General features: G+C 63.5%; 34 protein-coding genes and 1 pseudogene (1 of these 35 running past the window's edge). 16 read left to right on the top strand and 19 right to left on the bottom strand.

What is annotated here, in order from left to right; genetic code table 11:
* Both antC and catA read left to right on the top strand, forming a co-directional pair.
* Positions 1 to 224 carry the final stretch of an anthranilate 1,2-dioxygenase electron transfer component AntC gene (gene antC, locus PSEMO_RS23640; RefSeq protein ID WP_075805366.1) on the top strand. Its footprint begins 811 nt before the window's first position, so only the last 224 of its 1,035 coding nucleotides appear in the window; the start codon falls outside the window, past its left edge; its stop codon occupies positions 222 to 224.
* Between the two features lie 32 nt (positions 225 to 256).
* The gene (catA, locus tag PSEMO_RS23635) at positions 257 to 1,171 is read left to right on the top strand and encodes a catechol 1,2-dioxygenase (RefSeq protein WP_075805365.1); all 915 of its coding nucleotides are present in this window, start codon (positions 257 to 259) and stop codon (positions 1,169 to 1,171) included.
* A 121-nt stretch (positions 1,172 to 1,292) separates the two neighbouring features.
* Here catA and PSEMO_RS23630 read toward each other — a convergent pair whose 3' ends face one another.
* The 6 genes from PSEMO_RS23630 to PSEMO_RS23605 all read right to left on the bottom strand — a co-directional run bounded on the left by PSEMO_RS23630 (position 1,293) and on the right by PSEMO_RS23605 (position 7,629).
* Entirely contained in the window at positions 1,293 to 2,702 is a 1,410-nt protein-coding gene (locus PSEMO_RS23630) for a methyl-accepting chemotaxis protein (RefSeq protein ID WP_075805364.1), read from the bottom strand.
* A gap of 83 nt (positions 2,703 to 2,785) precedes the next feature.
* Entirely contained in the window at positions 2,786 to 3,718 is a 933-nt protein-coding gene (locus PSEMO_RS23625) for a SphA family protein (protein ID WP_075805363.1), read from the bottom strand.
* A gap of 39 nt (positions 3,719 to 3,757) precedes the next feature.
* On the bottom strand, positions 3,758 to 4,294 hold the full coding sequence (locus PSEMO_RS23620; protein WP_075805362.1) for a flavin reductase family protein: 537 nt from the start codon (positions 4,292 to 4,294) through the stop codon (positions 3,758 to 3,760).
* Positions 4,295 to 4,306: 12 nt separating this feature from the next.
* Positions 4,307 to 5,545: a styrene monooxygenase/indole monooxygenase family protein gene (locus PSEMO_RS23615; RefSeq protein WP_075805361.1), complete on the bottom strand. Its 1,239-nt coding sequence runs from the start codon at positions 5,543 to 5,545 to the stop codon at positions 4,307 to 4,309.
* A 44-nt stretch (positions 5,546 to 5,589) separates the two neighbouring features.
* Positions 5,590 to 6,375, bottom strand: a complete 786-nt coding sequence (locus tag PSEMO_RS23610; RefSeq protein WP_075805360.1) for an SDR family oxidoreductase — start codon at positions 6,373 to 6,375, stop codon at positions 5,590 to 5,592.
* Between the two features lie 3 nt (positions 6,376 to 6,378).
* Complete coding sequence (locus PSEMO_RS23605) at positions 6,379 to 7,629, bottom strand: dienelactone hydrolase family protein (protein WP_075805359.1); 1,251 nt, start codon at positions 7,627 to 7,629, stop codon at positions 6,379 to 6,381.
* Positions 7,630 to 7,891: 262 nt separating this feature from the next.
* Between PSEMO_RS23605 and PSEMO_RS23600 the strand changes: the two genes are divergently transcribed.
* The 7 genes from PSEMO_RS23600 (at position 7,892) to PSEMO_RS23570 (ending at position 15,260) form a co-directional block, all read left to right on the top strand.
* On the top strand, positions 7,892 to 8,407 hold the full coding sequence (locus PSEMO_RS23600; protein WP_075805358.1) for a sigma-70 family RNA polymerase sigma factor: 516 nt from the start codon (positions 7,892 to 7,894) through the stop codon (positions 8,405 to 8,407).
* On the top strand, positions 8,404 to 9,372 hold the full coding sequence (locus PSEMO_RS23595) for a FecR domain-containing protein (protein WP_075805357.1): 969 nt from the start codon (positions 8,404 to 8,406) through the stop codon (positions 9,370 to 9,372). The genes PSEMO_RS23600 and PSEMO_RS23595 overlap by 4 nt, the downstream gene beginning before the upstream one ends.
* Positions 9,373 to 9,475: 103 nt before the next feature.
* On the top strand, positions 9,476 to 11,980 hold the full coding sequence (locus tag PSEMO_RS23590) for a TonB-dependent siderophore receptor (RefSeq protein WP_075805356.1): 2,505 nt from the start codon (positions 9,476 to 9,478) through the stop codon (positions 11,978 to 11,980).
* A gap of 255 nt (positions 11,981 to 12,235) precedes the next feature.
* The gene (locus PSEMO_RS23585) at positions 12,236 to 12,859 is read left to right on the top strand and encodes a glutathione S-transferase family protein (protein WP_075805355.1); all 624 of its coding nucleotides are present in this window, start codon (positions 12,236 to 12,238) and stop codon (positions 12,857 to 12,859) included.
* A gap of 3 nt (positions 12,860 to 12,862) precedes the next feature.
* On the top strand, positions 12,863 to 13,387 hold the full coding sequence (locus PSEMO_RS23580) for an AAA family ATPase (protein ID WP_075805354.1): 525 nt from the start codon (positions 12,863 to 12,865) through the stop codon (positions 13,385 to 13,387).
* Between the two features lie 343 nt (positions 13,388 to 13,730).
* Positions 13,731 to 13,973, top strand: coding sequence for a hypothetical protein (locus PSEMO_RS23575; protein WP_075805353.1), 243 nt, complete (start codon positions 13,731 to 13,733; stop codon positions 13,971 to 13,973).
* Positions 13,974 to 14,240: 267 nt separating this feature from the next.
* On the top strand, positions 14,241 to 15,260 hold the full coding sequence (locus tag PSEMO_RS23570) for an alpha/beta fold hydrolase (RefSeq protein WP_256721200.1): 1,020 nt from the start codon (positions 14,241 to 14,243) through the stop codon (positions 15,258 to 15,260).
* Between the two features lie 184 nt (positions 15,261 to 15,444).
* On the opposite strand, the gene PSEMO_RS23565 is transcribed toward PSEMO_RS23570, so the two are convergent.
* The 13 genes and pseudogenes from PSEMO_RS23565 to PSEMO_RS23505 all read right to left on the bottom strand — a co-directional run bounded on the left by PSEMO_RS23565 (position 15,445) and on the right by PSEMO_RS23505 (position 47,908).
* A complete protein-coding gene (locus PSEMO_RS23565; protein ID WP_075805352.1) occupies positions 15,445 to 15,924 on the bottom strand; it encodes a pentapeptide repeat-containing protein in 480 nt (159 codons plus the stop codon).
* 136 nt (positions 15,925 to 16,060) lie between these two features.
* A complete protein-coding gene (locus PSEMO_RS23560) occupies positions 16,061 to 16,759 on the bottom strand; it encodes a transposase (RefSeq protein WP_075805351.1) in 699 nt (232 codons plus the stop codon).
* Positions 16,760 to 17,164: 405 nt separating this feature from the next.
* A complete protein-coding gene (locus PSEMO_RS33690; RefSeq protein ID WP_218641254.1) occupies positions 17,165 to 17,734 on the bottom strand; it encodes a DUF596 domain-containing protein in 570 nt (189 codons plus the stop codon).
* Entirely contained in the window at positions 17,735 to 18,517 is a 783-nt protein-coding gene (locus PSEMO_RS23545) for a hypothetical protein (RefSeq protein ID WP_305955606.1), read from the bottom strand. It abuts the gene before it with no gap.
* Between the two features lie 200 nt (positions 18,518 to 18,717).
* Positions 18,718 to 19,545: a hypothetical protein gene (locus tag PSEMO_RS33890; RefSeq protein WP_256721181.1), complete on the bottom strand. Its 828-nt coding sequence runs from the start codon at positions 19,543 to 19,545 to the stop codon at positions 18,718 to 18,720.
* A gap of 20 nt (positions 19,546 to 19,565) precedes the next feature.
* Positions 19,566 to 19,766, bottom strand: coding sequence for a hypothetical protein (locus tag PSEMO_RS33135; RefSeq protein WP_144443617.1), 201 nt, complete (start codon positions 19,764 to 19,766; stop codon positions 19,566 to 19,568).
* Positions 19,767 to 19,968: 202 nt separating this feature from the next.
* Positions 19,969 to 20,436 carry a hypothetical protein gene (locus PSEMO_RS33130; protein WP_144443616.1) on the bottom strand — a complete coding sequence of 156 codons (468 nt, stop codon included), beginning with the start codon at positions 20,434 to 20,436 and terminating at the stop codon, positions 19,969 to 19,971.
* 222 nt (positions 20,437 to 20,658) lie between these two features.
* The gene (locus PSEMO_RS23535; protein WP_075805349.1) at positions 20,659 to 21,057 is read right to left on the bottom strand and encodes a hypothetical protein; all 399 of its coding nucleotides are present in this window, start codon (positions 21,055 to 21,057) and stop codon (positions 20,659 to 20,661) included.
* Positions 21,058 to 21,414: 357 nt separating this feature from the next.
* Positions 21,415 to 21,777 carry a hypothetical protein gene (locus PSEMO_RS23530; RefSeq protein ID WP_075805348.1) on the bottom strand — a complete coding sequence of 121 codons (363 nt, stop codon included), beginning with the start codon at positions 21,775 to 21,777 and terminating at the stop codon, positions 21,415 to 21,417.
* A gap of 649 nt (positions 21,778 to 22,426) precedes the next feature.
* The gene (locus PSEMO_RS33125) at positions 22,427 to 44,020 is read right to left on the bottom strand and encodes a hemagglutinin repeat-containing protein (RefSeq protein WP_075805346.1); all 21,594 of its coding nucleotides are present in this window, start codon (positions 44,018 to 44,020) and stop codon (positions 22,427 to 22,429) included.
* Positions 44,021 to 44,050: 30 nt separating this feature from the next.
* The gene (locus tag PSEMO_RS23515) at positions 44,051 to 45,745 is read right to left on the bottom strand and encodes a ShlB/FhaC/HecB family hemolysin secretion/activation protein (protein WP_075805345.1); all 1,695 of its coding nucleotides are present in this window, start codon (positions 45,743 to 45,745) and stop codon (positions 44,051 to 44,053) included.
* A gap of 93 nt (positions 45,746 to 45,838) precedes the next feature.
* Positions 45,839 to 47,224, bottom strand: a pseudogene (locus PSEMO_RS23510) (ATP-binding protein); the annotation flags it as partial.
* Between the two features lie 72 nt (positions 47,225 to 47,296).
* Positions 47,297 to 47,908, bottom strand: coding sequence for a TetR/AcrR family transcriptional regulator (locus PSEMO_RS23505; RefSeq protein WP_075805343.1), 612 nt, complete (start codon positions 47,906 to 47,908; stop codon positions 47,297 to 47,299).
* Between the two features lie 172 nt (positions 47,909 to 48,080).
* Between PSEMO_RS23505 and PSEMO_RS23500 the strand changes: the two genes are divergently transcribed.
* The 7 genes from PSEMO_RS23500 (at position 48,081) to PSEMO_RS23470 (ending at position 57,460) form a co-directional block, all read left to right on the top strand.
* Positions 48,081 to 49,811, top strand: a complete 1,731-nt coding sequence (locus PSEMO_RS23500; RefSeq protein ID WP_075805342.1) for an ABC transporter ATP-binding protein — start codon at positions 48,081 to 48,083, stop codon at positions 49,809 to 49,811.
* Positions 49,805 to 51,544, top strand: a complete 1,740-nt coding sequence (locus PSEMO_RS23495) for an ABC transporter ATP-binding protein (protein ID WP_075805341.1) — start codon at positions 49,805 to 49,807, stop codon at positions 51,542 to 51,544. The genes PSEMO_RS23500 and PSEMO_RS23495 overlap by 7 nt, the downstream gene beginning before the upstream one ends.
* Positions 51,535 to 52,476, top strand: a complete 942-nt coding sequence (locus tag PSEMO_RS23490) for an ABC transporter permease (RefSeq protein ID WP_075805340.1) — start codon at positions 51,535 to 51,537, stop codon at positions 52,474 to 52,476. The genes PSEMO_RS23495 and PSEMO_RS23490 overlap by 10 nt, the downstream gene beginning before the upstream one ends.
* Positions 52,473 to 53,414: an iron chelate uptake ABC transporter family permease subunit gene (locus PSEMO_RS23485; protein ID WP_075805339.1), complete on the top strand. Its 942-nt coding sequence runs from the start codon at positions 52,473 to 52,475 to the stop codon at positions 53,412 to 53,414. The genes PSEMO_RS23490 and PSEMO_RS23485 overlap by 4 nt, the downstream gene beginning before the upstream one ends.
* Complete coding sequence (locus PSEMO_RS23480) at positions 53,411 to 54,187, top strand: iron ABC transporter ATP-binding protein (RefSeq protein ID WP_075805338.1); 777 nt, start codon at positions 53,411 to 53,413, stop codon at positions 54,185 to 54,187. Before PSEMO_RS23485 ends, PSEMO_RS23480 begins: the two co-directional genes overlap by 4 nt.
* Positions 54,184 to 55,155, top strand: coding sequence for a siderophore ABC transporter substrate-binding protein (locus tag PSEMO_RS23475; RefSeq protein WP_075805337.1), 972 nt, complete (start codon positions 54,184 to 54,186; stop codon positions 55,153 to 55,155). Before PSEMO_RS23480 ends, PSEMO_RS23475 begins: the two co-directional genes overlap by 4 nt.
* Positions 55,156 to 55,270: 115 nt before the next feature.
* Complete coding sequence (locus PSEMO_RS23470) at positions 55,271 to 57,460, top strand: TonB-dependent receptor (RefSeq protein ID WP_081430320.1); 2,190 nt, start codon at positions 55,271 to 55,273, stop codon at positions 57,458 to 57,460.
* Positions 57,461 to 57,671: the final 211 nt, after the last annotated feature.

Here is a 57,671-nt window from a genome sequence, read left to right as displayed (position 1 = left end):
TCACCCCGGTGGTGAGCCAGCCGGGTGCCGGCTGGAGCGGCCGCCGCGGCTATATCCACGAGCACTTCGACGCCGCGCGGCTGAACGCCCAGCCCTTCGACCTGTACCTGTGCGGCCCGCCGCCGATGGTCGAGGCAGTGAAAGGCTGGGTCGCCGACCAGGCCCGGGGCGAGGTGCAGATCTACGCCGAGAAATTCCTGCAAAGCGCAACGACCCGAAGCTGACCCGAACAATCACAACAAGAGAGGTACACATCATGACCGTAGCCATTTCCCACACCGCCGACCTGCAGACCTTCTTCGAGGAAGCTGCCGGTTACCGCAACGACGACGGCAACCCGCGAATGAAGCGCATCGTCCTGCGGGTCCTGCAGGACGCCGCCCGGCTGATCGAAGACCTGGAGATCAGCGACGACGAATTCTGGACTGCCGTGGACTACCTCAACCGCCTCGGCGGGCAGAACGAGGCCGGGCTGCTGGTGGCCGGGCTGGGCCTGGAGCACTTCCTCGACCTGCTGGCCGATGCCCGCGATGCCAGGGTCGGCAAGGTCGGCGGCACGCCGCGGACCATCGAAGGGCCGCTGTATGTGGCCGGCGCACCGATTGCCGAGGGTGAGGTGCGCATGGACGACGGCAGCGAGGACGGCACGGCCACGGTGATGCTCCTCGAGGGCCGGGTACTGGACCTGGGCGGCGCGCCGATCGCCGGGGCCACCGTGGACCTGTGGCATGCCAACACAAAAGGCAACTACTCGTACTTCGACCAGAGCCAGTCGGCCTACAACCTGCGCCGGCGCATCCTCACCGACGCCGAAGGGCGCTACCGCGCGCGCAGCATCGTGCCCAGCGGTTATGGCTGCAACCCCCAGGGGCCGACCCAGGAATGCCTGGACCAGCTGGGCCGTCACGGGCAGCGGCCGGCCCATGTGCACTTCTTCATCTCGGCGCCGGGGTACCGGCACCTGACCACCCAGATCAACCTGTCGGGTGACCGGTACCTGTGGGATGACTTTGCCTATGCCACGCGGGACGGGCTGGTGGGGGACGTGACCTTCAGCGAGGACGGGCGTGAGGCGCACATGAGCTTCGACTTCGCCCTGCAGGGGGCGGCGAGTGCCGATGACCAGGAACGCAGCCAGCGGCCTCGGGTGATGCAGGGGCAAGGTGCCTAGGATTTTGCAGGGCACTTGATGGCCCCATCGCTGGCAAGCCAGCTCCCACAGGTTCAGCGGTGCACGCGATCCCTGTGGGAGCTGGCTTGCCAGCGATGAGGCCATCAGCAACACCACACCTTCAGCGATCGAAATACCGGGCCAGACTCAAGAGATTCTCCGACTGCAGCTTCAACTCCCCACCCAACCCCTCCGCCACCCTCGCCTGCTCCACACTCCTTCCGATCGCCTCGACATTCCCCTGCAACTGCTCATCCAGCAACTGCACTACCTGCTCCTGCTCATGCATGGCCACGGCGATCTGCTGGCCCAGGCTATCGACACCCTGCAACTGCCCGGCCACCGCACTCAAGGCGCTGGCCACCTCCTGCACCCGCCCGGCACCGGCCCGGGCCAGTTCCTCGCAGTGCCGGGCAACTTCGCGATTGCGCCCGTTGGCCTGCTCCAGCCGCTCCAGCAACGGGCGGATCCGCGCCGTGGCCTCCTGGGTCCGCGCCGCCAGTTGCCTGACCTCGTCGGCCACCACACTGAACCCGCGCCCCGCCTCACCGGCACGGGCCGCTTCGATGGCGGCATTCAGCGCCAGCAGGTTGGTCTGGCTGGCAATCGCATCGATCAGGCTGGTGAAGCCGCCAATGGCTTCCACCTCCTGCGCCACTTCCCGGGCCGCGCGGGCACTGGAACCGATGGCCTGCTCCAGCGTGACCAGCGCTTCCCCGGCCTTGCGCGCCTGTTGCTGGCCCTCGCCGGCCAGCGTGCTCGCCTCGCCGGTGGACTGGCTGGCAACCTGGACATTGCGCGTAACCTCCTGGATGGTCGCCGCCAGTTCATGCAACGCAGTCGCCACCTGCTGGTTGGCATCGCGCTGGTAATCCAGTTGCCGGGCCTCGTCGCGGATCATTCCGGCCATGTCCCGCGCCTGTCCGCCCAGACCGGCCCCGGCACTGGCGATGCGCACCAGGGCCGCCTGCAAGCGTCGCTCTTCGCTGCGCAAGCCCCAGGCAACCTGGGCCAGGCGGGTGTCACCAGGCAAAAAGCCGGCAAGCCAGGGGTCGCTGCACACCTTGGGATGGTCCTTCAACAAACCCGCGATCCGCCGCCGCCAGAACAATCCGCAAACGCCGGTTCGCAACACCCGCCACCAGAGCGCCCCGCCCGGGTGACCATGCCGTGCGATGCGCTGGTAACCCCGGCGTGTGGGCTCGATACGCGCCGCATCCAGCGCCACGAATACCGCGCCATAACCGCTGATACCGGAGGCCCCATGCACCGGCTTGATATACAGCTCCAGCCACAACTCGCCACCGTCGCCACGCCGATGGCACAGCGGGCCCAGCCATGGCCGGCCGCTGGCCAGGGTCTGCTGCAGGTGCTCGACCAGGCGGCGCGGTACCAGTGGGTGCAGCAGGTCGTCGAGCGGCCTGTGCTGTAACGCCGCCGACGTGAGCCCATGGGCCTGGCAGAACGCCTCGGTGATAAACACCAGCCGCCCTTGCAGATCGGTCCGGCAGATCAGTGCATCGATATCCATGGCACACCCTCAAAACACTCAAAAAAAAGGCCTGCCCCCAAGGGCAGGCCAAACGCTGATGAAGACTGACCCACGCCTCCCGATCAGAAGTGATGGATATAACGCACCTGCAACCGCGACCCGTCCGGACGGTTTTCCACGTCCTGTTCGAAATAGGCGTTGAACACCAGGTGATCGTCCTTGGAGAAGCTGTACATCGCCCCCGGCCCGATGGCCCAGACTTTCTCCCGGCGCCCGGAGACTTCATGACCATCCACCCGGGTATCGCTGATCTGCTTGAGCCAGTAGCCATTCACCCCCAGGCGCAGTTGCGGGGTGAGCGCATACTCGGTGGCGAAGTTGGCGTGCAGGGCCTGGCCGGCCTGGATATCGCCGGCATCGCCAAAGCCATAGCCCGGATCATGGTTCTTGAAGTTGTACAGGTAGTGAGCCCGCACCGAGGCGGTCCAGTCCGGGGTGAACCAGTAGGTCGCCGCCCAGTACGGGTTGAACGACACGGCGTTGTTGCCCGGGTTGATGTCCTTCTTGTCGCTGTATTCACCGATCGGCAGGTTGACCTGCAACTCGATGCGGTGGACGAAGCGCGGACCGTCCTTGCCCATGATCGGGTCGAACTGGATGAACGGGCCGATCAGCCAGTCGCCTACTCCGCCCTGGTCCTTGAGCGCCGCATTGTCGAGACCATCATCGACTTTCATTTTGGTGACGATAGGCAACACGGTGTTCAGGCCAAGGCTCGCGTTGCCCAGGCGCAGGTCCGAGAGGTAGCTGACCTGGGTCACCGCCACCTGGTAATCCAGGCGGGTCTTCGGCAAGCCCAGCTTGTCGCCATTGGCGTCCACCAGGCGGTTGGCGCTGTAGTTCTGGAAGTACTGCTGCAGGTACCAGCCCGGCCCCGCCGGCAAGCCGCCGTCGAGAAAGCTGGTGAGCCCGAGGTTGACCACCGGCAGGTCATAGGCCTGGGCGCTGCCGGTGGCGAGCGCAAGCGCGCAGGCCAGATAACACGGATTTTTCATGCAAGGCTCCTGGATACTGTTGTTGTAGGTGGCAGGAGATCAGCGGGCGAGTTCGGGGTGCGCGATGGCGACCCGGTATTGCCCGGCGTGGAAGACCAGCGGTTCTCCGCCGCTGTGTCGGTAGTGCTCGATTTCACCGAGGAAAATCAGATGGTCGCCGCCCTCGTACTGGGTCAGGTTGCGGCACACCAGGGTGGCGATGGCACCGTCCAGTACCGGCACACCCGCCGTGGCTTCGACATGCCCGATGCCGGCGAACTTGTCCGCCGCCGGCCGCGCGAAGTGCCCGGACAGGCCGTGCTGGTCACTGCCCAGCACATTGATCGCGAAGTGGCTGGCATTGAGGAAGTCGTTCACGCTCGGCGCCGTGCGCGCCAGGCTCCAGAGCACCAGCGGCGGGTCCAGGGACACCGAGGAAAACGAGTTGGCGGTCATCCCGACCTTGCGCCCGTCGGCGCCACGGGTGGTGATCACCGTGACCCCGGTGGCGAACTGGCCGAGCAGGTTGCGCAGGGCGCGGGGCTCGCTGCCGTCGGCGGCGATCAGGTCGGGAGGCAGCAGGTGCAGTGCGTTCATCGTGGTCATTCCTCAGGCAGCGGCGCGGGACAGCTTGTCGACGAAGGCCTGGCAAGCCTGGGCATCGAACCACCAGGGGGCGAAGCGGCGCGGGTCGTCGAAGTTGTTGGCGATCACCGAGGCCAGGGTCTGCGACTGGCCGGCGGCACCGAGCAGGTGCAGCAGGTGCTCGGGTGGCGGCAGCAGCATGCTGTTGGTCCAGCCCACCACGTGCTGGGCGTAGTCCCAGTAGCGCTCGAAGGTCTGTTCCATCCAGCCGGCGGTGAACGGTTGGTCGCCGCGGGCGAGGATCGCGTCGAGGTAGACCTTGCTGCACTTGGCGGCGTTGTTGGAGCCCTGTCCGGTGATCGGGTCGTTGACCACCAGGGCGTCGGCCATACCGAACACCGGCAGCCCGGACGGCAGTTCCAGTACCGGCTTGCGCACCATCGGGGTGAAACGCCCGGCGAGCACGCCGCCGGCATCGGTCAGCTCGACATTGCGGCAGCGCTCGGCTTCCCACGGCACGTAACGGCGGATGATTTCCAGGCTGCGTTGCAGGTGCTGCTCAGGCGTTTGCACATCCTGCCAGCAGTCCATCGGGCCGCCGGGCACGCCTTCGAAGACCATGATTTCGCACGGCCCGCTCAGGGTCAGGGCGGGGAACACGAAGTACTCGCCCACCCCCGGAATCAGGTTGAAGGCCACCCGCGAGTACGGCGACATCGGCGTCATGCCCTTCACATAGGTCAGGGCCAGGGCCCGCTGCGGCTTGTCGAAGTGGCTGCGTTCGGCATCCCGGGGGAATTGGTTGACGATCTCGCCCTTGCCTGCGGCCAGCAGCACCAGGTCGTGGCTGGCGGCCAGGCGTTCCAGTTCGGCGGTGCCGACATCCTCGATCTTCAGCTCGCCGCCACGGCGGACGAACTCATCCATCCACGCCGGCATCTTCAGGCGCTGGTCCACGGCCTGGGCGTAGCGCTCCAGGCGCGCACTCCAGTCGATCACCTTGTGCCCGGGCTGCTCCGGGTGCGGCACGCTGAGGCCGATGCCCTCGACCGCCGGGCACTTTTCTTCCCAGAAGTTCAGGCCCAGGTCCCGTTCGGTCTGCAGGGCGGTGTTGAACATGCACTGGCTGGACATGACCTTGCCGGCACGGATCTGCTCGGCGCTGCGGTTGGTGCTGATGCTGACCTGGTAACCGTGGGCGAGCAGGCCCAGGCCCAGCTGGAGTCCGGCCTGGCCGGCCCCGACGATGGCGATGCGACGCATTGGAGTGTCTCCTGTTGTTCGAATGTCTTGGGGGAAAAAGCGATCTATTGCGCCAGCCGGGGAATGGCCGGCAGGTTGCGTTCCGGGCCCATCACCGAGTAGCCGCCGTCCACCGCGTAGTCCGCGCCGGTCACGAAGCTGGCCGCTGGCGAGCAGAGGAAGGCCACCACCTGGGCCACTTCGGCCGGGTCGCCGAGGCGTCCGAGCAGGTGGTAGTCGGCGGCTACCCGGTCGGCCTTGGCACGGTCGCCGCCGCTGACTTCGGCGATCACCCGCGACCAGGTCCAGCCCGGCGACACCGAGTTGACGCGAATGCCGTCGGCGGCCAGGTCCATGGCCATGCAGCGGGTGAGCTGGGCCATGGCGGCCTTGGACACCGGGTAGAGCCAGCGCCCGGTCTGGGCGCAGCCGGCGGAAATCGAGGTGAAATTGACCACCACGCCGCCGCTGGCCTTGAGGTCCTGGTGCACCGCACGCACCAGTTGCACCGCCGACACCAGGTTGATATCGAGGGCGCGCAGCCATTCATTGCGGTCGGAGGCGATGCCCTGGTCGAGGTAGCTGCACGCCAGGTTGATCACCATGTCGATACGGCCCCAACGCTGGCGGACCTGGCCCAGTGCGTCGCTGACCGCGGCATCGTCGGTCAGGTCCACGGCAATGAAGAGACCGGCCTCGGCAAAGCCCGCCGCCACTTCACTGCCCCCGGGATCGATATCCAGCAGCGCCACCCGGGCGCCTGCGGCGACCAACGCGGCGGCTACCGCCGCGCCGATCAGGGTCGCGCCACCACTGATCAGCGCCACCTTGCCTTGCAGGTTCATGGACATGGCTCAGCCCTCGATCGGCAGGTCGGCGCTGGCGGCCCAGCCGGGCATCAGCGTGTTGGAGGGCAGGCTTTCGTCGAGCAGCTTGTGCGCCGTGACCGCCCCGGCCACCGGCAGGCCGGCAGGGTCGAGCAGGCCGATCTGCACCAGCACGCTGGCCTGGTCCCAGTAGATATGCTCGTGGTAGAGCTTCGGCCCGCGGAACTTGACCACCCCGAGCATGGGGATCTCGACGAAGCGCCCGGTCGGCGCCACGCCCGGCAGCAGCCAGTCGATCTCGCGGTCGTGGGTGAAGCTCATGATGAACTCGTCGACGATCTGCGAGGCGCCGACGGTGCGCGAGATCGGCGTCAGGCTCATGTCCTTCGGGTTGCCATGCACGAAGTGGTAGCGATAGAAGCGCGCCAGCTCGCGGTAGCCGACGCCGCCGGTCATGGTCGGTATATGGTTGACGTAGGGCTGGGGCACCATGGTCGCCATGGTCGCCGGCACGTCGCGGGTATCGAACTCATGGCGGATATGTTCTTCCCACAGGTCCGACAGGTTGTAGTCCGGGCCGAGGGTGCGGCGCAGCGCGGCGATGCTGCGTTCATGGGCGAGCAGCGCCGAGGGCTTGTGGAAGTGATCCCCGGCGGGCCGGGCGAAGGCGTGGTCGACATTGGGGTAGACGTAGGCTTCGGTGCCGGGTTTCTGCTTGAGTGCGTTGATGATCGACTCGCGGGCGTCGGCCTGGCAGAAGCGGTCCATCTCGGCGAAGTGCAGGACCAGGCGGCCGCTGAGGCCTTCCAGTTCATGCAGTGCCTGTTCGATGCCGACGCCGTAGTAGCCGACGGCGCAGGCCACTTCCGGCAGGCGGCAGGCCGCGAGGTAGGCGAGCTTGCCGCCCAGGCAGTAGCCGACCACGCCAAGGCCGGCATCGCTGCAGGCGTCCAGGCCACGAAGATGGCCCAGGGTCGCAGCGATATCGCGGATGCCGTGGCCTTCGTCGAAGGCTTCGTACAGGGCGAAGGCGCGCTGGAAATCGGCTTCGTTGTAACCCAGGTCGACCCCGGCCTGCTGGCGCCAGTAGAGGTCCGGCACCAGCACGGTGTAGCCCTCCTCGGCCAGTTGGTCGGCCACCTCGCGCATGGCCGCGTTGACCCCGAAGATCTCCTGGCAGAGGACCACACCCGGGCCACGGCCATCGATGGACGTGGCCAGGTAGGCCTGGAACTGCTCGCCGGAGTCCGAGCGGACGTAGACGTAATGCCCCTTCATTGCGATATCTCCAGTCGTTGACGTTGGAGACATCTTCACGGGGTTGGGGGATCGGGGCTGTCCGCTGGGTGCGGGGAATGTCCGTTGGGTGCGGAAAGTTTTTGGACAATGAATCTGTCCCCTTTTTCTAACGCAGGATCTGCAGGAGCGCCCTGGTTGTGTAGATACCCCCGCCCATGCGGAGGGTTCTGTTATCCGGGCATTGCCAAACCCGTTACAAAAAGGTGAAATTGCAACAAATTCTCATTAGCGACTCCTTCCCATGTCCGCCGACGATTTCGCCCTGCGCTCCGCCGTCCACGATCTCTACAGCAGCCACAGCGGCTGGCTACGCGGCTGGTTGCGCAAGCGCCTGGACAACCACAGTGATGCCGCCGACCTGGTCCAGGACACCTTCGTCCGGGTGATCAAGGCCCGCCAGGCCACGGAAATTCGGCAGCCCCGGCAATACCTGAGTACCGTGGCCAAGGGCCTGGTGATCGATCTGTTCCGGCGTCGCGCGCTGGAACACAGCTACCTCGAAGCCCTCGCCGTCCTGCCCGAAGACGCCTGGCCCTCCCAGGAAACCCAGGCCATCGTCCTCGAGACTCTGATGGAGATCGACCGCATGCTCGACAGCCTCGGCGACAAGGTGCGCCAGACCTTCATCCTGTCGCAGTTCGAAGGCTTGAGTTATCCGAAGATCGCCGAGCGCCAGGGCATCTCCCTGCGCACGGTGAACAACCATATGGCCAAGGCCATCGAACACTGCTGCCTGATCCGCATGGGGTTGCTGTGAGTACCGTCCGCCCGGCCCTGAACCCTGCCGAACGCGAGGCCCTGCACAGCGCGGCGCAATGGTATGCGCGGCTGTCGTCGGGGATCGAGAGCGAATCCGACCGCCTTGGCTGGCAGCGCTGGCACAACGCTGATCCGCTGCACCGCCAGGCTTGGCAGCAGGTCGAGTCGGTGCGGCAGATGGTCGAAGGCGTCCCGGGCACTGTCGCCGCTTCGGCGCTGAATCATTCCCGGGCGTCACGGCGCCGGGTGCTGCGCCAACTGCTGGTGCTGGCCGGGGTCGGCGCGGTGGGCTGGAGCGGCTGGGACAGCCAGTGGCGCTCGGCGTTGATGGCCAGCCATCACACCGGCGTGGGCGAGCAGCGCCGCGTGGCCCTGGCCGATGGCAGCCAGGTGCTGCTGGACAGTCAGTCCGCCGTGGATGTGCGCTTCGACGCCGAGCGCCGCCTGCTGCGCCTGCTTAGTGGCCGGGTGTTGGTGGAGACGGCGGTCGATGGCCTGGCCCGGCCGTTCCTGGTGGACACCGCGCAAGGCCGGATCCGTGCGCTGGGCACCCGCTTCACAGTGCAGACCGAGGCGCAGTTCTGCGAGGTGGCGGTCCTGGAAAAAGCCGTGGAAGTCCGCCCCGCCGCCAGTGATCAGGTACTGCGGATCGAAGCCGGGCAGCAATTGCGCTTCGACCGCGCCCGCCTCGGCGCCCCCTGGCAGAGCGATTCCAGCGTGGCCTCCTGGCGCACCGGCAGCCTGATCGCCATCCAGCGCCCCCTCGGCGAACTGCTCGAAGAACTGTCGCGCTATCGCCACGGCTGGCTGCGCTGCGATCCGGCCATCGCTGGCCTGAAGATCTCCGGCGCCTTCCCCCTGGACGACACCGACCGCGCCCTCGCCGCCCTGGAAAGCGGCTTCGGCCTGCGCATCGTGCGGCGCACCGACTACTGGGTCAGCGTATTGCCGGCGCACGCATAAGCCGCGAAAAAATACTTCGATTCCCGTTGCACTGTTTGCCCACCCTGCTCGGCCAATCCTCAGTAGATGCCGTTTTGCACGGTTTCATTTGGGGAGGAACACCATGAAGTACCCGCACGCACGCCTGCTGACACCGGTGGCCGTGGCCATTCGCCTGGGCTTTTGCACACTCGGCGTGCTTAGCCTGCCTGGCCTGGCCCAGACTGCCGAAGCCGGCGCAATGCAGTCGTATCACGTCCCGACGGGCAGCCTGACGGCGGCCCTCAGCACCTTCGCCTCGGCATCGGGCACTGCCCTGTCGTTCGATGCGGCGTTGCTCCAGGGGCGCCAGTCCGGCGGACTCGACGGCACCTACAGCGTCGACCAGGGCTTCGCCATCCTCCTGCAAGGCAGCGGCCTGCAAGCGGTACCGCAAAGCAACGGCAGCTATGCCCTGCGGCCTTTGCTCAACGAGCAGGGCTCGATGGAACTGGGCGCCACCACCATCAGCAGCCAGCGTCTTGACCCCACCAGCGAAGACACCAACGCCTACGCCGCCCAGGCAGTGACCATCGGCAAGGGCGTGCATACCCTGCGCGAAACCCCGCAGGCCGTCACCGTGCTGACCCGCAGGTACATGGACGACCAGAACATCAACACCGTCGACCAGGCCATGGAGAAAACCCCGGGCATCGTCGCCTACGAATCACCCATGGGCGGCAAGTACTTCTATTCCCGTGGTTTCATGATGCAGGGCCAATACCAGTACGACGGCGTGCCGCTGGATGTAGGCGGCGAGTACGTGCAGGCCAACAGCTTCTCCGGCGACATGGCCTTCTACGATCGCGTCGAGGTGCTCAAGGGCGCCGCCGGCATGCTGAAGGGCTCCGGCAGCTCGGCCGGCGGGGTCAATTTCGTGCGCAAGCGCGGCCAGGCCAGCCCCTCCACCAGCCTGAGCCTGTCGGCCGGGTCGTGGGACAATTATCGTGGCCAGGTGGACAGCGGCGGCCCGCTCAACGAATCGGGCACCCTGCGCGGGCGGGCCGTGGTCGCGGTGCAGGATCGCCAGTACTTCTACGATGTCGCCAAACGCAACGACCAGATTCTCTACGGCGCCCTGGACTACGACATCACCCCCGACACCACCGTCGGCCTGGGCATCGCCTACGAGCGCCTGGACGCCACCCCGTGCTGGCACGGCCTGCCCCGCTACAGCAACGGCAAGAGCCTCGACCTCAGCCGCTCTACCTGCCTCGGCGCCTCGTGGAACAACTGGGAGAGCGAGCGCACCACGCTGTTCGCCGACCTGGCGCACCGGCTGAACGAAGACTGGACATTCAAGTTCGCCGGCGTCTGGACCCACAACGACCAGGACATCAAGTACGCCCTCTCGGAAACCCCGGGCGGCGTCACCCCGGGCGCGACTGCGGCGCCGTCCTCCGTCTATTCCGGGGTGTTCGACTACGACCAAAGCGACTATGGCTTCGATGCGTACCTGGACGGCAAGTTCGAGGCCTTCGGCCTGCGCCACGAACTGGTCGTCGGCGCCAACGCCAGCCGTGCCACCACCCACGACCACTGGGCGCTGATCAACATGAGCGGCCTGCCCGGTGTCTCGCAGGATCCGTTCAATCCCAACCCGCACCTGCCTGAGCCGGCGGACGCCTACTATCCGCCCAACTCCTACCGCGGCGGGCCGCTGCCCACGGAGTCGGACACCCGGCAGTTCGGCACCTACGCCACCTTGCGCCTGAAACTGGCTGAACCGCTGACCTTCGTCCTCGGCTCGCGGGTGAGCTGGTACCGCAACAGCCGCGACTCCTATACCCAGGCCTGGGACTACTGGCAGCATGACCGCAGCCAGGAAAACGGCCAGGTCACGCCTTTTGCCGCGCTGGTCTACGACCTGGACGATAACTGGTCGGTCTACACCAGCTACGCCGATATCTTCCAGCCGCAGAGCACCTACACCGACGAATCCGGCAGTCCGCTGCAGCCCAAGACTGGCGCCAGCTACGAGATCGGCATCAAGGGCGAGTTGCTGGACGGTCGCGTCAATACCGCCTTCAACCTGTTCCGCACGGTCGAGGAGCATCGCGCCGAAGCCAACTACGACAGCACCTGCATCGGTTCCTCGGACGGCTACTGCTACACCGACGTGGGCAAGGTCCGGGCGCAGGGCTTCGAAGCGGAAGTCAGCGGCGAGGTCCTTGACCGCCTGCAACTGCTGGCAGGCTACACCTACACCCAGACCCGCTACCTGGACAGCGCCAACAGCAACCCCCAGGAGCCGACCTTCTCGACCACCTACTTCCCCCGCCACCTGTTCAGGGCCTGGAGCGACTATCAGTTGGCCGGGGAGCTGGAGCGCTGGAGCCTTGGCGCCGGGGTCACCGCACAGAGCGATGTTTCGGTACACAACGCGAGGCCGGCAGTGACCTCGGTCCAGGCCGGCTACGCCATCTGGAGCGGCCGGGTCGCCTACCGGATCGACGAGCACTGGACCGTGGCGCTCAACGGCAACAACCTGTTCGACAAGAAGTACTACCAAAGCGTGGGTGCAGTGTCGTGGGGCAACTTCTACGGTGAACCGCGCAACTTCATGGTCAGCCTCAAGGGCACGTTCTGATCATCCGCGCGAACGCTGCGACGTACTCTTGCCAGGGCCACGCCTTTACCGGCGTGTCGCCCTTGGGAGCGATGGCCTGGAGGCCGACACGTGCCCTGTGGGAGCTGGCTTGCCAGCGATTGCGGCGGTGAGCTCACCATAGCTATCGCTGGCAAGCCAGCTCCCACAGGGTTTTGCGTCTACTTCGACAACGCATCTTGACCATTATCAGTCCGCTGTGGAGGATGCACACCTCGCCACCCAAGGACGGAAAAGATGCTTCGGATACTCGGCAAAGCCACCTCCATCAACGTGCGCAAGGTCCTCTGGACCTGCGCCGAGATCGGCCTCCCCTTCGAGCGCGAAGACTGGGGTTCGGGCTTCCGGCCCCTCGACACCCCGGAGTACCTCGCCCTCAACCCCAACGCCATGATCCCGGTGATCCAGGACGGCGACTTCACCCTGTGGGAATCCAACAGCATCATCCGCTACCTGGCGACGCGCTACGGCGAGGCGGCGCTGTATCCGCTCGAGGCGAAAGCCCGGGCCCGGGTCGATCAGTGGATCGACTGGCAGGCCTCCGACCTGAACCGCTCCTGGAGCTATACCTTCATGTCGCTGGTGCGCCAGTCGCCACTGCATCAGTCACCCGAAGCGCTCGCCGCCGGGCAGGCGGAGTGGTCGCGGTACATGGGCATTCTCGACCAGCAACTTGCCCGGACCGGCGCCTTCGTCGCCGGGGAGCAGTTCACCCTGGCCGACATTCCGCTGGGGCTGTCGGTCAATCGCTGGTTCGGCACGCCGTTCGAGCGTCCGCATCTGCCGGCGGTGAGCGAGTACTACGAGCGCTTGAGCCAGCGGCAGGGGTATCTGCTGCATGGCCGTAACGGGACGCCTTGAGCCATGCAACGTATCGTGATCCTCGGCAACGCCGGCAGCGGCAAGTCGACCCTCGCCCGTGAACTGGGCAGGCGCTTCGGGCTGCCGGTGGTGCACCTCGACAAACTTTTCTGGCAGCCCGGCTGGGTCGAGCCTGACGCCGAACAATTCCGCGAGCGGGTGCGTGAGGCGGTGGCCGGTGAGCGCTGGGTGTGCGAGGGCAACTATGCCCGGCGCACCTTCGATCTGCGTCTGCCGCGCGCCGACCTGGTGATCTGGCTGGATACACCGCGCCTGACCTGTGCGCTGCGGGTGATCAGGCGCAGCGCCTTCCAGCGCTCGCGGCCGGACCTGGCCGAGGGTTGTCATGAGCAGTTCGACCGGGCATTTCTCGAGTTTCTCAAATACGTGTGGGGGTTTGACGGGGAGTATCGCCAGGGGCTGGAGGCGGTGAGGATGGCGGTTGCGCCGCAGGTCCCGGTGGTGCATTTGCGTGGGGCCGGGGAGATTCGACAGTTCATCGAGGGGTTGGCCGTGGTGCCTGCTTGACGCTCGGCAACGTTGCCAAATGATGTTGCATTTGAGGGTAAAACTTCCCAGATTTCCGACTTTCTTGTAGGCAATTTCCCAAGCATACTCCCCAGCCCTGCCAACGGGTTGCGTCTTATGGAAACGGTGCCTAGGCTGCGTCCGTCGTTGCGAAAATCGACGACACGGATTAGCAGTCCGTCGAGATATAGGCGCACCAGTAACCTTCAATGGCGGCTGTGCGTGTGGGCACCTTCGGGTGCGCCGGATTCCTATATCTCCGGTCTGCTAACCCGCGTACAGTCGCCACCCTTCGTTTAGCAGCGACGTGTGGTGAATTCCTGAACTGATATAGGGTTACACCATGAAAAAACTCGTCCCTGATCCGCCTCCCGTCCTCTGCGTCGGCCCCGGCCTCTATCACGCCGAAGCCATCGCCCGAGCTGCCGAGCACCTCAACAAAGCCATCCACGGCGCAGGCGCATTGCCTGATCGACCTACTCCCCGTAATGAAGCGGAACTGAGCAATATCCTGCTGGAAATGAGGATTGCCAAAGCGTTGCTGGGCGTGGCGTTGTCGGCCTCACCGGTGACGGTGGAGGTGTAGAACAAACCTGTGGGTCCGGATATCCAGGCACGCCACCGCGCCTCCTGCCACTGCGGCGCGGTCTGCCTGGAACTGCTCGCTGTGCCGGCGGCGGGCTGCGGTGAAGGTGGCCAGGAATCCTGGACCAGCGCCTCCTGCATCAGACCGAGGTTTCTACAGAACTGTTAATGCCGCTTTAATCCCGGCAATGCCGAGTGGTCACCCCCCCTCGGAAAACAGGAAGCAAGCCCCGTGAAACGCACACTACACGCTGCACTCCTTGCCGGTCTGCTGGGTTGCGGCCTGCAATACGCGACCGCCGCCAACGTCTATGGCCCGCAACTGGAGGGCTTTGCCTACCCTTATCCCCTGAAGCACCTGAACTTCACCTCGCAGGGCAAGGACCTGCAAATGGGCTACCTGGATGTACCCGCGCAAAAGCCTGAATCGACCGTGGGCACTGTCGTGTTGCTGCACGGCAAGAACTTCTGCGCGGCCACCTGGGAAGACACCATCAAAGGGCTTAGCCAGGCCGGTTACCGGGTGATCGCCCCGGACCAGATCGGCTTCTGCTCGTCGAGCAAACCCGAGAACTACCAGTACAGCTTCCAGCAACTGGCGCACAACACCCACGCACTGCTGAAGCACCTGGGCATCGACAAGGCCAGCATCGTCGGCCACTCCACCGGTGGCATGCTGGCGACCCGCTACGCGCTTATGTACCCCTCTGAAACGTCCCGGCTGGTGATGGTCAACCCGATCGGCCTCGAAGACTGGAAGGCCATGGGCGTGCCGTACCGCACGGTCGATCAATGGTTCGAGCGTGAGCTGAAGGTGACGGCGGAAGGCATCAAGGCCTACGAACAAAAGACCTATTACGATGGCCGCTGGAAGCCGGAATACGACAAATGGGTGGAGATGCTGGCAGGGCTCAATGCCGGGCCTGGGCGCCAGGCAGTGGCGTGGAACTCGGCGCTTATCTACGACATGATCTTCACCCAGCCGGTGGTGTATGAGTTTCCGAAACTCCAGGTGCCTACCTTGCTGATGATCGGCCAGACGGATACAACGGCCATTGGTAGCGATATCGCACCGGCTGAAGTGAAGACGAAGATCGGTAAGTACCCCGAGTTGGGCAAAGCCACGCAGAAGGCGATACCTGGGGCGGAGCTGATCGAGTTTGCGAAGTTGGGACATGCTCCGCAGATGGAGGAGCCGGGGAAGTTCAGGCGCTGGTGGCGTGGTTGGCGAAGTGATGGCAGCGCCAGGGAAGGCCTTCAAACCCAGGTGCTGATGAACCTGGAGTGACCGCCGCGGCAGGCGGCATATATGAAATTCTGGCGACTGACCAGTTCTTTCAGTTATCCTTTGGATAAAGGGGACGGATAAAGGGGACAGATTTATTTTCTAACATAGCCCGCCCGCTTAACTGGCAGCCGAGAAAATAAATCTGTCCCCTTTTCCTGTCCCCTTTTCCTGAGAGAAACTAAAATCAGACTTTGATCGCACCAAACACTACAGGATCGAAACCTTCAGGCCACACTGTCCACTCGTCATATATAGCACCAGAAAAGCAAGCACCTTCTATCCTTTTAACTTCAAAATTAACGTCGCACAAATTAGCCCTTACAAAACTAGCGCCAAAAACATCCGCATTTTTCAGACCAGACGACGAAAGATCTTCCCCGGTAAAGTCAGCCCCAATTGCTATAGCCTCTGAAAGATCCGCCCCCTTTATCTGTACGCAAACTAATGTCGCATTCATAAGAGCAGCACCATGCATTACAGCCCTATTCAATACAGAGTAATTAAAAGACGCATTTCTCAGATTCGCCCCTGTAAAGTCAGCCCCCGAAACATCAAAATTTTCAAAAATTGCACGATGAAGCTCCAACCCACTAAATATTGAATTAACGAGACTATCCAAAGACAAATCCAAGGTCTCACCTGTCTCAAAGTAGATAGTTATCATCTATTCCTCCAGTCTATCGGATCAATTTTTACATCTGATACAGGTTTGGTCTGTCCAGCTTTGCTAGGTGACAAGACTCCTGGAAAAAAGGAAAAAAGGGGACTGGAAAAAAGGGGACGGAAAAAAGGGGACAGATTTATTTAATACTCGAACGTGACCTACCTTGCCCACGCCACTCTACTCGAGCACCACATATTCTTTCAACCTCATCAACAAAACGAGTTGCCCCTGTCAACTGACCTCGCTGCAAGGCCATTCTGATGTGATCCAACTCTCCCGATGGGGTAGCTTGTCTGACAAAGGATATATATCGGCCCACTATTTCTTCAGGTGTTTCGCCCAACGACTCAAAATATGGGGCAATGTCCAGCCAGTCAGAGCCCGCCTGCGAGCTGATTCGAGCTCGATAGCTCGACCAGGGGTAATCTTCTGGCTGAAGAACCATAAATGCTCGCACTGGGTTCAACTCGATGTACCGGCAGCACGCTAGCAGATAGGTTTCTGATTGTACGACACTAGATTTATAACGGCTCTCCCATAACGTCCCGGAGCGCCCCTCCAGTTTGTTGCGGTAGCGGGTAGTACGTCCGGCCAGCGCTTTCATCAACTGCCCAAGACTGGCTACTACGGTCCCTGGCTGCACCAATAAATGCACATGATTTGTCATGAGGCAGTACGCGTAAACTTTTATACCAAATGCGTCCTTAAGCTCACGTAGGTCGTTAATGTAACGCTGATAGTCCTGCGGTGCTGCAAAAACGATTTGTCGATTGTGACCACGTTGAACAACATGGTGGGGATAATTCGGCAGCACTACTCGTCCAATTCTCGGCATAGCAACCTCACTCCGTTGAGGCGTTTCAGTTTAGTAGCCTGATCTGGAATAGCCGCAGCGCGTGACCGTAGCAAAGTAAGACATTTTATGTTCCCCTCGACTCCCCCAGAGAAAATAAATCTGTCCCCTTTTCCGCTGTCCCCTTTTCCGCTTTTCCGTCCCCTTTTCCGGTCGTTCAAGATCTCGTCAGCTATTTTTTGACCTTGGGCGTTGATTTCAGAAGGACTTCCTTTAACGCTAGGAAACGCACTGCCTTCACGACTACCGTGTTTTTGGAGTGCTCGACCAGCCAATGATAGTTGTCCTGATTTATCGGCCGGATCAAGTAGCTTTCCTGCATTCGACAAATCATCAACGTTTTTTCCAGCGAGCGCACTACCTTTTGCACCAACCTGAACTTAGGAACTACGTCCAAAACTCTTTACCATCGGAGTCTATCCATCCAACCCCAGCAGGGGCCTCTGTGACAAACCAAAGTCCGAAGCCATCAAGATCATCTTCACCGGGCTCTTCAGGCCATGCTTCCTTGAGCAGGTCTAGCTGATCATGGATAGAACCAAAAAGGCGAAGGCCATCATGCGCAAGTCTTATGTTCCCCTCCAACATCAAACGCTCCATCAGAGAGAAGAACAGATTGACTCGGTGCGCGTAATCAACAGACGAACCAAGAAGCTCAACCGTCATATGCTGCCATATAACGCCCATTGAGAGCCCAAATGCGCTTCGCAACACCGACTTATAGAGTCCTTCAATCACTTGAACTTGATCTCCACCATTCGAAAAGGGGACCGAAAAGGGGACAGATTTATTTTCCACTCTTTTCCGTCCCCTTTTTCCTATCTGTTTGAAGGTCACCGGTGAATCAGCAAAATTTACTACGATACTCTGGAAAGAAGGGACGGATTTATTTTCTACTCGATTCCATTCGTCTAGCCGAGAGAAATAAATCCGCCCCCTTTTTGGTGTTGCGCCCACTCAACTCTTCAATGCTGGCAAAGACAGCACTTCATCATACTGCGGCCAGTCTTCCCTAGCGCGTTTGAGTACCCCTTGCATCAACTCGTCCAACTCAGGCACGGGCTGCTCGGGTGGCAGTTGGTCAAAGGGCGCGGCCAGCAGCGGATGATCAATTTTCTGCGGATTAGCTAAACCTTCCCACTGACGCAGGCGCAGGATATAGAGAATTTCCACCGGCACGCGCTCCAAGTGCCAGTCCTGATTGAAGTCGTAGGAATTCTTCTGGCTCTCTTTGCCGGTTTGCCAAGTGTGGCGGTCACAAGCGGCCAACAGGCAGGGCATCAGGTCGTCGGGGCTGGGAGTGCGCCACTTGGCCAACAAGGCTTCGTAGATGGGTTCGTCGTAAGCATAAGCAGGCCATTGATGCGAAACATCGCCTACCCAATCGGCAAACACACGCAGCATAAAGGCTTGGGCGCGGCGGTGTTGCTCCTCGTACTCAATTACTAATTGATGCCCACGGTTGAGAGCCGCATGAGTGAGATAGCCCTGATGGATGACGACATCCTTCCAGCCTAGGATCGCCATGGTGCCCATCATATTGGTGGCGGTATGGATGCTGTAGTTTTGGCGGCGTCGATCATTACCTGTCGCTTTGGCAATAATGTCAAACTGGCCCGCCCAGAAGAATAACTGCCAAATTCCTACTTGGTAATAGCGCAGCCAATGTGCCAATTCCAGAAGCCATTGCGGATTATCTGGTGCGGTTGCCAATACTTTGTGAGCTCGTGTGACGGCCATCCATTCGGAGCTACTACGCGTAACGTTATCACTATTCGGTACAGGCATTGATGGCTTCGCAAATGCATCGCCGCGCTCAACATATTCACGGATGCCATTCAACTCGTATTCATCTGGGACGTGTGGCCCCTTGGCTATGCGCCCCAGCACACTTTTGTAGGAGGGCCATTTCGGGTTCACGCCCGAGCGCCCGCACTGAATTACTTCTTGATCCATGGTTCCACCTTAAATTCTGCTACACCTGTTTTACCGGGGCCGGGAACACCGACTTTGACTGTTACACCTTGAACCCTGGCTTTTCCTGAATCCAACGCCGCTTGCAAAGCATCGCGTAAAGCAGGATCAGAGTCGGCAATTGATCTATTGCTCAGCCACCCCTCCAACCGCGTCCTCGGGTCCCCATGCGGCATACCGGCCTTACTCACGCCGTTCACCGAAGACTTCGCATCCATCACCACCACGGTAATCGTATCGCCATTGATCGCCACCGCGCAGCCATCGCAGCCGTGGTTGCTACTGTTTTGCAGAGGTTTGAAGTTGAGGCCGGTTTTCTCGTTAAGGGTTTGCAGGGCCAGTTGCTCGCCCAACACCCCGTCATTTACAAGCGAACCGGTCTTCCAATTGGGAAGGTGCGACAGAGGGATACTTTCAAATGTCTGCCCAAACAGGTCTTCAATCCGGCTGAGCTTCGGTGGGCTGATTACATCAGGGGGCCCCTGCTCAGGTTTGGGAGCTTCCGCTGTCGTTTTTTCACCTGCAAAGCTTCCATCGTTAGCCGCTGGCTTACCATCCCCTACTACCTTCGTCTCACCAGACGGTGAACCTGTCACAGGCCCTTTCGCCCCTGCCCCCTTCCCGTCAGTGACAACATCCAGGCTTTTCGTCGTCTTGGTTTCCAGCGCAGCAACACGCACACCAATCTCTTGACTGTCCTTGATAGCCATCTGACCCAAGGCTTTGCTCGATACCTCAACCCCCGTTTTTGCCAGACTCAGCCCCGCTTTGGCTGCCCCGCCTACAGCGGTCAAGACGCCTCCGACCGTGTATATCAACGCACCCAGATCACGTCCCAACTGGACGGCATGATTAAAAAGGGGACAGATTTATTTTCCACTCCACGCCATTCACTCGCAGAGAAAAATAAATCTGTCCCCTTTTCCTGTCTGTCCCCTTTTCCTGTCCCCTTTTCCTCGTCCCCTTTTCCTCCTTTTCCTCTGCGAGAAATGGCTAGAATGTGCCAGAGCTTCATCCATAGGCTCTATCGCAATTTTCTTCATCCGAAACCAAGACTTACAGTAATAAACAGGCAAACCCACCAATACACTCTCCTGAAAAATTGAAAAGTGAAAAGTGAAAAGGGGACGGATTTATTTTCTATTCGATGCCATTCGTCTAGCCGAGAAAAATACCCCCCCTTTCCCGTTGCCCCCTTTCCCGAAGAACTCTACAGTTCATTGGCTAGAGATATTCAACTCTAAGAGTTTTTTACGAACATACTCAGTTAACCCTAACAAGTCCTCAAAGGCGATAGAGCCAAACTCAGGCTCATACTCGGCAAGATAGCCTTCTGAAGAGAGCCCTAAAGATTGGGCTTTAGCCTCTACCTCCTTAACATATGCAGGCTCAACTACCCAATTCATGCCAGAGGACGCATAACGCTCACAACCTATCAACGCCCAAGAAATCAACCCACTATATGAGCCGATCAAATCATTCAAAATAGAGACAATATATTCACTTTCCTTTTCGAATCGAAAAGCTATATACGGAGGAAATCTCGAACGGTCTTCTCTTTCAAAATGATCATCCACCCAGACCTCTGGATTACGCTGCCCATACTTTCTCCACTCAAGCGCATTCAAGTCATGAAGAATATTAAGCAGCTCACCTTCTGAATCTACAATTCTAGTCACACTCATTATTTCAATCCCTTCAACTTATCAGAGATGGCAAAAAGGGGGACAGATTTATTTTCTACTTGATGCCATTCACCTAACCGCGAAAAATAAATCTGTCTCCTTTTCCGTCTCCTTTTCCTCCTTTTCCTGTCTCCTTTTCCTTGGCCCCCTTTTCCTTGCTTTTCCTTGATTCGTCTAGCCGAGAAGAAATAAATCTGCCCCCCTTTTCCTAAGTACACCCCCTCAACTAGAACGGATAATTTTTGAGTAACGCTCTTCTAATCTTTCAGCAGACCTTAGAACACTGCCCCTATCATCAGGAAAGAAAGCAGAGTAAACATCAGCTGCCACTTTCATCAGAGAAACATAGTCAGCCACTGGGATACTTGAAGTTTCCTGCTCGCCCAAAAAGAAACTGACCTCACTGAAATTTTCTGGATCATCCCAGTCCTGATCTAGAGAGTAAAAAAACCCTTCACCCACAGAGAAGCCAACTCCTTGCGAAGCATCATATATAAACGCTGGAAAATTACCCCTTCCCCTCAGCATAGCAGCCTCTATCAACCCGTAAAGATCTTCATAATCCAAACCAGTTTTATCAAATGAGTCTTTGAGTCTCTCAAGCCAAGCCAAGCCAGCCATCATTTTATCCTCGGAGGCATTGTGATAAAGGCGTTTGTCATCTCTCCAGTCTTGCCATTACGTGTTACCTGCAAGTGATAACCATCAACTTTAATATTCATGGAAATGAGACAGATTTATTTTCTACTCAATGGCATTCGTCGTACCGAGAAAATATATCGATCCTATTTTTCCTTTACCCCGTCAAAAACGTCAATTTAACCCAAATAAAGCTTGCCTGAGAGCACATTGCTTCTCTATGGTTGAAGCATCAGCAAAAAAGGGGACAGATTTATTTTCCACTCCACACTATTCACTCGCAGAGAAAATAAATCTGTCCCCTTTTCCCCGCTATTAAAATCCGCCCCCTTTTTCGGTCTACCCACTTTCTCGGCCACCTTTTCCCAGCCCCCTGTCCCCTCTAGCCGCCCTAAATGGATCAAACAACACACACTTATTCATGGACTTTGCCTTATGTATAAAACTCAGCATTGACCTGACCACCTCAGAGATTAACGGATTAACCTGTTCAGCTGCAGACAGCTCACTTACAAGTGACTCGACTTGCAAACCAGAAAACATATCGTAGCCATCAAAACTCAAGCTGGAAAGGACTGGAAATCTCTCCACATCCAACTGAAAGAAAAACTTCGCCACACGCAAAGGAATCTCAAACTTATCAATACATCCATCCTCTCCGACGGAAGCAAGCTCTTTATCCCAAATCATCAAAAAATACATATTCAGAACGTCTTCCCAGGAAATGTGTTGACCAAATTCCCTTTTGAGCCAGTAATCACTGTCATGAAATTTGTCGATTGACCTCCGGCTTTGGCATCAATACCAATAGGCCGCCCCACATCAACTGTTCTAACAAAATTACCCATCGTTGGTGATTGGTAAGGACCAAAAAGGAGACGACCAAAAAGGAGACAGATTTATTTTATACTCGATGCCATTCGCCTAGCCGATAAAAATAAATCTGTCCCCTTTTCCAGTCCCCTTTTCCACTTTTCCATATTGTTGTCCGCAGGGGCTGGGGTGAACGGTTGAGGGCCGCTTAGGCGGCCTTTTCTATTTTGAGTGGCCCAACGAGTTAGCAGCTAAGCAAGTGCCATTCAAATCTCCTCTCCATATACTTTACACACTATAACCAGCAGCTCTCATCAGTATAAGCACTGCCTCATCAAATTGCTTATCAGACATACCTCTAATAGATTTCGAGCTCCTCCAATGCCACACCAAAGGAAGAACCCTACTGTCCAAGAGTTCACATTCCTCTAAAAAAATATTTGCCAATGCGTACTTATCAAGTTCCGGATCAGCCTCCAACATCATATTCAGCACAGTGCTTGGCGGCATCCCTCCCAACAACTTTTCTAGCAAAGATCTATTTCTTGAAAATGACATAGATCACCTCTCCAACAGTTTCAATTTTATCGACCTTCCCGTACCCATACCTTTGGGATATCTGGCCTGTCCATGTGTTTAATGCAGCATCTTCCTTTGACATTCCGCTGGCGATATTTTTCATATACTGAGCAGTATTAACACTATCAGAACCCTGCACCCAAGCCCCACGAATTTTATTAACCTGAACGCCCTCACTCTCGAGGCGTTGCATTGCACTGGCGAACATATCAGTTCCCGACGCCTCATATAAAGGATGGTTTTGTGCTGCACGAATGTCAAACCCCAGCACACCTTCTTTATTTACGTTCACGACCAGCCCTGCTACACCATCAGGATTACCATACCTAAGTTCGACCCCGCCATCCTTAAAAACACTTATAGCAAATTCATTTGCGACATCAACTTTCGGAGTTGGGGGATCAACTTTTCCAGGATTTTTTGCACTACCACCCGCGGGGTCACACTCCCCTTCATTGTGCACCCAGGTCTTCAGTTCCCCAACATAAAACGTATGCCCAACATCCACAGTCAGGTTATACGTCTGCCCCACCGGCTTGAACAACTCCACCCCGGCCACCCGGCTCGACGTATTTTCCGTCGCACCATCCGCCAGCGACTGGAGCAAGTCGCCCGCCCTGAGCTCGATCATCGGCACAAAATCACGCCGAGCCGGCACATAGAACGGGTGACTTGGCGTAACGAACAAAATCTCCTGTTTCACGTCGCCGCTTGTACGAGTGCTTTCCAGGGTCAGCTTGTAGATCGGTTGATCGTTTCGCTGGAAGGTCTTTACCACCGTTGAGGCAAACGGCTCGCCACCGTGTTCAGGTTTGGTCCAGACGACGTCGCCGATCTTGAGCGTTTCGATCGCCCGGTCGCCAGCCGGCGTGGCGACCATTGTGCCCGCCGCGAAGCAGCAAGGCCCCTTATCCTTCTTGGGTTCTTCGGGATGGTTCTGCGGGTTCGTCTCAGGTTTTTTATCCGGCAGGTCAGTCCCTTTCGAATTCTGGGCAACCTGCTCCGAAGGAGTTTTTGGAACATCGGTAGAAGGGCTTCCACCTACTACCTTCGTCTCACCAGACGGTAAACCTGTCGCAGGCCCTTTTGCCCCTGCCCCCTTCCCGTCAGTGACTACATCCAGGCTTTTCGTCGTCTTGGTTTCCAGCGCAGCAACACGCACACCAAGCTCTTGACTGTCCTTGATAGCCATCTGACCCAAGGCTTTGCTCGATACCTCAACCCCCGTTTTTGCCAGACTCAGCCCCGCCCTGGTGGCCCCTCCTACAGCGGTCAAGACGCCTCCGACCGTGTATAGCAAAGCACCCAGATCACGTCCCAACTGGACGGCATGATCATCTCCGCCGACCTCGAGTGCCAGCTCCATCCGCTCAATACTGCCCAACAGGCTCGCCGTTACCTCCTCGCCAAGTTGATTGCGTACCTCCCGATCACTGACTATCGCAGCAATCCCCTGCAGTCCGGTGATTGGATCAGAAAGGAACTGTGCCAGGCCTTTAATATCCTGCAGACCACTCTCTGCGAGGCCCAGGCCAATACCGCCAGCCGTCAGGGCATCCTGTTTTACCGAGGTACCCGACCACTTGGCGATCACCTTCAGATGATCTAGCGTGCCCTGGGCTTCTTCCAACTCCTTTTGGTACTGCACATACTGCTGCGTCGAGAGCCAGTTGTTATCGATGTTTGCCGTAGCCGCATTGTTTGCGGTCGCTGCACCGTTCGGATCACTCATGGCTGCAATGCCCGTGACCAGGCTGGTGATGAGATTGCGTTTGGCTTCTCGCTCTACAGCGGTTTCGTTTGCATCAGCCTCTGCAAACAGACCTGCCAGCACGCTGGAGGCAGCACCGCCCAGGGCGCCGCTCGAGCAACCCTGATTGCTGGCCGCTGCGCCGGCGCAGCCGACAATGGCATGCAGCGCCGCGTGTTCCGGGCTGCCTTCCTTCAGGCCCTTTTTCACCAGCTCGCCGATGTACGCCGAACCTTGCTGCTGGACGTAGTTGACCACCATGTTCTGGGCAAACTGCCCGCCACTTCCGGCCACGTTGCCGCTGACGCCCGCGACGAGGGCCGTTGCAATTTGCCGGTAAGTACCGCCCGCCCCCCAGTTTTCATCGAGATCCCGGATTTCCTGATTCAGCGCCTGATAATTGCTGTGGTGCTTGAGTTGATCGGCCTCGGACATGCCAGGCGCGTTCATCAGGAGTCTTTCTTTCTCGGCTTGCTCCTTTTTCTGATCGATTTCTTGCGCCCGGCTAGCGATGTACTGCGAAACGTTCTGCACAAACTTGCCGACAATCTCGAAGTTCACGCTGATTTCCTGCGCGTCGAAAATCGGCTTGAGTTTGTTACTGCCGTCGCGATCACTGGAGACATCGGTATTGATGCCCGCCACCGTCTGCTCAACCGTCTGACCGGTCAGCTCCATCTGCCCGGCCGCATTGGTAATAGTGACGGCGGCGCCGCTGATTCCACTCTCGGTGGTGCTGCTGGAGCTGTCTCCGGCATAGAGCACGACCGGTGTGTTGACACTTAGCCCGCCCTTGCTCGGCGCGGTGGGTCCGTTGGCGTTGGCCGTTGCGTTGGCATTGCCTTTGCCATCCACGCCTATTTCACCGCCGTAACCACCACTCAGGTTGATACTGCTGGCGTCGTATTCCGCCTTGTTCTTGATAGCGGACGTGGTAAGCGTCCCGGTTTCGAGGGTGTTCTTGCCGTCCGCCACCGCTTTGTCGGTACTGGCGATGATGGCGCCCTTGAGGTCGGTGTTACCCGCCACTTCGACCTGGAATCCACCATTGCCCGCCTTGATGCCCGACTGTTCGTTGACACTGGCGTAGTCGCTTTGCATATGCTGCGCGGCGAGACCGCCACTGATACTGCTCATACCGACACAGAACGGTGGAACACAGATGTTGACGCCGACGCTGGCGCTCATTTGCCTGGAGGTGTAGGTGCTGGTGTCCTGAAGGCTTTCGATGTTCAGGTCGCCGCCCACCTTGACCTTGACCTGCTCGGCGGAAACGACACCGCCCTTGAGGGTGGTGTCCCCGCCACTCTCGAGTTTGACGCTGTTGCCACCCTTGATATAGGTGTTGGTCTGGGTGACATCGTCGCCGTCGGCCATACCGCGTCCGGCATTGGCCGCCAGCTCGAACGAAATACCGTTTTGCGCCCCGCCGAAGCCGATTCCGATGCCGGCGCTCCAGCCGGAATTACGGTTGGTACTGTCCTGATGCGCCGTGTTTTGCGCCGCCACCAAGTTGATGTCGCCATCAGCCTTCAGGACGACATCGCCACCACCTTCGATGCGACTGCCAATGCCGTTGATGTCGCTGTTGGCGCCATCCCCCGTGGCAACGATCTTCACGTCGCCGCCAGCCACGACATCGCTGCTCACCACGTTGCGACCGCTTTGGCTGCTCTCACTCTGGCTGCGACTGTCACTGAGATTGACGCTGAGCTTGATCCCGGCTTCCGGGGCTTCCATCAGTGCCTGACCAGCCTCGAGAGCCTGGTTGGCACTCATCGCCGCATTCACAGCAGCCAACGCAAGCATCCGGCCATCGTCGGTTTTTTGCGCCGCCTCACCCATCTGCTGAATGTTGCGCAGGGCATCGAGCAACGGGATGCTCACCGTTCCACCGATCGCCGTACGGCTGGCGCTGGTGGTTTTGGAGTACTCCATGCTGTCGTAGCCAGCCTGGATATCGACATGCCTGGCGGTGATGCCGATATCGCCCTCGGGCGCGACCAACTGGCTGGCTGTCTGGGTGTAATGATCACCGGCAGTCAGGTTGATATTGCCGCCCAATGACGCGATCTGAGAGCCCGACTGGCGGTCAGCGCTGTACTCGTCGGCTTGCTTCTGCTTCAGGATCCCGGTTGCGCCCTGCCACCAGGACGTGCCGACCTCACCAACCTGCTTGCTGCCGGACTTGGAACTGGAGGTTTCAGTGTTTTCGGCACTGGTGATCTCCAGATTGCCCCCGGCATCGATGTCGATATTCCTGTCGGCCACCAAGGTGCTGCCTTCAACCGTCGTGTCGCTGCCACTTCTGATCTGGATGCTGTCGGCGCTGATGGCACTGCCAATACTTTGGCCTGAGGTGCTTTGACTCTGTTGCGACTTCTGCGTGGCTGAGAACCAGCCGGTGAAGGTGTAACCAGCCTTGCTGGAGCCTTGGGACTGGGCGGACGTTTGTGTTTCCTGGGCGGCGCCAATCAGTACGTCATTGCCCGCTATCAGTTTCACCCCTTCTTCGGCGCGCAAGCTCGCGGCCTTCAGCAAGATGTCGTTATCAGCCTTCAGTTCGATGCTTGCCCCGAGCAACTCAGTGCCGTTCAAACGGGTCTGGGTGACTTCCGAGCTGCTGGATTTGGCGGAGGTCCAACTCTTCTTGGACGAGGCATTGGCCTGGCTGGCATAGTCTTGGGCGGCATCGAAATTGATGTCGCCGCCTGCGGTAACGAGCAAAGCCCCATCGCTGTTCAGCTTGGCGCCCGTGGCGTTGAAATCCTCCCCGGCGGAAATGACCAGTTTCGTCCCGGCCGAAACACTGGAGCTGACCGATACATCCGCTTCGGTTTCGCTCATCGTCGACTTTTTCTTGCCGAACGACCCCTTCTTGGTTTTCTCGTAGTACGAATAATCGAGGTTGTCCGCCGTCGTCATGCGGATGTTGTCACCGGCAAACAGATAGGCTTCGTCCCCTGCGGTGATTCGGCTAGCGATAAGGGCCAGATCCTGCCCCGCACTCACCGCCACATCCCCACCCGCCTTCAGCGTCGTCGACACCTGGCTGACGTGGTCGTCCTGCGTCTTGAGTTTCTTCGAGGTGTACGACGAGTGTTCTTCATCCGCCGCCGACATCAGCGTCACGTCGCCCGTGGCCGAGATGTCGATATCCCGCTGCGCTTCGATCTGGCTGGCGATGGCCGTGAAGTCCCGCCCAGCCACCGCGCTGAAATCACGGCCGGCGGTGACGCTGCTGCCGTTCTGCTGGATGCTCTGGCTGCTCCGGCCGCCGGCTGACGCGCTGTTGATTGCCTCGGTCGAGCCCAGCAGTACGTCACGTCCCGCTTGCAGGCCGAGGTCCCGGCCGCTTTGCAGCACACCGCCCTGGTTGAGGATGTCCTGGCCGGCGTTGATGCTCAGGTCATTGGCGGCCTCGATCCGCGCGGCGCTGTCGAGGAAGTCGCGGCGGCCGTTGTTGGTGGCGTCGCCACTGATGTGGCTGGTGACCGAGCGTTCGTTGATGACATCGCCCAGCACCGTGGTCAGGCTGACGTCACGCCCGCTGATGATGCCGCCGGCCTTGTTGACGATGTTGTTGCCCGCCAGCAGGTCGACGCGGTTGGCCGCTTCGATCAGGCCGCTGTTGACGAGGTCGTTGCCGGCCATCGCCGAGAGGTTGTTGCTGGCGCGCAGGGTGCCGACGTTGAGCAGGTCCTGGCCGGCGATGAGGTTGACGTCGGTGCCGGCAATCAAGGCGCCGTTGACGGCCAGGCGGTTGTTGGCGTTGGCCATGTACAGCACCGGGACCAGGACCGCTTCGCCATTCACCTGCATCTCTTCGAGCCAGACGATGTCGTGGGTCAGGGCCGCGACCTGCTCCGCGGTGAGGCTGACGCCTACCGTCAGGGCAAGCTGTTGCTTGCTGGCGATGGCGTTGTCCATCAGGTACTTGAACATCTGCTCGTTGCTGGTCATGCCGGCAATGAAGCGCTGGCCGGCACCGGCGACGATGGCCTGCTGGATCAGGTGTTGCTCGTAGAAGCCGTCGCCCAGGCGCTTGGCGCTGTCGTCAGGGTTGTAGCCGAGGCCGGAGAGCAGGTAGTCGGAGCTCATGAACTGCTTGAGTTCAGTGAGGACTGGGTTGGTTTCGATCAGGTATTTGTGCGGCTGCGACGCGGCAGTGCGCTCGGGGACGCCTTGTGCGCGTTCGATGGTCTGGCCGGCGGCTGCGGTCGGCTGGCTGGTGGCCGGGGCGTTGACGGCCGTGCTGCGTGGGTCGATTGCCGGCGTGTCGGGACGCTCGGCCGCCGGGATCACGGCGTCATGGGGCTGCGCTCCGGGTGCAGGCACCGGGACCGCCTGGACCACCGATTGGTCACCACGGGTTGGTAGCGCAAGGTCAGGGCGGGCTGTTGCGGCTTGCCCGTCCAGCGTGGTGTCGCGGGTGGTCGCGGACAGGCCCGGGACGTTCAGGGCAGGGTCGGTGGAGGCGCCTGGCGTGCTGGGAATCGGCTGGTCGGTGCGTTGCTGCAGGGTGAAGTCGGGACCGCCATTCTGCCCGGCTACCGTGGTGTCGCGGCTGCCGGTGGAGAGGCCGGGGACGTGCTGGCCGGCAACGTCTATCCGGGTGTCACGACTGCCCGGGGTCAGGCCGGGGATGCCCAGGTCCGGGCCCTGCTGGCTGACGCCAACGGTGGTGTCACGGGGGCCGGTGGACAGGCCCGGTGTGTTGCCGCCGGGGTTGGTGACGTCAACGCGGGTATCACGCTCGCCGGCAATGCCGGACAGGTCGATGTTCTGGCCCGAGGCACTGAGCGATCCGCTCGAGTCGCCCGCCGGCCCCTGGCTGCCGATTCCGTCGGCACGGGTGAGCGCACTCCCCTCGCTGCGCCCGGACTGCCAGGCGTCATTGCTGACGCTGCCAAGCGCAGTGACGTTGATCGAGGCGATCGTTGCACCGACATCCCTGGCTTCGCGGGCAGCCACCGAGACCTGGCGGCTGTCGGCGGTCAGCTGGGTGACATCGTCGAGGGTGAGGGTACGACCAGTGGCGACGGGCGCGGCTTGCTCGCGCTGGTTCAGGTCGATGCTGGCAGCGCCGAGCGTCCAGTTGCGCGGGCCAGTGTCGCCCTGGGCGACTGCACCCGCACTGGCGTCCTGCTTGCTGAGGCGATACAGGCTGCCATTCTCGTCGGGCAGCTGCACACCCGGCAGGCTCAAGGGGTTGATGTACTGCTGCGCCAGGTTCGGCGGGAGCTGACTGTTGATGCTGACGGCAGTGGAGTAGGCACTGCCCGCACCGGTTTCAGCCGTCTTGGCGCCTGCGGCGACATACGAGTACCAAGGGCGGACCACGCTGTTGTTGATGTTTTGTGTGGCGTTGAGGGTGATATTGCCGCCGGCCTGGATGACGGCGTCGAGGGTCGAGCCGTTGAGGACAGTTGACGTCTCATCAAGATGGAGGTAGGTCGAGCGCAGGAAATTCGCCAGGTCTGATTCGTAGGTCGCCGACGGATTGGGGTTGTTGCGTTGGTTGAAGATATCGGCCAACTGTATAGCGGCGGCCGTTTCCCTGACGTAGCTGACAACGCGGCGTGAGGTCTTGATTTCCTGGGCTTGAACGCCCTGGTTTTCGATGGTCGAGGCAGTGACGGAGAGATTGCCAGCAGCGGAAATGCTGCTGGCAGAGTTGGTCAGTTTCCCCGCTTCGATCAACAGGTTGGTGCCACTGCCGATGTTCGACGCTTCGCTCTGTGCGAGGATCTGCAGGCGGTCGGTTTCGTTGATCACCCAGAGTGCATTGATCTGGTATTCATTGCGTCGGTCGCATCCAATGACGGGGATCAAGGTGCAAGACAAGCGCTCGATACCGGTTTCGGTCTTCTCATGCTGGCTGTATTCGAGCACGTCCCTGACGTTGTTCAGCGTGGTCGCCGCGAGGGTCATCTGGCCGCCGCTTTCGATGCCGGAGGAGCGGTTGTCCAGCAGGCTCATCTTGCCGCCTGCCTGATCGGCGCCGATCAGCAGGCTGCCGAAGCTGTAGACCTGGGCGTAGCGGTTGGTGAAGGTCGAGGCCAGCAGTTGCATGTCGGCGCCGCTGTAGATCAGGCCGCGCTCGTTGACCAGCGTCCCTGCGGAGACCAGGAGCTGTTGCCCGGCGCCGAGGGTGCCGGTGTTGTTCAGTGTGCCGGCACTGAGGTTCAGGTTGCCTGCCGATGTCAGGTGCCCGGCGTTGATCAGGGTACTGCTGGCCTGCACGGTGGACTGCGCACCGCCCGCGATGCTGCTGGCACTGCCCAGGGTGATTTGCCCGGCGCTGAGGCCCAGGTCGCCGAGGGCGCTGTAGCGGCCGCTGCCCTGGTAGATGCTACTGAGGTTCAGGCTGGCGGAGCCATCACTGATGATCTTGCCGGCGTTGTTCCAGTTGACGCCGGTGCCGACCAGGCTTTCAGAGGCCAGCAGCTCTGCGCCGGCGGTCTGCTCGAGGGTGTTGATGTTGAGTGTCAGGCGCCCGGCCTGGATCACGCTGCTGTTGGTCCAGCTGTCCGCCGTCAGGGTCAGGCCACCACGGGTCACCAGGGTGCCGCCGCTGTTGATGACATTGCTGGTGGCGATATCGAACGTGCCGGTGCCGCCATGCTTGACCGCACCACCGACGTTGCTCAGCCCGGCAGCATTCAGCGTCAGGTCAGCACTGCTGACCTCCAGCGTGCCGTTGCGGTTATCGAACCCGCCGCGAACCTGGAAGTCGCTCTTGCCCGCCCCGCCCAGCGCCCGCAATTGCCCGCCCTGGTTATCCACCGCACTGGCCGACACCAGCAGATGGGTATCACTTTCGATCACACCGGAACGGTTGCTCAGACCATCGCCCAGCGCCAGTTCGATGCGATTGCCGGCCAGTTGGCCGTTATTGTTGTTCAGCCCCAGGCCGTCGACCCGCACCAGCCCCTTGGCGAACAAGCCGCCGCCGGCATTGATCAGGTTGCCCCCGCGAATCCGCACATCGCCCGTCTGGGCCGCCATGCGCCCGGCGCTGTTGTCCAGCGTCCCCGCCAGCACCTGCAATTGCTGGCCCTGCACGACGCCGGCCTGGCTGTTGTCGAGCACGCCACTGACCGAGAGGTCGACCAGCCCGGCAACACTCGCCAGCACCCCGGCCTGGTTGCCCAGGCTGCCCGCGCGCTGCACCACGAGGTTACCGCTGCGGGCGACCAGGGTGCCGTTGCGGTTGTTCAAGGCGCCCGCGATATCCAGCACCAGCCCGGTCTGCCCTTGCACCTGCCCCTGCTGGTTGAGCAGCTCGGCTGCCTGCAGGCGCACGTCGGCGTTTTCACTGAAGACCTGCCCTGCCGCATCGTTGCGCAGGACCGAGCTGGCGACCAGCTTCACTTGGTCCCGTGCCGCGACGACGCCACCCTGGCTGTTGTCGAAGGTGCCGGCGTTGAGTTCCAGGCCGGCACGGCTGACAAAGGTGCCGCGCTGGTTGATGACCTGCTGCGCCTGCTTGAGCAGCAGGCTGCCGGTACTGACCATCTCGCCAGCGGTGTTGGTCAGGGTGCCGTCCAGGTCGAGCACCAGGCTGCCGTTGCCGGCGATACGTCCGTTGCTGTTGTCGAGGTCGGTACCGGTGAGCGTCATCCACTGCTGCGCATCGATGCTGCCGTCCTGGTTGCCCAGGCTGCCGACCGCCATATGCAGCGCTGCCCCGCTGGACAGCACGCCGCCCGCGTTATCCAGGCTGGCCGCACCGATGTCCATGCGGCCCAGGCTGACCAGGGCACCCTCGCCACCGTTGAGCAAGGCCCCGGTGAGCTGCACATCCAGCGCGCCCTCACGGCTGGACAAGGTGCCGAGATTGCGGTTGTCGAGGCTGCCGCCGTGCAGGCTCAGCCCCTGCCAGCCGGACAGCAGGCCGTGCTGGTTGTTGATGCTGCCGACCTCGAGGATCAGGCGCTGGACGCCGATCAGCTTGCCGTTGCTGTTGTCCAGGCTGCTGGCATTGAGGGTCAGGCTTTGCTGGGTGGACAGCTCGCCCCCGGCGTTGCTGAAGGCGCCGACCCGGTCGAAGGTCAGTGCGCCCTTGGCCAGGATCAGGCCGCCGGTGTTGCTGAGGTCATTGCCGTTGAGGTCCAGGGTCACGCCATGGTCGCCCACGATGCGGCCACCGGCCAGGAGCAACGAGCCGAGGTCGAGGCTGAGGTTGCTGCGCGCGGAGACTTCGCCGCCACTGCTGTCGAGGCTGCTGGCGCGCAGCTGGAGGCCGCCCTGGCTGTTGATCAGGCCCGCAGCGCTGTTGTTCAGGGCACGCACGGTCAAGGTCGCGGCGCTGGCGCCGAGCAGGCTGCCGGCCTGGTTGTGCAGGTCGCCGCTGGTTAGGGTGAGGACACCGGCGGCACTGACCAGGCCCTGCTGGCGGTTGTCGAGCAGGCCGCTGCTGGTGAGTTGCAGGTCGCCACGGCTGTTGAGGATGCCTTCGCGGTTGTCCACGGACCCGGCGCTGACGCCGAGGCTGGCGGCACCGGCCAGGCCCTTGAGGTTGCTCAGGGCCTGGGTGATCACCAGGTTCAGGGCCTGGTTGCTGAGCAGGCGACCGTTGTCGTTGTCCAGGCTGCGGGCCGCGAGGGTGAACGCCTGGGCGCTGGAGATCTCGCCGTTGCGGTTGCCGACATCGCCGAGGTTGCTGAACAGCAGCGGGCCGGCGGTGTTGATCAGGCCGCCCTGGTTGTCCAGGCGACCGCCGTTGAGGTCGAGACTGAGCGCGGTGTTGCTGGACAGCTTTCCGCCCTGCTGGTCGAGCCCGCCAAGGCTGGCGGTCAGGGCCTTGAGGCTGCCGATGCTGCCGCCGTTGTTCAACTGGCTGGCGGTGAGGTCGAGGGTTTGCGCACTGTTGAGGCGACCGCCGCTGTTGCCGAGGATGCCGGTGGTGACACTGACCGCACCCTTGGCACTGAGGCTGCCACGGCTGTTGTCCAGGCCACCGCTGCGCAGCACCAGGGCACCGTCGGTGACCAGCTCGCCGTCACTGTTATTGACGCCATTGGTGACGCTCAGGGTCAGGTCGCCGGCGCTGCCGAGGCTGCCGGCGCTGTTGTCAACGCTGGCGGCGCTGAGGTTGAGGGTCGATTCGCTGCTCAGAGTGCCCTGGCGGTTGTCCAGGTCGCCGGTGAACGCCAGTACCAGCGGCAACTGCGCAAAGATGCCGCCACCGTTGCTGTCCAGGCTGGCGCCGCCGAGGCTGACGCTCTTGCCGTTGAGTTGACCGCGGGCGCGGTTGAGCACGCTCTGCACGGTGAGGGTCAGGCTGCCGGCGGCGAAGATCACGCCGCCATCGCTGTTGTCCAGGCGCTGGCCGGTCAGGGTCACATCGCTGTTGCCGGTCAGTTCGCCGCCACGGTTGTCGACGCTGCCGATCTCGAGTTTCAGCGCTTTTGTGGCCCCCAGCAGACCGCCACGGTTGTCCAGGCTGGCAGCATTGACAGTCACCTGCTCGGTACCGATCAACTGGCCCGCCTGGTTGTCGATGTCGCCACCGTGCAGTGCCACCAGCGCCTTGCCGGCGATCTCGCCCTGGCGGTTGTCGAGGCTGGCGCTGGTGATGCCGAGCTGGCCGTCGGCGACCAGGGTGCCGCCCTGGTTGCGCAGCCAGTCGCCGGTGACCAGGGTCAGGGCGTCACGGCTGCTGACCAGGCCGTTGCTGTTGTCCAGGCGCAGGCTGCCGAGGTCGAGGCTGGCGGCGCTGATACGGCCGCCGACGTTGCCCAGCAGTTGCTCGATGCGCAGGGTCAGGCCCTGGTTGCTGACCAGCTTGCCCAGGCCGTTGTCGAGGCTGAGTGCGGCCAGGGTGAAGGCGTTCTGGCTGGAGATCTCGCCGGGGTTGCTGACCGCCCCGAGGTTGCTGAGGACCAGGTTCGGCGCGTTGATCAGGCCGAGGTTGGTCAGCTCACCACCGTTGAGGTCGAGGCTCAGCCGGGTGTTGCTGAACAGCTCGCCCTGCTGCTGCACCAGCCCGCCGAAGCTGGCGGTGAGCGCGCCAGTGCTGGCGATGCGCCCGCCGTTGCTGACCTGACCGGCGGTCAGGTCAAGGGCGGCGCTGCCGATCAGGCGACCGCCCAGGCTGTTGTCGAAGCGCCCGGTGACGACGCTGCCATCGCCCTGGCTCTTGATCAGGCCCTGGCTGCCGTTGTCGAGGCTGGCGCTGGTGAGGTTGAGGGCCTGGGCGCTTTCGACCACCCCGCCCTGGTTGAGCAGGCCGGCGCTGCCCTTGAGCGTCAGCAGGCCGGCACTGGAAATGCTGCCGGCGCGGTTGTCCAGCTGCTTGCCGGTCAGGCTCAGGCTGCCTTCGCTGCTGAGGCTGCCTTCGGCGTTGTCGAGGTCGCCGGACAGGCTCAGCATCAGCCCGCGCTGGGCGGCGACCGTGCCTTTGCCGTTGTCCAGGCGGCCAGCGTCGAGGTTGACGTCCTGGGCGAACAGCAGGCCCTTTGCCTGGTTGATCGCCCGGGTGACGCTGACCTCGAGACGGGTACCGGCCAGCAGCTTGCCGCCGCTGTTGTCCAGTTGCGTGCCCTTGACGTTCACGCCCAACTGGCTGGAGATCGCGCCGCCACGGTTGTCGGTGTCGGCGACCTCGAGTTTCAGCGCTTTCGAACTGCCCACCAGACCGTTGGCGCTGTTGTCCAGGCGCTCGCCGCTCAGGCTCAGTTCGCCCTGGGCTACCAGCTCGCCGCCCTGCTGTTCGAGGACGCCGACGGTGGCGACCAGGTCAGCCTGGCTGGCGATACGTCCCTTGCTGTTGTTGGCATTGGCGGCATCGAGGCGGACCAGGCCGCTGGCGCTGATCAGGCCAGCCTGGTTGCGCAGTTCGCTGGCGCCCAGGTCGAGGCCACGCACGCCGTTGACCAGGCCATTGCGGTTGTCCAGCAGGGCCAGGCGCAGGAGCAGGTCCTGGTTGGCGCGGATCACGCCGTCGCGGTTGTCCAGGCGGGTGCCGCGCAAGGTCAGGGCGTTCTGCCCGGAGAGGCGACCGCCGCGGTTGTCGAGGCTGCCGACCAGCAGGTCCATCACGCCCTTGGCCAGCAGGCTGCCGCCCTGGTTGTCGAGCAGACCGGTGACGTTCAGGCCGAGGCTGCCATCGCTGACCAGGCTGCCGGTGTGGCTGTTGTCGAGGCTGCCGGCGGCCACCTGCAATTGCCGGCCGGCACCGAGGGTACCGCCCTGGTTGAGCAGCGCCCCGGTCACACCGAGGTCGAGGGCGATATCGCTCATCACCTGGCCATTGCCGTTGCCCAGGCTCGCCGCGCGCACCAGGCTGGTGCCGGCGCCGGACACTTCACCGCCGTCGTTGAGCAGGGCCCCGGCGACTTTCAGCTCAAGGTTGGCGGAACTGCTGAACAGGCCGTCGCTGTTGTTCAGGCTGCCCGCTTCGGCGCTCAGGCCGTCGGCGGCGATCTGCCCGCCAATATTGAGCAGCGCCTGCCTGACGATCAGGCCGATGGCCGCGTCGCTGAGCAGGTCGCCGCCACTGTTGTCGAGGCTCTCGGCGCTCAGGTCGAAGCCCTGTTCGCTGGAGATCTCGCCGCCACGGTTGTGCACGGCGGCAAGGTTGCGCAGCAGCAGCGGGCCCGGGGCGTTGATCAGGCCACCGCTGTTGTCGAGCACACCGTTGTTCAGGTCGAGAGTCAGGGCGCTGTTGCTGTACAGCTCGCCGCCGTTGCGCTGGTCGAGGCCGCTGACACTGGCGGTCAGGGCCTTGGCGCTGGCGATGCGGCCGCTGCGGTTGTCCACCTGGGCGGCGCTCAGGTCGAAGCGGTCGGCGCTGGTCAGGCGTCCGCCCTGGTTGCTCAGGGTGCCGGTGGTGATCTGCAGTCGACCATCGGCGGCGATACGCCCGCCGCTGTTGGCCAGGCCGAGGCTGGTCAGGGTCAGCGCCGTGCTGCCGAGGATTTCCCCGCCCAGGTTGCTGACGCCCTGCCCTGCCGTGACCAGCAGGGTCGAGGCACTGGTGATCCGGCCACTGTCGTTGACCAGGCCAAGCAGATCGAGGCCGAGACCGGCATCGCTGCGCAGGACGCCACGGGTGTTGTCCAGTTGCCCGGCCAGGCCATTGCCGTCCCGCAGCAACAGCGACAGACCGGTCTTGCCGTACAGGCTGCCCTGGGCCGCATTGTCGATCTGGTTGGCAGTGATCGAGACCGACTGCTGCCCGGAGACCATGCCCTTGTTCTGGTTGTCGAGACGCGCCAGGGTCAGTTGCAGGGCGCCGTTGGCGACCACGCGACCGCCACCGCTGTTGTCCAGGCGATTACCGCTGGCGGTGAGGCTGGAGACACTGGTGATTTTCCCGGCGCGGTTGTCCAGGTCGTGCACTTCCAGGGTCATGGCGCCGCCGGAATTGAGCAGGCCGGCCTGGCGGTTGTCCAGTTCGCTGCCACGTACCTGCAGTTGCCCGCTGGCGATCACGCTGCCGCCACGGTTGTCGAAGCGGGTGGCGTCGAGGGTCAGGTTGCTGAGGCTGGAGACCAGGCCGTCGAGCTGGTTGTCGAGGCTGGCGGCGCTCAGTTGCAGGACGCCGACGGCACCCAGCAGGCCGTCGCGGTTGAGCAGTTGCCCGGTGACCGCAATCTCCAGTGTGCCGTCGCTGGCGACCCGGCCAAGGTTGTTGTCGAGGCTGGCGACGTTCAGGCCCAGGGCTTCGCCGGCCAGCAGACGGCCGCCGGCATTGCTTGCAGCGCCGGAGAGGTCGAGGTTCAGGCGCTTGTCGCCCTGGATCAGGCCGGCGTCATTGTTCAGCGTGATGCTGGTTACCCGCGTCGTGGTGCCGAGCAGTTCGCCTTGCTGGTTGTCCAGGCTGCTGTCCACCCGCAAGGTCAGGCCGTTGCCGGCTTCGAGCTTGCCCTGCCGGTTGAGCAGGCTGCCGGCCTGGACATCCAGTGCGGCGGCCTTGATCAGGCCCTTGGTGTTGTCCAGCGTCTGGGCGATGCGCAGGGTCAGTGACTGTTCGCTGAGCAGCTTGCCGCCATTGTCGAAACGGTTCGCGGCCAGTTCGAAGGCCTGGGTGCTGGAGATCTCGCCGTCGAGGTTGGCCACGCTGCCGAGGTTGTTCAGAAGCAACTGGCCCGGCGCGTTGATCAGGCCATGCTGGTTGTCCAGATGGCCGCCGTTGAGATCGAGGCTGACATCGGCCAGGCCGTAGAGGCGGCCGCCGTCGCTGTTGCTCAGGCTGGCGGCACCGAGGTTGGCGCCCTGCCGGGCAAACAGGGTGCCCTGGCGGTTGTCCACGCTGCCGGCACTGGTGAGGTCCAGGCGGGTGTCGCTTTGCACCAGGCCCAGGCGGTTGTCCAGCGAGCCGGCACGGACCACCGCGCTGTCGGCCAGCAGCTTGCCGCCCTGGTTGTCCAGCGCCGCGTCCACCACCAGGCTGATCGCCCCGGCACTGCTCAGGCTGCCGGACTGGTTGACCAGGCTGCCCGCGCGGATATCGAGGGTCGGTGCCGAAACCAGGCCCCGGGTGTTGTCCAGCAAGCGGGCGATGCGCAGGGTCAGGCCCTGCTCGCTGAGCAGCTTGCCATTGCCGTTGTCCAGCGCACCGGCGGCCAGGAGGAAGGCCAGCTGGCTGGAGATCTCGCCACCGCGGTTGTCGACGCTGCCGAGGTTGTTCAGCAGCAGTTGGCCGGGGGCGTTGATTCGGCCGCCACGGTTGTCCAGCAGGCCAGCGTTCAGGTCGAGGCTGACACCGCCCTGGCTGAACAGCTGACCATCGTTCTGCTGGTCGAGGCCGCTGACGCTGGCGTCCAGTTGGCCGGTGCTGTTGATGCGCCCGCCACTGCCATTGTTCACCTGCCCGGCGTGCAGCTTCAGGCCCTGTTCGGCGGCCAGGATGCCGCCACGGTTATCCAGGTCGCCACTGCGCAGCACCAGGTTGGCCTGGCTGCTGATGCGCCCGGCTTCGCGGTTGTCGAGGCTGCCCAGGGTCAGGTCGGCAGCGCCCTTGGCCGCCAGCAGGCCATGCTGGTTGACTGCCTGGCCGCTCACCTGGACGTCGAGGCGACCATCGCTGGTCAGGCTGCCACGGGTGTTGTCCAGACTACCGGCGGCGAGGCTCAGGTGCTGGCCGGCGAGCAACTGGCCGTCGCTGTTGAGCAGCTCGGCGGTCTGCGTCAGAACCAGGCTGGCGTCGCCCTGAATCAAGCCGCGTTCGTTACCCAGCGCCTGGCTGGTAACCGAGGTCTGCGCACCGAGCAGCTTGCCCTGCTGATTACCCAGCATGCCGTCGATGGCGAGGGTCAGGCCATTGCGGGCCTCAACCAGCCCTTCGCGGTTATCCAGGCTACCGGCATGCAGGCCGACGCCCGCCGCACCGATCCGGCCGTGGCCATTGAGCAGCGCGCGGGCGATGCGCAGGGTCAGGTCCTGTTCGCTGAGCAGCTTGCCGTTGCCATTGTCGAGCTGGGTCGCCGCCAGCTCGAAGGCCAGCTGGCTGGAGATCTCGCCACGCTGGTTGTCAACCTCGCCGAGGTTGCGCAGGAGCAACTGGCCCGGCGCGTTGATCAGGCCGTCCTGGTTGTTCAGGCGGCCGTTGTTCAGGTCGAGGGTGACGCTACCGAGGCTGCTGAGCCGCCCCGCTGCGTTATCGAGACTGGCGCCGCCCACGCCCAGTCGCTGGCCGGCGTACAGGGTGCCCTGACGGTTGTCCAGAGCGCCGCTGCTGGCGAGCTCGAGCCCGCTATCGGCTTGCAGCAGGCCCAGGCGGTTGTCCAGGCTGCCAAGGCTGAGCGTGGCGTTGTTGGCGAGCACCTCACCGTCACGGTTATCCAGCGCTTCGTCGACCGCAAGCGTCAGGGCGTTGCCGGCACTCAGGCTGCCGCCATGGTTGAGCAGGCGGCCGACCTGGATATTCAGGGCCGGTGCCGACAGTTGGCCCTTGCTGTTGTCCAGCAGGCGGGCGATGCGCAAGGTCAGGCCCTGCTCGCTGAGCAGCCTGCCGTTGCCGTTGTCGAGCGCACCCGCCGCCAGCAGGAAAGCCAGGTTGCTGGAGATCTCGGCATTGCGGTTGTCGACCGTGCCAAGGTTGTTGAGCAGCAACTGCCCGGGGGCGTTGATCCGGCCGCCCTGGTTGTTCAGGTGACCGTGGTTCAGGTCGAGGGTCAGGCCGCCCTGGCTGAGCAGTTGCCCGTCGCCGTGCTGGTCCAGGCCGCTGACGCTGGCGGTCAGTTGCTCGCTGGCGCTGATGCGCCCGCCGTCGGTATTGGCCACCTGCCCGGCGCGCAGCTCCAGGTTGCGGTCGCCACGCAGGATGCCCTTCGCGTTGTTCAACGTTCCGCTCAGCGACAGGGCCAGGCCCTCGCTGGCAAACAGGGTGCCCTGGGCGTTGTCCAGGCTCGCGGCGTTCACGGCAAGCTGTTTCGCCGACAGGTTGCCGGCGGCATTGAGTACCGCACCGGTATCAGCGATGGCCAGGCTGTTGTCGCCCTGTGCCCGGCCAGTACGGTTGTCCAGGGTCGCGGCAGCCAGGCTCAGGTCGCGGGCCAGCAGTTCACCGCGGGTGTTGTCCAGCAGGCCGTCGGCGCTGAGCAGCAAGGTATCCCGGGCTTCCAGCTTGCCGCCGGCATTGCCGAGGCTGCCGACCCGGCCATCGATGCGCGCCGCCGAGACCAGCCCGGCGGCGTTGTCCAGAGCGCGGGCGATGCGCAGGGTCAGGCCCTGCTCGCCGAGCAGCTTGCCGGCACGGTTGTCGAGGTCGGTCGCGGCCAGCTCGAAGGCCAGCTTGCTGGAGATCTCGCCGCCGCGGTTATCGACGCTGCCGAGGTTGCGCAGGAGCAGTTGCCCCGGCGCATTGACCAGGCCGCGCTGGTTGTCCAGATAGCCATGGTTCAGGTCGAGGGTGACGCCGGCCTGGCTATAGAGACGCCCGTCGGTGTTGCCCAGTGCAGCGACGCTCAGGCTGAGGTCGCCGGCGCTGCTGAACAGACCGGCCTGGTTGAACATCTGCCCGGCGATTCGTGCGTTGAGGTAGCCGTCGCTTTCCAGCTTGCCGCCGCTGTTGTCCAGGCTGGCGCCCTGCAGTTCGACGCCCTGCCCGCCATGCAGGGTGCCCTGGCGGTTGTCCAGGCCGGTACGGCTGGAGATAGCCAGACCGCGATCGGCTTGCAGCAGCCCCTGGCGATTGTCCAGCCCGCCGACACTGACCTGACTGCTGCCGGCGAGCACCTTGCCCTCGCGGTTGTCCAGCAGGCCATCGGTCTGCAGGGTGATGGCGTTGCCGGCGCTGAGGCTGCCGAGCTGGTTGGTCAGGCTGCCGGCACGAATATCCAGGCTGGGTGCCGAGACCAGGCCCCGGGTGTTGTCCAGCAAGCGGGCGATCCGCAAGGTCAGGCCCTGCTCGCTGAGCAGCTTGCCGCTGCCGTTGTCGAGGGTCGTCGCGGCGAGCACGAAGGCCAGGTTGCTGGAGACTTCACCGTTGCGGTTATCGACGCTGCCAAAGTTGTCCAGTTGCAGTTGGCCCAAGGCATTCAGACGACCGCCCTGGTTGTTCAGGTGACCGTTGTTCAGGTCGAGGGCCAGGCTGCCCTGGCCGAGCAATTGACCGTCGCCGCGCTGGTCCAGGCCGGTGACGCTGGCCGTCAGGCGCTCGCCGGCACTGATGCGCCCGCCAGTGACGTTGTCCACCTGCCCGGCGTGCAACGCCAGGTTGCGCTCGGCGCGCACGGTGCCCTTTTCGTTGTTCAGGGTACCGCCGAGCGCCAGGGCCAGACGTTCGCTGGCAAACAGGGTGCCCTGGGCGTTGTCCAGGCTCGCGGCGTTCAGCTCCAGCTCACGGGCCAGCAGCTCGCCGTTGCGGTTGTCCAGCAAGTCTTCGGCGCTGAAGAGCAGGTCAGCGGCGGCGCTCAGCTTGCCGCCCTGGTTGTTCAGGCTGGCGCTGCGGCCATCGAGGCGCGCTGCCGAGACCAGGCCGGCGGCGTTGTCCAGGGCGCCGGCGATGCGCAGGGTGAGCAACTGGTCGCCGAGCAGCTTGCCGCCCCGGTTGTCGAGCTGGCTGGCAGCGAGCAGGAAGGCACGGCTGCCGGAGATTTCCCCGGTGCGGTTGTCGACGGTTGCCAGGTTGCGCAGCAGCATCTGGCCGGGGGTGCTGATCAGGCCGGCCTGGTTGTCCAGGTGACCGTTGTTCAGGTCCAGGGTCAGGGCGTCCTTGCCGTACAACTGGCTGCCGGCGGATTGCGCCAGCCCGGTGACGCTGGCGTCCAGTTCGCTGCCGAGAATGCGCCCGGCGTTGCGGTTGTCCAGTTGCGCGGTGCGCAGTTGCAGGGTCGCGCCAGCCGTCAACTGGCCGTTGTGGTTGATCAGGTCAACCGCGCTCAGTTGCAGGTGGCTACCGGCACTGAACAGGCCGCTCTGGTTGAGCAGGTTGCCGGCCAGGCTGGCGTGCAGGTCGGTGCTGCTGGTCAGCGTACCGAGGCGGTTGTCCAGGCTGCCGGCGTTCAGCGCCAGGGTCGCGGCGCTGGTCACCCGGCCTTCGCGGTTGTCCAGGCCGCCGCCCAGTACCAGGCCGAGGCTGGCGTCGCTTTGCAGCTTGCCGCCGCGGTTGTCCAGGCTGTCACCGTGCAGCTCGAAGCCCAGGGCGCTGGAGATCTCTCCGCCCTGGTTGGCGATGCTGGCGAGGTTGAACAGTTGCAACTGCCCCGGGGCGGTGAACAGGCCAGCCTGGTTGTTCCAGTGGCCGTGGTTGAGGTCGAGGCTGATGCCCGACTGGCCATGCAGGCGTCCGGCGCTGTTGTCCAGGCTGCCCACCGCGATCTGCATCGCGCCCTGGGCGCTGAGGTTGCCGTCGTGGTTGTCCAGGGCACCGCTGACGCGTGCGGCCAGGGTACCCCGGCTGGACAGCGTGCCCTGTTGGCCGTTGAACAGGCTGGCGGCATCGATCTGCAGCGCCTGGGCGGCGATCAACCCGGCAGCGTTGTTCAGGGCACCGGCGATGCTCAAGGTCAGGGCCTGGTCGCTGAGCAGCTTGCCCGCCGTGTTGTCGAGGCTGCTGGCGGCGACGGTGAAGGCGCGCTGGCTGGAGATCTCGCCTTGACGGTTGTCGACCCCGGCGAGGTTGTCCAGGGTCAACTGGCCGGCGGCGTTGATCACACCGGTGCGGTTGTCCAGCTGGCCGTGGCGCAGGTCCAGACTCATGCCGGCATCGCTGCGCAGGCGGCCGCCAGCCTGCTGGTCGAGGCTGCCGACACTGGCCGTCAGTTGCTGGCGGCTGCTGATCTGGCCACCGCCGCTGTTGTTCAGCAACGCAGCGACGTACAGGTCGAGGCCCTGGCCGGCGCTGACCAGACCGGCGACGTTATCCAGCGAGGCGAGGCGCAAGGTCACCTGGCCTGATGCCGAAAGCTCGCCGTTGCGGTTGATCAGGTTGCCGCTGTTCAGGCTGAGCGCCGCGCCACTGCTCAACAATCCGCCCTGGGCGTTGAGCAGGGTCTGGCTGGTGCTGGACAGATCGCCCCCGGCCAGGATCCGGCCGCGGTTCTGGTTGTCCAGTTGGCCGGCATCGACACGGGCATTGCGTCCGGCGCTGAGGGTACCGCCCTGGTTGGCCAGTGCGCCGGTTTCGACGCTGAGGTCCCGGCTGGCTGCCAGGGTGCGCCCGCTGTTATCGATGGCTTGTGCGCTGATACGCAGATCACCCTGGGCGTTGCGGCTGTTGTCCGCATTCACCCCGGCTTCGATCACGCCCTGGTTGGTCAGCTTGCCGCTGCTGTCGATCGACAAGCTGTCCCGCGCCGCCAGACTCTGGCGGTTGGTCACGTCACCCTGGGCGCTGATCGCCAGGTTCTGACCGGCATACAGCGTGCCCTGGGCATCCACTTCCCTTGCCTTCACCGTTGCCGAACCGCCGGCCGACATCTGGCCGGTGCTCAGCTTGCCGTTGGCATCGATCTGGATATCGCCACCGGCCATCATGTCGCCGGCCAGCTTCACCCCTACCCCGGCTTCGGTGCCGACCAGGCGGATGGTGTTGACGTACATACCGCCCAGCGCCGAGGAATCGATCGCCAGTTCCGGCGCCTGGCTGCCATCGGCGGCGCGGGCCGTTGCAGCTAGAGTGCGCGCATCGACATCGTTGCGACCGGCGACGATATCCAGCTTGTTGGCCTGGAGCTGTGCGTTGATCTGCGTGGCGCGGGTGATGATTTCGAACTGGTCGACGTTCGTGGCATTGAGCCCGGCGCCCTGGATGGCGACGTTGCCCTGATCGACCTGGTAGCGGCTCAGTTGGCCGTTGTCGATTATCGGCTTGCCGGTGCTCAGGGTGACTCGCGGCGTGTTGATGAAGCCGCAACCATCACAGGCAATGCCGTAGGGGTTGGCGACGATCACATGCGCGGACTTGCCCGCCACCTCGGTGTAGCCACGCAGTTGACTCGGGCTGCCGCCGTTCACTTCGTTGAGGATGATATCGGCGGCGCGACCGCTGAAATTCGGGTTGCCGACGATGATCCCGCCAAGCTGGGTGTTTTGCGTGCGGTCCGTGGCGTTGTTGAGGATCAACCCCTTTGAATCGACGTTGTAGTCCTTGAACTGGTTATGGGACAGGCCGTTGGCATTCGGCGCGGCGATATTGACGATCGGCACGCCATTGCCCGCCTGGGCCAGCCCGGTATTGCCCGCGCTGACCGCGATGCCGTCCGCCTGCGCCCAGATCGGCTGCCAGAACATGACGTTGGCCAGCAGGAACGCCAGCGCCCGCTTGGGAATGCCACAGAACGACTCGCGCGGCTGCACGGTCGCCGAAGGCAGGCGGGCCAGGAAAGCGTATTGACGGACGTCCATGTCGTGGTCTCGGTTCAGCTGTGGTGGGGCTTAGAGCAGCAGCTCCACCCGGAAATAAAGTGGGGTTTCACGCTCGGTGATCACATCCGGGCGCTCAAGGGAATGGGCAAAGGTCACGCTGGCGGCCAGGTGCTGGCCGCGGGCGAAGAATTCGATGGCGTTGCTGGAAACACGTCCATGCTGGTCGCCGTTGTAGCGGTCGCCGCGGATCACGCCCTGGTCATAGCCGAGGCTCAGGCCGTACTCACCGAGCACCGGCTGCAGCCATTCGAGCGTGACCGGGCGGGTCCAGCGCAGGTCGTTGCGCCAGTAACCGCCGCTGTCGCCGGTGAGGGACTGGTCCTTGTAGCCGCGCACCGACGACAGGCCGCCCAGGCTCAGGCGCTGCGGGCTGTACAGCGGGTTTTCGCTGCGCTGTCCGGTGGCCAGGCTGCTGAAACTGAAGTTCTCGCCCCACAGGCTGAAGGGCTGCAGGTAGCTGAGGGTCAGGCTGTACTTGCGATAACGGGCGTCGGGGTCGCCTGGTTGCTCCTGGCGGTCGGCCTGGGCGTCGAAGGCGCCGATGCCCTGCTGCATGCCCAGGTCAAGGTTGACGAAGGCGCTGCCGACGCGCCGGCCATGGTTGATGCCGAACTGGGCTTCGCTGAGGCGGTTGCTGCTGTTCTCCAGGCGGCTGCCTTCGATGTAGTTGTTCGAGCGCAGGTAGGCGATGCCGGTGTTCAGCGAGGTTTTCGACAGGCTGTCGCGGTGGATCACCCGCTCGGCGCGCAACTGGTGGTTTTGCGTATCGCCGGTCTGCTTGAAGCTGAAGGTGTTGGCTTCGGCGCGGGAGCGGTAGGCGCTCTGGCTGTACGAATAGCTGAAGTTCCACCAGCCCCAGGGCAGGTTGTAGAAGAGCATTTCATTGTGGGCGGTGCGCTGGTGATCGCTGACCGCGTCACGGCCGCCACGCAGCATCAACTGGTCGGCAAGGCCCAGCGGGCTGTCCCATTCCAGGCCGTAGCCCCACTGTTGCTCGCCGGTGGCGAGCTGGCCGTCGTTGTTGCGCGAAACGCTGGCGCGCCAGGGCTTTTTCGGGGTATTGCCGACCTGCACGGTGCTGCCGCCAACGTTGCTGCCGGGCACCAGTTCCATCTTGGCCTGGTTGGACGGCAGGCGGTTGAGCTGGTCGACCATCTGCTCGATATCGCGCAGGTTCAACAGTTCGCCGACCGTGCCGGGAAAGGTCATCGCCAGTTCCCGAGGCGACACGCCGTTGCCATTGAGCCCTTCGAGGCGGCCTTCGACGACCTGGATTTCCAGGTGGCGGGTGCTCAGGTCCTGTTGCGGCAGGTAGGCGCGGCTGGTGACCAGGCCACGGGCCAGGTAGTGATCGGTGATGGCCTTGAGCAAGGCATTGAGCTGCTCGACACCGAGGCATTGGCCCAGCCAGGGTTTGACCAGGCTGTCGCGATCGGCCTGGGACAGCTGGTCGGCGCCCTTGACCTCGATGGTGTCGATGGGAAAGCAGCGGGTATCGGGAGCTGCCGGGGTGGCCGGCTGGGTGGATTGCTGGCCCGGCAGGTCGCGCAGTTCGTCAAGGCGACGTTGCTGTTCGAGGAGCAGACGGTCCTGCCGCTCACGGATCAGGTCCTGGTCGCCCGGGGTCGCTGCGAAGGCAGGTACAGCAGCGCCAAGGCCCAGGGCCAGAAGGCACAACCTCATCGCGAGGTGGTGGAGATGCATGAGCCGGGATCCCTTGCTAATATCAATACGCCATCATTGGCGTGGCGATATTAGTGATCGGTAAAAATGGCGTCAAGCGTTGGGCGCTGAGGTCCGCGGAAGGTACAGGGAAACCGTGGTGCCCGCGCCTTCCTGCGAGACGATATTCGCCTGCCCCCCGGATTGCTGGACGAATCCATAGATCATCGACAGCCCCAGCCCCGTGCCCTGCCCGTCGGGCTTGGTCGTGAAGAACGGCTCGAACGCCCGCTCCATTACGTGCGTGGGCATTCCGCAACCGGTGTCCGACACCGTCAGGCACAGGTAACCGCCCGCCGGTAGTTCGAGGGCCACTGCCCGCTCGCCGTCGAGGTACAGATTGCTGGTCCTGACCTGGATCCGCCCGCCGTCGGGCATGGCGTCACGGGCATTGATGCACAGGTTGAGCAGCGCGTTTTCCAGTTGGCTCGCATCGACGAAGGCCGGCCAGAGGTCGAGGGCGCCGAGGGTCTCGATGGAGATGCCCGGGCCGACGGAGCGCTGTATCAAGTCGAACATGCCGCGAATCAGCGCATTGACGTCGGTGGCCTGCGGCGCCAACGGCTGCCGCCGGGAGAACGCCAGGAGCCGTCGGGTCAGGGTCGCGGCCCGGGTGACCCCGCCCTGGGCGGCCGCCAGGTATTTGTCGAGGTCGCCGAAGCGCCCCTGGCTCACGCGCCCTTCGAGCATTTCCAGGGCACCGGCGATGCCGGCCAGCAGGTTGTTGAAGTCGTGGGCGATGCCGCCGGTCAACTGGCCGACCGCCTCCATCTTCTGCGACTGGCGCAGGCTGGCTTCGGCGGCCATGAGCGCCTGGGTCCGTTCTTCGACCCGTTGTTCGAGGGTGTCGTTGAGCAGGCGCAGGGCTTCTTCGGAATGCGTGCGCTCGAGCAGGTCGGCGGCCTGGCGGGCGAGGATGTCCAGCAGGCGCAGATCGCGCTCGGAAGGATGGTGGGGGTGACGCCAATGGGTCGAGATCATCCCCAGCAACGCACCGCTGCGCGACACCAGCGGGGTGGTCTGCGCCGCGCGGATACCGGTGCGACGGAACGCTTCCAGCTCCTCGGTCCCGGCGATTTCCGGCCATTGCTCGTAATCGGCAATGATCGCCCGCTGCCCGCAGCGCAGGGCCAGGGCACAGCTGCTCAGGGCCTGGGGGCTGACCCAGTGCCAGAACGCCACCGCCTCGCCAGGCAAGTGCCGCGCGCACAGCAACTGCAGGCCGGTGACGGCGCCCTGGCCGTGGTCGCGGGCGGACAACACCTGCATGGTGCCGAACTGCGAGCCGCCGATGGTCACGGCCGCATCGACGATCTTCTCGTAGAGGGCTCCGAGGTCCTGCTCGCCGATCAGCGTGGTGCTGATGCGGTGCACAAGCTCGAGGTCCGCCAGGTCATCGACCACTGCCTGGAGGGGAGCCGCGTGCGACTCCGAAGGTTGAACGACATTGGTGAGGGTCATGAACGGGGGCCTGGCGAGCACGCGGGGAAAGATGATGAGTGTATTCGACAGGCTGGCGCCGGTATATCCCGCTCAGCGGCGCCGTTCGAGCAAAACCAGCATGCCAACGATCAACGCCCGCATTCCTTCATCCAGCTCCACCTCCATCTCCGACTCTTCCCCGGCCCGGTCCGCCTCCAGCAGCGGCTCGCGACCCGACACGGTGTACACCGTATCCGCCACCGCAAACCCATGGAACGCCACGGTGGAAAGCAACCACCGCGCCTGCTCCAGGCTCAGCCCGTAAGCCTGGGCGATATGCGCCTGGTGCGCATGGATCTTGTCGATCATCGATTCGGTGGCCGCCAGGCGGCGGATGACGTAGGGCGTCAGGCCCGGATGCGCCTTGACGAAGGCCTGGACCGAGGCGGCGAAGCCGGTCAGGTAGTCCTCCAGCCCCTGCGGTGCGTCGGCATCGGCCTGGGGAATCTCCCAGCGCTGGAAGATCTCCTCGGCCACCAGGCATTTGAGCGCCTCGATATTGGCCACGTGCTTGTACAGCGCCATATGGCTCACACCCAACGCCGCCGCCACGCCGACGAAGGTCAGGCTGGGCAGGCCGATGGCGATGCTGACATCGGCAATGCGTTCGCGGGTGATGGTTCGCGGGCGGCCGCGGCCGGGGGATGGTGCTGGGGATTCCATGGATGACTCCGCTTTCGGGGTTCTACCGGGATCCTGTGGGAGCGGGTTTACCCGCTCCCACAGGGGCCGCGTCGTGCTTTGAAGAAGTGTCTTGTAGCCGTCTTGTCGGGTTTTCGCAAATTAGTTTATAGTCATGCAACTAATTATTTCCGCGCTGCTCCAGGCCCGCTTCATGTCCGACTCCTCCTCTGCAAACCCCATCAAACGTGTGCTCAGGCCGATCCGTGGGCGCCTGATCGCCGCCGCGCTGCTGGCCGCCAGCGGCTCGATGCTGACCCTCGCGCCCCTCGCCGGGATTGCCGAAATCGCACGCCTGGCCTTGAACGGTGACCCCATTGGCTCGCTGGTGCTGCTCAGCGTCGCCAATCTGTTCGCCGGCATGGCGTCGATCACCGCCGGCGAGTGGCTCGCGCACCTGGCCGATAACCGCATCACCCACCACCTGCGCACCGCCATCGCCCAGCGCCTGACCCAGGTGCCCCTGGGCTGGTTCAGCGAGCGGGCGTCGAGCGAGGTGAAACGGGCGATGCAGGACGATATCGGCACCCTGCACAGCCTTACCGCGCACTTTTACACCACCCTCGGCCGGGCCCTGGGCGCGGTGCTGATTTCGCTGGTCTACCTGTTTGCCATGGACTGGCGCATGGCGCTGATCGTGTTGCTGCCGTTCCCGGCGTTCTTCCTGTTCCTGCGTCGTGCGGTGCAGGCCAGTGCGGCGCATATGGACGAACTGGTCGCCGGCATGGCCGGGATCGACAACGCCGTGGTCGAGTTCGTCAACGGCATGCCGCTGGTCAAGGCGTTCGGTGACCGGGGCACTGCGCAAGACCGCTACCGCACTGCCGTGCAGAGCTTCGCCCGCACCTTCGGCACCTTCACCCGCCCGCTGGTGGCGTCCATGGCCCGGGCCAATGCCCTGATCGCGCCCGTGTCGGTGCTGGGCCTGGTGCTGCTGACCGGGATGGTCTTCGTGACCCTGGGCTGGAGCGAACCGCTGGATATCCTGCCGTTCGCCCTGGTCACGCCGGGCCTGTGCGCGCCCCTGCAGTTGCTGCACTACATCACCCACGACCTCAACCACGCGGTCGGGGCCGCGCAACGGGTGCTGGCCCTGCTGGATACGCCGGTCCTGCCCGCCCCTGCCGTCGGTCAGGAACCCCAAGGCAACGAGGTGCGCGTTGAGCGCGTCAGCCATGCCTACGTCACCGGCACCCCGGTGCTCGACGACATCAGCTTCACCCTGACCCCAGGCACCACCACCGCCATCGTCGGGCCGTCCGGTGCCGGCAAGTCGACCCTGGCGCGCCTGCTGCTGCGTTTCTTCGACCCCGACAGCGGTCGCATCACCCTCGGCGGCGCTGACCTGCGGCAACTCGACAGCCGCGAGCTGTACCGGCGCATCGGCTTCGTCCTGCAGGACGTGCGCCTGATCCACGCCAGCGTGGCCGAGAACATTGCCCTGGGCCTGGCGGACGCCTCCCGCGAGCAGATCGAGGCCGCCGCGCGCCTGGCCAATCTCCATGAACGCATCCTGCAATTGCCGCGCGGCTACGACTCGGTGATCGGCGAAGACGCCCTGCTCTCCGGCGGCGAACAGCAGCGCCTGAGCATCGCCCGCGCTGTGCTGCTCGACCCGCCGGTGCTGGTGCTCGACGAGGCCACCGCCGCCGCCGATGCCGATAACGAAGCGGCGATCCAGCACGCCCTGTCGCGCTTCGCCGAGGGCCGCACCCTGCTGGTGATCGCCCACCGGCTGGACACGGTGATGCACGCCGACCGGATTCTCGTGCTCGACGACGGCGTCATCCGCGAACAAGGCCATCACACCGAGTTGCTGGCCCGCCAGGGCCTGTACGCCCGCCTCTGGCAGCAAGGCCGTTACCAGGACACCGCGACATGCTGAACACCCTGAACCAACTGCTGGGCGATGCTGCCCCGGCCTTGCGCCGCTATCTGTGGATGACCGTGCTGTATGGCGCCTTCAGTGGCCTGACCATCAGCGCCCTGGCGCCCCTCATGCTGCACCTGCTGAACGGCGATAACGCCGCGGCCGGCCTGTGGCTGGCAGCCCTGGCCGGCGGCACCCTGCTCTGCTGGATCTGCCGCCGCCGGGTCGAACACGCCGGCATCGCCGTGGCCACCGCCGTGCTCCGCGAGGGCCGCCTGCGCCTGGGCGAACAGGTGGCGCAACTGCCGCTGGGCTGGTTCACCCCGGATAACACCGCGCGCCTCGGCCATGTGATCACCCATGGGCTGATGGCCGTGGCCCAGTTGCCGGCCCATGTCTTCACGCCGTTGATCGCCGGCAGCGTCATGCCGGTAGTACTGGCTCTGGTGCTGTGCGCACTGCACGGTGCGCTGGGCCTGATCGCCCTGCTGGCGTTGCCGCTGCTGGTCGGCGTGATGCTGTTCAGCGCTCGCCTCGGCCGGCGCGCCGACCAGAGTTTCCAGCAGCACTTCGCCGAAGCCAGCCAGCGTGTGGTCGAGTTCGCCCAGGCGCAGTCGGTGCTGCGTGCGTTCAATGGCGCGGGCGGCGCCACCCGGCGGCTGGACGAAAGCCTGGAGCGCCAGCGCCGCAGCGGTCGCGCCTTGATCCTGCGCTCCGCGTTGTCGGCGCTGCTGAACAGTTGGGCGGTACAGGCGACCTTCGCCGCGTTGCTGGTGGCGGCGAGTTTCAGTTTTGCCGGTCATGACGGGCTCGCAGTGAGCGTGGCCCTGGTCATCGCCTGTCGCTTTATCGATCCCTTGCAGGACGTCGCCAGCCACGTCGAGATTCTTCGTGGCAGCGAGGGCCAGCTCAAGGAGTTCGAACGCATCCTTGCCGCCCAACCGCTACCGGAACCCGCCGCGCCACAGCAACCGGTAGACGCGGCGATCGAGCTGCAAGGCGTGAGCCTGCGCTACAGCGCCGACGGCCCCGATGTGCTGCAGGACATTGACCTGCACCTGCCCGTCGGCAGCATGACGGCGATCATCGGCGCCTCGGGCTCGGGCAAGACGTCGCTGCTGCGCCTGATCGCGCGCTTCTTCGATGCCAGCCAGGGCAGCGTGCGGATCGGCGGCGTCGACCTGCGGCAGATCGACCGCGCGACCCGGGTTGGCACGGTCAGCCAGGTACTCCAGGACACCTGGCTGTTCCAGGGCAGCATCGCCGACAACATCCGTATCGGCCGGGCCGACGCCAGCGACGCCGAAGTCCTGCGCGCCGCCCGCCTGGCCGGCCTGGGCGAAGTACTCGAGCGCTTGCCCGAGGGGCTCGACACACAAGCCGGCGAAGGCGGCGCCCGGCTCTCGGGTGGCGAACGCCAGCGCGTGACCATCGCCCGCGCGCTGATCAAGGAAGCCCCGGTGCTGCTGGTGGACGAAGCCACCGCCGCCCTCGACGCGCACAACGAGGCGCTGATCATCGACACCCTGGCCAGCCTGCGCGGCCAGTGCACCCTGGTGGTGGTCGCGCACCAGTTGAATACCGTGGCCATGGCCGACCATATCGTCGTGCTCGATAACGGTCGGATCGTCGAGCAGGGTTCGCCGGACGCTTTGCGCGCCAGTGGCGGCCATTACGCGCGCTTCCTCGAACAGCGGCAGGCGGCGAGCGGCTGGCGAATTGCGCTGGAGCACGACGGATGCGCCTGAGCTGGCTGCTGGCCTTCTTCCTGTTGTGCCTCGCCTCGCTGGCGGTCGGTGCCCGCGAACTGGCGTGGTCGCAGCTGTTCAACCTGGAAGGCGACCTGTGGCTGACCCTGGGCGCCAGCCGCCTGCCGCGCCTGGCCGCACTGATCCTGGTGGGGGTCGGGCTGGCAGTGTGCGGGGTAATCCTCCAGCAGATCGTGCGCAACCGCTTCGTCGAGCCCGGTACCAGCGGCGGCCTGGATGCCGCGCGCCTCGGCATCCTCCTTTCCCTGAGCCTGGCCCCGGCGGCCGGGGCGCTGACACGGATGTTCTTCGCCCTGCTGTTGTGCTTCGCCGCCAGCGCGCTGTTCGTGATGATCATCCGGCGCATCCGCGCCCGAAATGCGGTGCTGGTGCCGGTCATCGGCCTGATGTACGGCGGTGTGCTGAGCGCCGTCGCCGAGTTCTACGCCTATCGCTTCAACCTGATGCAGAGCATGCAGGGCTGGCTGCTGGGCGACTTTTCCAAGGTGGTGCAGGGGCGCTACGAGATCCTCTACCTGATCCTGCCGATCATCGTCCTCACCTACCTGTACGCCCAGCGTTTCACCGTACTCGGCATGGGCGAAGGGCTGGCCACCAGCCTCGGCCTGAACTACACCGCCAACCTCACCCTGGGCCTGATGCTGGTGGCGGTGACGGTGTCGGCCAGCGTGATCGCCGTCGGCGCGATTCCCTTCGTCGGCCTGGTGGTGCCCAACCTGGTCGCCCTGCGCCATGGCGACAACCTGCGCCGCACCCTGCCGATCATTGCCCTGGCTGGCGCCGCCTTGCTGCTGGTCTGCGACCTGGTCGGGCGGCTGTTGATCTACCCGTTCGAAGTGCCCATCGGCCTCACCGCCGGTAGCCTCGGCGGCCTGGTGTTCCTCGCCCTGATCATCCGGAGCCAGCGATGAAGCGCAGCTACCTGGCCTGGGCCGTGGTGCTCGCCCTGGCCCTGGTCTTCCTGTTCGCCGGTGCCGAGCTGGACTTCGCCTATGTGATCCCCAAGCGCTTCGCCCGGCTCAGCGCCATGGTCATTGGCGGGGTCTGCGTGGCCTGCTCGGCGATCGTCTTCCAGACCCTCACCGGCAACCGCATCCTGACCCCGGCGATCATGGGCTACGAGGCGGTCTACCTGCTGCTCCAGGCGCTGCTGGTCCTGATCGTGGGCATGCAGGGGCTGGTACTGCTGGGCAGCGACGGCAACTTCCTGCTGTCGGTGCTGATGATGCTCGGCTATTCGTGGGCCCTGCACCGCTGGCTGTTCCGCGACGGCAAGAGCAATGTGTATTTCCTCCTGCTGATCGGGCTGGTGCTGACCCTGGTCATGGGCACCCTGACCCAGTTCGTCCAGCTCAAGGTCAGCCCCGGCGAGTTCTCCATTCTGCAGGGCTACACCCAGGCCTCGTTCAACCGCGCCACGCCACGCCTGCTGCTCGGCTCGGCCGTGCTGGTGGCGGTGCTCTGCGTGGTGCAGGCGCGAACGCTGGCAGTGCTCGATGTGCTTGCCCTGGGCCGTGACCAGGCCATCTCCCTCGGCGTGGATTACCGCCGCCAGTTGCGCCTGCAACTGGCGCTGATCGCCGCGCTGGTCGCGGTCTCCACCAGCCTGCTCGGGCCCACCGCCTTCATGGGCGTATTCGTCGCCAATATCACCTACGCACTGGCCGGCACCTTCAGGCACCGGGTCACCCTGGCCCTGGGCAGCGCCGTGGCCATCGCCGTGTTCATCGCCGCCCAGTTGCTGGTGGAACACCTTTTCAACTACCGGACCACCGTCGGCATCCTGGTCAACCTGGTGTGCGGCACCTGGTTCCTGGCCCTGATGGTCCGCACCCGGGGCACCTCATGATCAGCGTTCACGACCTGCACAAAGCCTATGCCGGCAAGCCCGTGCTCTCGGGCATCGACCTGGAATTTCCGGCCGGGCGCCTGACCTCGCTGATCGGCCCCAACGGCGCGGGCAAGACCACCCTGCTGCTGATGCTCGCCCGGCTGCTGCAGGGCGATCGCGGCGAGGTGCGCCTGGACGGTCGGCGTATCGACAGCATCGCCCTCGGCGACTACGCCCGGCGGGTCGCCACGCTGCGTCAGTCAGTGGATTTCAACCTGCGCCTGACCGTCGACGAACTGGTCGCCTTCGGCCGCTTTCCCTACAGCCGTGGCGCCCTCACCCGCGACGACCGCCGGGCCATCGACGACGCCATCGCCTTCCTCGCCCTGGAGCCGCTGCGCTCGGCCTATGTCGACGAACTGAGCGGCGGCCAGCGGCAGATGGCGTTCCTGGCCATGACCATCGCCCAGCAGACCGACTGCCTGCTGCTGGACGAACCGCTGAACAACCTCGACATGCGCCACGCCCTGCAGATCATGCGCGCGCTGCGCCGGCTCTGCGACGACTTCGGGCGCACGGTGATCCTGGTGGTTCACGACATCAATTTCGCCGCCAGTTACTCGGACTGGATCGTCGCCATGCAGGACGGCCGGGTGCACTGCACCGGCAGCGTCGACGAGGTGGTGACCGAACAACGGCTGCAGGGCCTGTACGGGATCGATTTCGAGATCACCCGGGGCGCCCGCGGCCGCCTGTGCAACTACTTCAACCCACCGGGAGCACAACCATGAAACCCAACCACCCCGCCGGCTGGCCGCTGGCCCTGCTGCTGGGCGCCACCCTCGCCCTGCACGGCTGCAACGAGCCTGCGGCCGAGGTCAAGGCACCCCAGGCCACGGCTGCCGCTATCAGCGTGCAGCACAAGCTGGGCACCACCGTGATCAATCACAGGCCCCTGCGCGCGGTCGCCCTGGACATGAACGAAGTGGACTTCCTCGACCAGTTGGGCGTGGCGGTGGCGGGCATGCCCAAGGACTTCGTGCCGCACTTCCTGGCGCGCTACAAGGACGATGCGCAGGTCGCGGATATCGGCTCGATCGTCCAGCCCAACCTGGAGCGGGTGCATGCCGCGCGCCCGGACCTGATCCTGATCACCTCGCTGCAGGCCAACCAGTACGCCGAGCTCAGCGAAATGGCCCCGACCCTGCACTTCGACGTGGACTACCGCGACAGCGAGGCCGGGCATGTCGAGGTGATCAAGCAGCATCTGCTCAGCCTGGGCGAGGTCTTCGGCAAGCAGGCCCTGGCCGCGCAGAAGGCCACCGAGCTGCAAGCCCGGGTCGACCAGGCCCGCGTCGTCACCCACGAGCGTCCCGAACGGGCCCTGGTGGTGCTGCACAACAACGGTGCCTTCAGTGCCTTCGGCGTGCATTCGCGCTACGGCTTCGTCTTCACCGACCTCGGCGTCAAGCCGGCCACCGACACCCTGGAGACCGGGTTGCACGGCCAGCCGATTTCCAGCGAGTTCATCCAGCAGGAGGACCCGGACATCCTCTACGTGGTCGACCGCACCGCAGTGATGGAACACCGCCCGGCGCTGGACAAGGAGACCCTCGGCAACCCGTTGCTGCGCCAGACCAAGGCGTGGAAGCACGACCGCGTGGTGTTCGTCGATCCCGAAGCCTGGTACGTCACCGCTGCCAGCCCGACGTCCGTCGCGCTGATCGTCGATGACGTGCTCAAGGGCTACGCGAACTAAGCAACAGAGGGCGGCAGCGACGCACACCTGCATTAGCAGGTGATTCTCGTTCGCCCTACGTCTTCGCTTCTCAAATATTAGAAACACCCTGCCAACCAACGTTCGGAGTCATAGCGTGTCTCACCGTCCCTCCCCTGTCGTAACCCTGCAACACACCCCGCTGGCCCAGGCCATTCTGCTCGGGCTTGCCCTTGGCGCCTGCGCGCTGTCGTCCGCCAGGGTTCATGCCGAAGAACAACAACCCGCCCCGACGGATCTGCCCGCTACCCGCATCGATGCCGAAGCCATCACCGGTGAAACCCTGCCGGCACCCTATGCCGGCGGCCAGGTCGCCAGCGGTGGCCGCGTCGGGTTGCTGGGCAACAAGGACTTCATGGAAACCCCGTTCAGCACAGTCAGCTACACCGAAAGCTATGTGCGCGACCTGCAGGCCCGGGATATCACCGACGTGATCGCCGCCACCGACCCGTCGGTGTTCAGCAACGGGCTGACCGGCACCTTCAGCGAGAACTATTCGATCCGCGGCTTCCAGACCAGCGTCAGCGACATGACCGTCGACGGCCTGTTCGGCATGGCCCCGTACTACCGCGCCTCGCCGGAGATGTACGAGCGCATCGAAGTGCTCAAGGGCCCTTCGGCGTTGCTCAACGGCATGCCGCCGGGAGGTTCGGTGGGCGGCTTCGTCAACCTGATTCCCAAGCGGGCCGGCGACACCCCGCTGACCCGCCTGACCGCCACCTGGGCCTCCGACAACCAGCTCGGCAGCCACCTCGACGTGGGCCGGCGCTTCGGCGAGAACAACCAGTTCGGCGTGCGCTTCAACGGCATGTACCGCGACGGCGACACCGCCATCGACGACCAGTCGCAGCGCAACGTGCTGTCGTCCCTGGCCCTGGACTGGCGTGGTGAGCGCGGCAAGCTGTCCCTCGACCTGTTCGATACCGATGACAAGATCAACGGCCAGAACCGTGGTATGGGCCTCGCGGCCAACGTGCCGGTGCCGCGCCCGCCGAGCAACGACATCCTGCTCAACCCCGACTGGGCCTACGTGGAAACCAAGGACAAGGGCGTCATCCTGCGTGGCGAATACGAGCTGAACGACCAGTTGCTGGCCTACGGCGCCATCGGTACCAGCAAGACCCAGTACCAGTACAGCGGCGCGCTGACCGCCACGGTGATCAACACGGCGGGCGACTTCACCACCGCCATGGGCCAATTGCAGATGGAGATCTACAAGACCTCCGCCGAAGCCGGGCTGCGCGGGCACTTCGACACCTTCGGGATCAATCACCAGTGGTCGGTCAACGCCACCCAGTACAGCGACACGCAGAAGGACTTCGGTCGCCGTGCGGCGGGCTCGAACTGGACCACCAATATCTACAACCCGGTGTGGGGGCCGAAGGTCTCCGAGGCCTGGCCGCAGATCGCCCACACCGAGAACGACCTGAAGAGCTATGGCATCGCCGATACCCTCTCAGTCATGGACGAGCGTCTGCAACTGACTCTGGGTGTACGGCGCCAGGAGGTGGTCACCGATACCTGGAACGTCACCACCGGCGCGCGCAACAAGCCCGGCTACGACACCCACGCCACTACTCCGGCCGGGGCGATCCTGTTCAAGCTGACCGACGAGTTGTCGCTGTACGCCAACTACATCGAGGGCCTGAGCAAGGGCGCGGCGGCGCCGATCACTGCCGCCAACTACGGTGACGTGTTCGCGCCGTACAAGACCAAGCAGAAGGAAGTCGGCCTGAAGCTCGACCTGGGTACTTTCAGCCATACCCTGGCGCTGTACGAAATCACCCGGCCGAGCAGCTACACCGATCCGGCCACCAACCTCTTCTCGTTCGGTGGCGAGCAGCGTAACCGTGGTGTGGAATGGACCTTCTTCGGCGCGCCGCTGGAGGATGTACGGTTGATGGGTGGCGTGGCCTATGTCGACCCGGAGTTGACCAAGACCCAGGGCGGCATCAACGAAGGCAAGACGGCCACGGCCTATCCCAAGCTGCAGGGCAAGCTGGGGGCCGAGTGGGATATCCCGGGGCTCGAGGGGCTGACGCTGACGGGCAATGTCAGCTCGCAGTCGAAGCAGTACATCTCGGCGGACAACAGCCTGACGATTCCCGGCTTCACCGTGTTCGACGTAGGTGCGCGCTACGCCACGCAGGTGGCCAGCAAGCCGGTGACACTGCGTGCGGCGATCACCAACCTGGCGGACAAGGACTACTGGGGTGTGCCGCTGACCCAGACCTTGGGCACGGGGGCGCCGCGGACCTATCAGTTGTCGGCGACGGTGGACTTCTGATCCGAACCTGAGGTCGACCCTACCGGCCTCATCGCTGGCAAGCCAGCTCCCACAGGGTCAGCACAGACCTTGAGACTTGTGCTGTACCTGTGGGAGCTGGCTTGTCGGATCGCCGCACCGCAGCGATAGCGGTAGCCCAGACAACACATGTCCGGCAGGAAAACCGCTAGAATCCAGCCACCTTTCCCCACCCTGCCCAGCCCCCATGACC

Source organism: Pseudomonas putida (genome assembly GCF_001941965.1).
Taxonomy (GTDB): Bacteria; Pseudomonadota; Gammaproteobacteria; order Pseudomonadales; family Pseudomonadaceae; genus Aquipseudomonas; species Aquipseudomonas putida_L.
This window is presented reverse-complemented; position numbering and strand designations above follow the sequence as displayed.

Coding starts and splice junctions, on each gene's coding strand:
- PSEMO_RS23585 (WP_075805355.1), top strand. CDS start 12,236: ATGCTTCGGATACTCGGCAAAGCCACCTCCATCAACGTGCGCAAGGTC.
- PSEMO_RS23620 (WP_075805362.1), bottom strand. CDS start 4,294: ATGAACGCACTGCACCTGCTGCCTCCCGACCTGATCGCCGCCGACGGC.
- PSEMO_RS23500 (WP_075805342.1), top strand. CDS start 48,081: ATGTCCGACTCCTCCTCTGCAAACCCCATCAAACGTGTGCTCAGGCCG.
- PSEMO_RS33130 (WP_144443616.1), bottom strand. CDS start 20,436: ATGAGTGTGACTAGAATTGTAGATTCAGAAGGTGAGCTGCTTAATATT.
- PSEMO_RS33135 (WP_144443617.1), bottom strand. CDS start 19,766: ATGAAGCTCTGGCACATTCTAGCCATTTCTCGCAGAGGAAAAGGAGGA.
- PSEMO_RS23560 (WP_075805351.1), bottom strand. CDS start 16,759: ATGCCGAGAATTGGACGAGTAGTGCTGCCGAATTATCCCCACCATGTT.
- PSEMO_RS23475 (WP_075805337.1), top strand. CDS start 54,184: ATGAAACCCAACCACCCCGCCGGCTGGCCGCTGGCCCTGCTGCTGGGC.
- PSEMO_RS23490 (WP_075805340.1), top strand. CDS start 51,535: ATGCGCCTGAGCTGGCTGCTGGCCTTCTTCCTGTTGTGCCTCGCCTCG.
- PSEMO_RS23535 (WP_075805349.1), bottom strand. CDS start 21,057: ATGGCTGGCTTGGCTTGGCTTGAGAGACTCAAAGACTCATTTGATAAA.
- PSEMO_RS23485 (WP_075805339.1), top strand. CDS start 52,473: ATGAAGCGCAGCTACCTGGCCTGGGCCGTGGTGCTCGCCCTGGCCCTG.
- catA (WP_075805365.1), top strand. CDS start 257: ATGACCGTAGCCATTTCCCACACCGCCGACCTGCAGACCTTCTTCGAG.
- PSEMO_RS23625 (WP_075805363.1), bottom strand. CDS start 3,718: ATGAAAAATCCGTGTTATCTGGCCTGCGCGCTTGCGCTCGCCACCGGC.
- PSEMO_RS23545 (WP_305955606.1), bottom strand. CDS start 18,517: ATGGCCGTCACACGAGCTCACAAAGTATTGGCAACCGCACCAGATAAT.
- PSEMO_RS33125 (WP_075805346.1), bottom strand. CDS start 44,020: ATGGACGTCCGTCAATACGCTTTCCTGGCCCGCCTGCCTTCGGCGACC.
- PSEMO_RS23615 (WP_075805361.1), bottom strand. CDS start 5,545: ATGCGTCGCATCGCCATCGTCGGGGCCGGCCAGGCCGGACTCCAGCTG.
- PSEMO_RS23600 (WP_075805358.1), top strand. CDS start 7,892: ATGTCCGCCGACGATTTCGCCCTGCGCTCCGCCGTCCACGATCTCTAC.
- PSEMO_RS23505 (WP_075805343.1), bottom strand. CDS start 47,908: ATGGAATCCCCAGCACCATCCCCCGGCCGCGGCCGCCCGCGAACCATC.
- PSEMO_RS23580 (WP_075805354.1), top strand. CDS start 12,863: ATGCAACGTATCGTGATCCTCGGCAACGCCGGCAGCGGCAAGTCGACC.
- PSEMO_RS23495 (WP_075805341.1), top strand. CDS start 49,805: ATGCTGAACACCCTGAACCAACTGCTGGGCGATGCTGCCCCGGCCTTG.
- PSEMO_RS23605 (WP_075805359.1), bottom strand. CDS start 7,629: ATGAAGGGGCATTACGTCTACGTCCGCTCGGACTCCGGCGAGCAGTTC.
- PSEMO_RS23610 (WP_075805360.1), bottom strand. CDS start 6,375: ATGTCCATGAACCTGCAAGGCAAGGTGGCGCTGATCAGTGGTGGCGCG.
- PSEMO_RS23630 (WP_075805364.1), bottom strand. CDS start 2,702: ATGGATATCGATGCACTGATCTGCCGGACCGATCTGCAAGGGCGGCTG.
- PSEMO_RS23565 (WP_075805352.1), bottom strand. CDS start 15,924: ATGATAACTATCTACTTTGAGACAGGTGAGACCTTGGATTTGTCTTTG.
- PSEMO_RS23480 (WP_075805338.1), top strand. CDS start 53,411: ATGATCAGCGTTCACGACCTGCACAAAGCCTATGCCGGCAAGCCCGTG.
- PSEMO_RS23530 (WP_075805348.1), bottom strand. CDS start 21,777: ATGTATTTTTTGATGATTTGGGATAAAGAGCTTGCTTCCGTCGGAGAG.
- PSEMO_RS23515 (WP_075805345.1), bottom strand. CDS start 45,745: ATGCATCTCCACCACCTCGCGATGAGGTTGTGCCTTCTGGCCCTGGGC.
- PSEMO_RS23575 (WP_075805353.1), top strand. CDS start 13,731: ATGAAAAAACTCGTCCCTGATCCGCCTCCCGTCCTCTGCGTCGGCCCC.
- PSEMO_RS23590 (WP_075805356.1), top strand. CDS start 9,476: ATGAAGTACCCGCACGCACGCCTGCTGACACCGGTGGCCGTGGCCATT.